We start from the raw sequence: 55,812 nt of genomic DNA, 5'->3' as shown, positions 1-55,812 counted from the left end.
CGATCTGGTGTTCGCCCCCGAAGCCGAGGTTCGGAAGATGGCCGACCTGATCGAGGAGGGGCAGGACGACGCGGAGCCGCCGGAGGTGATCGATCCGCCGGAGGCAATCGTGAACGGCATCATCGATCTCGGCCGGATTGCCACCGATGCGCTGTTCCTGGCGGTCGATCCCTATCCGCGCAAGCCGGGCGTCAAGTTCGAGGCCGAGGTCACCGCGCTGGACCCCGAGGACCATCCGTTCGCGGCGCTGAAGGCGCTCCAGGACAAGAAGAAAGGCAAATAGCTGGGCATTCCCGGGGAGGATCGCTTCGCGAGGTGCGTAAGCCGCCTGTCCGAATGGTTTGATGGGCGCCCATATCTATTTGATTTTAATATGCTTATCGTGAATCTTCGCCGCCGCCCGCGGATCGCCCCGAATGCAAAAGGCTGGGGGCAAGAGGTTGTTTCGGGATAACAAAACGCTATTGTCGCGCCCCGGTCCGGGCGCCGCGTGGCGCCTGACCGGTCGCCATGTCCATGGCGGACCCATTTTGCGGCACCGCTCGTTCAAGACCGCACCAGACCAGGTTTCCAGGACTTTTATGCCAAGCAAGGTTCGCATCGCGCTTGACGCCATGGGGGGCGACGTCGGCGCCGCCGTGGTCATTCCAGGCGCCGCCATCTCGCTTCACAGGCATCGCGAGATCGAATTCCTGCTGGTCGGGGACCGCGCCAAGATCGAGCCCGAGCTCGAGAAGCATCCCGCCCTCAAGGCCGCTTCGAAGATCATCCATACCGACGTCGCCGTCGCCATGCACGATAAGCCGAGCCAGGCGCTGCGGCGCGGCCGCAAGACCTCCTCGATGTGGCTCGCCATCGACGCGGTGAAGAAGGGCGAGGCGGATGTCGTGATCTCCGCCGGGAATACCGGCGCGCTGATGGCGATGTCGCGCTTCCACCTGCGCACGCTGCCGGGCATCGACCGCCCGGCGATTGCCGGGGTATGGCCGACCAAGCGCGGCGAATCGGTCGTGCTCGACCTCGGTGCCGCCATCGGTGGCGACGCACACCATCTGGTGTCGCTCGCCGTCATGGGCGCCGCGATGGCGAGCGTCCTGTTCGACAAGCCCCGGCCCACGGTCGGCCTGCTCAATATCGGGACCGAGGAGATCAAGGGGCACGAGGAGATCCGCGAGGCCGGGGACAGGCTGCGTGCGGTGAACCTGCCGGAGCTCGATTATCTCGGCTTCGTCGAGGGGGATGGTATCGGCAAAGGGCTGGCCGACGTCATCGTCACCGAAGGCTTCAGCGGCAATATCGCGCTCAAGGCCGCCGAGGGAACCGCACGGCAGATGGCGGAATTACTCCGCAACGAGATGCAGCGGAGCTGGCTGTCCAAGCTCGGCTACCTCTTAGCGCGCAGCGCCTTCCAGGCCCTGCGGGACAAGATGGACCCGAACAAGTCCAACGGCGGCGTGTTCCTTGGATTGAACGGGATCGTGGTCAAGAGCCATGGTGGAATCAGCTCCGAAGGCTTTGCCTATGCGATCGATGTTGGCTATGAGATGGCTCACTACGATCTCCTGAACAAGATCAATCAGATGCTCAACCGCGAGGGTGGTGCACTTAGTTCCGTGCAGACCGCGCAGGAGGCTGTTTCGTGACTCAAATTCGTTCGGTCGTGCTGGGCTGCGGCTCTTATTTGCCGGAGCAGGTGGTGACCAACGCCCAGCTGGCGGCGCGCATCGACACGTCCGACGAATGGATCGTGCAGCGCACCGGCATTCGCGAGCGGCATATCGCGGCCGAGGGCGAGTTCACCTCGCATCTGGCGATCAAGGCGGCACAGGCTGCGCTCAGCGACGCCAGCGTGGATGCGCAGTCGATCGAGCTGATCGTGCTGGCGACCTCGACGCCTGACAACACCTTCCCCGCCACCGCGGTCGCGGTGCAGCACGCGCTCGGCATCAACCATGGCGCGGCGTTCGATCTCCAGGCGGTATGCTCGGGCTTCGTGTTCGCGCTCGCCACCGCCGACAATTTCCTGCGCACCGGCGCCTTCAAGCGGGCGCTGGTGATCGGCGCCGAGACCTTCTCGCGCATCCTCGACTGGAACGACCGCGGCACCTGCGTGCTGTTCGGCGACGGTGCCGGCGCGGTGGTGCTGGAGGCACAGGAGCAGCCGGGCAAGGCCGCGACCGACCGCGGCGTCGTGACCACTCACCTGCGCTCCGACGGCCGCCACAAGGCAAAGCTGTTCGTCGACGGCGGTCCGTCCTCGACCCAGACCGTCGGCCATCTGCGCATGGAGGGCCGCGAGGTCTTCAAGCACGCGGTCGGCATGATCACCGACGTGATCGTCGACGCCTTCCAGACCACCGGGCTCAATGCCGACAGCATCGACTGGTTCGTGCCGCACCAGGCCAACAAGCGAATCATCGACGCCTCCGCCCACAAGCTCCACATCGCGCCGGAGAAGGTGGTGCTGACGGTGGACCGCCACGGCAACACCTCGGCGGCCTCGATCCCGCTGGCGCTGTCGGTGGCGCGCAAGGACGGCCGCATCAAGCGCGGCGACATGGTTCTGCTGGAGGCGATGGGCGGCGGCTTCACCTGGGGCTCCGCGCTGGTGCGCTGGTAGAGCCACAATCGATAAAATTTTGCCGGAATTAGCCGCCATTATCGATGCGCCTGCATTGATGAGCGCTGTTGACCGGCGTATCGTAACCTCATAATTTCAGACAACAATTGTTCGCCGTGATGTGGGGCAGGGCGATGACCGACCAAAGCAAAACCGTAACGCGTGTTGATCTCTGCGAGGCCGTCTACCAGAAGGTGGGCCTGTCGCGCACGGAATCGTCTGCCTTCGTGGAACTCGTCCTGAAGGAGATCACCGACTGCCTGGAGAAGGGCGAGACGGTGAAATTGTCCTCTTTCGGCTCCTTCATGGTCCGCAAGAAGGGTCAGCGTATCGGCCGCAATCCGAAGACCGGCACCGAGGTGCCGATCTCGCCGCGCCGCGTCATGGTGTTCAAGCCGTCGGCGATCCTGAAGCAGCGGATCAACACCCAGCATCGCGGCAATGGCGACGCCAGCAAGGCTCAACCCGAGGCGTAACCGCCTGCGCGAAGGATTAGGCATTTGGACAAGGCGCCGGATGCGTTCCGAACCATCAGCGAAGTAGCGCAGGAACTCGACATTCCGCAGCACGTGCTGCGGTTCTGGGAGACCCGATTCTCCCAGATCAAGCCGATGAAGCGCAGCGGCGGCCGCCGCTATTACCGCCCCGACGACGTCGATCTGCTCAAGGGCATCCGCCGCCTGCTCTACGGGGAGGGCTACACCATCCGCGGGGTGCAGCGGATCCTCAAGGAGCACGGCGTCAAGTCGGTGCAGGGCCTCGCCGACGGCGCGGCCGCGGTCTCGTTCGGGGCCATCGAGGATGCCATCGGCGCCAGCCTGATGGAGCCCGACGACGACGACGAGGCGCCCATCAAGGGCGTCACGGATGCCGATGAAGACGACTACCAGGGCGACGAGGAGGAAGGCATCGACTTCCGCTTCACCGAGGTCGACGACGAGGACATCCTCACCACCTTCCGCAAGGGCGGCACTCCCGCCGCACCAGCCGGGCCCAGCGCCATCGACCGGGAGCGGCTCGGGCGGGTGCTCGCTGACCTCGTCGCGTGCCGGGAGATGCTGGATCAGGCGCTGAAGGACGGCTAGGGGCGCTTTTCGCGAGCTTTGCCTGCAGTTCCGGGGCTGTGGGCACGGACGCCAAAATGCTGCGACCTCGCCTTGCGCAAAGCGGCGATCCTAGCTAATGGAACGACGTTCGGAGCGTGGCGCAGCCCGGTTAGCGCACTAGTCTGGGAGACTAGGGGTCGGAGGTTCAAATCCTCTCGCTCCGACCATTTTTCTCAACTCATCTGTCGGGTGGATTAACCGTTGGCGTGGAGCCTGCTCCCGCGGCGTGACGCATGCGCGACGACCGGTAGCGGGCGGCTGCTTCTGGGGGCGGAAAATTAAAATGTCGAAAACAACCCCATGCACAGTAGCGAACCCATTGGCGAATTATGTTTTTCCGAAGTGGTTTGACGCGTCGGGCAAAACAGGGGCATGATGTCACCATGCCAGCCTGTGGGACGGGGGAATATTCACGACAGCTGCTTCAATCCATTGCGTCGCAGGGACTTGGGAGGCGCGACGTCCGGAGCGGAGTTGTCTTCTCCCCGCGCTATGATGTGTAACCTGTCCCGGCGGCAAGCAAGTAGCGTCCGCGCCGCGCGAGTTTCACGGTAGTCAACCTCCCGGTTGCGAAGGCGCTCGGCCTAGTGCTTCCAACGTCCGTTCTGCGCCGCGCAGACGAGGTGATTGAATGACATCTTGCTGATGAAGTTCACCAGACCTCATGTCTTGCGTCGGGGGTTGCTAGGATGGGTAGGTAGTCCGCTGCCCTTGGCGAGGTCGCGGACAGGTTTAAACGGTTTGGTAAGAATGGAGTCTTGATACTGGGACGGGCTTGGGGACTCACGGGGTCCCTTAGATGGAGCGTTCAGCGCGATCCAAACGAAAAGTAAGTCGAAAGCGCTGGGTTGTTTGTTACGGTAATTTTTCTATTGAATGTCGAGACGAAGATGGCGCGAAGAATTTGGCAGCCAAGCTCCGTAAGCGCCGATACCGTGTCACAGCCCGGACAGCCGATGGCGTCTCGCCTTCGTGGCGAGTAGAGCCAGACGAAATCGACGAGTGGATATCTTCACCCACGCGCCCTAGTCGTTCGCCGCGGGTTCGGCCTACGAAGAAACGATGATTTGCGAAACACTCGAGTTGGATCGCGGCTTCAGCACGTTGGTTTCGCCCGCGTCTAGTTCAACTTCGGACACACTCTAGCCCCGATTTGGCTGCTGGAATGCTGGCTCTCGCGACTCACCTGGAGTTGCAGCCAACTTGGGTCGAGATTGGTTCCGCAGGAGGAACGAGCGCTCCTGTAGCTATCCTGCGATCGGTCTTGCGTGTGATCCATCGCAAGGCCTGTGAAGGCCCCGGTCTTCCCCATTGGCTGGGGCCTTCCTTTTGCGCCAGATCACAAAAATATTGGCATCGCGGCGTCTGAGGAACGACTCTCCAAGGGAGAGATTGAAAAATCGGTCTGTGGCGAATCTGGACCTCCTCAAGGTCTCGCCATCCACCCGGAACGGCCCCACCGTCCGACGCGCGTTTGGCGATGGGCCGGTTTTCGTAGGTATTCACTCAACTCCCGCCGGCTCACAAAGTCGGCGGGGTTTTTGAGCTAGCCGTCTTGGCATCGGACTCCGAAGTTGTCGCAGGTGCGAGCGAAGGCTTCTGTAGCATTTGCGTCTTCAAAGCAAAAAAGTGTGCCGACGTCGGCACGATCGATCCACCAGTCGACCTTGTTCGCCTTCGCAATGCGGGAAGCCTCTCCGCGCAGTAGGTCGAGCTGTCTTCCGGCGGCATGGACTATCAGGCAATTTTTCTTGGGCATATGTTTTGTCCTCAATAGGAAAGCTGAATTGATCGCCATCAAAAATGGAAAACTCATGGCCATGGGCTCGGCTCAATGCAGCCCGCAGATAAATCAACTGCTTAGCAGGATGCCCGCTCTCCCGCGTAGAGCGGGCATGAGGCGACGTTTTCGCAAACTACCTCAAATATCCCACCACCATCCGCGTTGTCTCGTCCACCAGCGTCCGCACCATCTTCTCCGAGAGCATCTCGGCCTGGTTCAGCACCGTGTTGTGCGCGACCGCCTCGATCGCACTGACGCAGATGAAGGTCGCCAGTCCCGGGTCGATCTTGCGCATCTCCTTGCGGCGGCTTTCGAGATAGGCGCGCACGAGGGTGTGGACCTCGCGGTTGAAGGCTTCGACGTCCTTGAGCTGGCCGGTGCGCGGGATCTGCTCGGCAAGCACCCGATGTAGTTTGGGATCGATACGGTGGGCTTCGATCGCGACGGTGACGAGGCGGCGCACGGCTTTGTCGATCGGCAGGTCGGCGACCTCGGTGAGGGCGGCACGGACGATGCCCATGATCTCCTCGTTGTGACGGTCGATCACGGCGGCGACGAGCGCCTCCTTGCTGGGAAAATACTGATAGAGCGAGCCGACGCTGACGCCGGCGATTTCGGCGATCCGGTTGGTGCTGGCTTTCTCAAAGCCTTCGCGGACCAGAATGCGAGCGGTTGCCTCGACCAGCGCGTCGACGGTGGCGCGCGATCGCGCTTGCAAGGCATTTTTCCGGGGTTTTGTCGGCGGTTTGCGCGCCATGGGCCTGTGATCCGAATGCGAGTAGGAAAAGCGAGCGAATGCTCGCATTATATCCGCATGTGGCGGCGGTCGACACAAGCCTTTTCGTCGCCCATACAGAGAGCCCGGTCTGGAGGAGACCTGACATGAGCGTTGCAAAGATCGCATCGGCCTTCCAGTTCTGTCCGGGCGGCCGGCTGTTGGGGATGCGGCCATCCGGCGATCCCGCGCCGAGCCTGCAGAGTCGTTGCTTCAACGCGCTGTTGCGGCAGCTTCCGTTCAAGAAGCACCTTGCCTCGGCCGAGGCCGTGCAGGCGCATGTGCAGAAACTCGCATTGCAGCCGGCCTCCTGCGAGCCGACGGGTTTGGGCCGCGGCGTCGAGGTGACGTTGACCAAGATGGGCGGATGGCCGGTCTATTACACGGCGCCATCATCGGGCCATGAGGGCTGCAACCACGTCATGTTCTTGCACGGCGGTGGCTTCATCAACGAGATCGTGCCGGCACATTGGCGCTTCGTCGGCCAGATGACGCGCAGGGCGCGCGTCGTCTGCGTGGTGCCGATCTATCCGCTTGCGCCGCGTGCCACCGCCAAGGATCTCGTGCCGGCGACGGCCGAGCTGTTGCGGATGCTGCTGGAGGATGTCGGGCCCGCAAAGGTCACGGTGGTCGGCAATTCCGCCGGCGCGGGACTGGCGCTCGCTGCATGCCAGTGGCTGCGCGATCGCGGGCATCGGCAGCCGGGCCGGCTGATGCTGATCTCGCCCGCGGCCGATGCCTCGGTCAGCCGCCCGGAGCAGGTCGAGATCGCAGGCCGCGATCCGATCCAGGACATTCCGGGTATACTTGAGGCGGGGCGGCTCTATGCCGGCGAGCTCGATATCGGCCATCCCTTCGTCAGCCCGCTCAACGGCGCCTTCCGTTCGCTCGCGTCGATGACAATCTTCTCGGGTACGCGCGATTTGCTCTATCCCGATAGCGTCGATCTCGCGGAGCGCGCGAGGGCGGCGGGCGTGCCGGTCGAGCTGCATCTGCTCCGTGATCAGCCGCACAATTTCGCGCTGATGCCGACGCCGGAAGGGCGACAGGCGCGTGCGATCATTCTGCGTGCAGTGGCTTAAAGGGAAGGCGTGATCGTCGTCACAGGGGCGCGCCGCCGCAATGGGGTCTGGCGCTAGCGGTGCCCGCGCGGAGAGACCAGGCTACCTCCGGGGCGTTTCCTCATCCGTAGTCTTGCGGGGCCTTAGGCGTGGCCCTTGATCTCGTAGTGACCCGGCACGCATTTGTAGCGCTCGAGGCGCCAATTGGCGTGATAGATCGGATGCTCGCCCATCCATTTGGCAAGCGGGGCCTGTGCGCCGATCGCGCACTGCATCATCGACATCTCAGGCGTCATGTTGCTGTCGGTCACGATTTCCTCGATGCAACTGCCTGAGCTGGCTGCGCTCAGCCGGCAGAGCACGGCAACCACGGTCACGAACATTCCTGTCACCTCATCGGTAGTTTCAGACCACGAAGAGGATGCAAGCGGAGTGCCAGAGCCTGTGACACAAACAACACGCTGATCTGGCCGACTCGACCCAGCGTCCAACCTCATTTGATGATTCGGATTGTAAAAAAATTGCCCCTAAACCGAAGCCGGGCAAATACGGGGAATCCCCAAGGAAAAGGGCGAGGAAGGACGCAGGAATGAGCGATTGTGGGGGCAGCGCCGCGTGAACCGCCCCTTCACAAGGCCTGCGCAGCCGATAGGCTCGAAAGCGGACGGATACTCGTCAAGAGAGCGGGACCGCCACAGGACCAAAGGAAACGCGAGGGCAGACCATGAAGGCACGACCGACCGGCGTGATCCCGCCGATGACGACGCCGTTCCGGAAGGACGGCGAGATCGACCTTGGGCTCGTGGCGCCCCAGGTCGACTGGATGATCGGCGCCGGCGCGCATGGCGTCGCGGCCGGCGGCTCGACCGGCGAGGGCCACACGCTCGATCACGAGGAATATCGCGACCTGATGGCCGCGACGGTCGAGGCGGTGAAGGGACGCATTCCCGTGATCGCCGGGATCATCGTGGACTCCACGCGCGATGCGATCCGTCGCGGCAAGCTCGTGCGCGACGTGAATGTCGCAGCGCTCCAGGTCACGCCGGTGCATTATCTGTTCAAGCCCGATGACGAGGCGATGGTCGCGCACTTCCGCGCCATGGCGGACGAGACCGGCATGCCCATCATCATCTACAACGTGGTGCCGTGGTCCTATCTGTCACCGGCGCTGCTGGTGCGGATCATGACCGAGGTGCCGCTGGTGGTCGGCGTCAAGCAGAGCGCGGGCGATCTCAAGCTGTTCGCGGATCTCATGATGATGGCGCCGGACAAGCTGATCTACAGCGCGGTCGATGCCCTCATGTATCCGTCCTACACGCTCGGCGCCCATGGCTCGATCGCCGCGATCCTGACCGCGGCGCCGCATGCCTCCGTCGCGCTGTGGGATGCGGTGAAGGCGGGCGACCATCCGCGCGCGCTCGACCTACACAAGAAGCTGTTGACGCTGTGGAACGCCGTGATTGCCGACAATCTGCCGGCCTGCACGCGTTACGCCCAGACGCTCCAGGGCTTGCCCAGGACCTATCCGCGCGCACCGATGCCGGAGGCCTCGCCGGCGCAGCAGGCCGCCACCCGCAAGGCGCTGGAGGTGCTCGGCGCGTTGAACGGGGTGCGCGTCGAAGCGGCCGAATAGTCCGCGGGCCGAAATAACTGATGTGAAGATGGCAGCGCCGATCCGCTTTTACCTGCGGATGCGGCGCTGCTACATTTTGCGCGCGCCGCGATGCGCGGCGCCAGCTGTGAAGAAACATACCGACAAGGGGAGGGACAGAAGTCCGATGAAGGATTTTGCAGGAAAGATCGCCGTCATCACCGGCGGCGGCACGGGGATGGGACGCGAGCTCGCACGGCAGCTCGTCGCCGAGGGCTGCAATGTCGCGATGTGCGACGTCTCGGAGGCCGCGATGGCCGAGACCAAGCGGCTCTGCGAGGTCGAGAAGCTGCCGCAGGGCCTGCGGGTCACGACCCATGTCGCCGACGTCTCGATCGAGGATCATCTCAAGCGGTTTCGCGATGAGCTCGCCGAGCAGCAGAAGACCGATCGGATCCATCTCCTGTTCAACAATGCCGGCATCGGTGGCGGCGGCAGCCTGTTCACCAACACGCGCGAGCAGTGGGAGCGCACCTTCAACATCTGCTGGGGCGGCGTCTATCTCGGCGTGCGCACCTTCCTGCCGATGCTGGTGGCGGCGGACGAGGCCCACATCGTCAACACCGCGAGCGTCAACGGCTTCTGGGCCTCGATCGGCATGGGACAGGCGCACACCGCCTACAGCTCGGCGAAGTTCGCGGTGAAAGGATTTACCGAAGCGCTGATCAACGACCTTCGCCTGCACGCGCCGCATGTCAAATGCTCGGTGGTGATGCCCGGCCATATCGGCACCTCGATCGTCTCCAATTCGCGCAAGGTGCAGAGCGCCGACGGGTCGGAGCGGCTCAATGCCGACGAGGTCGCGCTGACCCGCAAGCGCATGGTCGCGGCTGGCGTGCCGGATGCTGACAAGATGTCGGACGAGGACATCCAGGCTGCGTTCGCCGAACGCGCCCGCAGCTTCCTCGAGGACGCACCGACGACGGCCGCGCAGGCCGCGAAGATCATCCTCGACGGGGTCAAGGCGGAGCGGTGGCGCATTCTTGTGGGCGAAGACGCGAAACGTCTTGACGAGCGGGTGCGCGCTACGCCGGAGCAGGCCTATGACCGCGCCTTCTATGAAAGCTTTACGCAGGAAGTTGGCTGGCGGCTCGGTTGAGTCGGTTTGGCTGAGACTGTCAACGAAGGTCCGCGTATGTAGGTATGACGACCATCATGGCAAGAGGTGCGGACGTATTATTACACAGGTAATTTACATGTTACGCAGGTAACTTTACGTGCCACCTCTTGCCACTTTCCGACGCCTTATGACGATTTGGAATGTCACGCATGCGACATGCTCCGTCGTTCAAGCAATGTTCAAGCGATGGTGATGTGAAACGGGTCTCATTCGGCGCACGGCAGCTTGGTTGGTGAACCAAAATAGTTTAGTCGATCAGGGGTAACGCCATCATAAAGCGTAGCTCCGATGATACCCGCATGCCTCTCCGACGACTGGATCCTCTGCCCGGAGAGAGAGGATATTTCCGCTGAATTCACGCGGCTCCTCACCGCGGCGCAGGAGGGGGGCGCCACCATCGCAGAATGCCTGATGATCGCGCGGCAGCTCAAGCAGGGCGGCGAGCAGTCCTGGCATCGCGAGTGGAAGCGGCTGGCGCAAGCCAACCGGCAGCGTGCCGAGGCGGCGTTCGCGGAAGGCCACATGGCGACCGCGCAGCGCAACTGGCTGCGCGCGATGAACTACTACGGCGCGGCCGCGATGCCGCTCGACCAGGCCGACGAACGTCGCTGGGTCGCGGTGCTCGCCATGCAGGAATGTGCGCGCCGCTTCCTCACCGCGCGCGGTCCGGCTGGCGAGGTCGTCACGATTCCCTGGGCCGATGACGGACACGTTTTGCAAGGCTATTTCCTGCCTGCATCCCCGGCCGGCAAGCGGGCTCCGACCGTGATCTGCATCGGCGAGCCTGGACACCGCAAGGAAGAATTCCTGTTCAAGCTCGCGCCGCATGCGCGCGAACGCGGACTGTCGATGCTCGCGCTGGACCTGCTCGGCGACCAGCGTGACGACTATACCGACACGCTCCTGCAGCGCCGCGACCTCGAGAGCTCGATTGCCAGCGTCATGGATTATCTGGAGACACGCGGCGACGTCGATTTCGATCGCGTCGCCATCGTGGCCGACGGGTGGGGCTCTTCCTTCGTCGCGCGCGCGGTGTTGCAGGAGCCGAGGCTCGCCGCGGCCGTCTGCGACGGCGGTCTGTGGGACCTGCACGAACGATCCTTCTTCGCCAGCCGCTTTGCGATGAGCGACCTCAGCATCGTCCCGGTGCCGTCGGCGCCGTTAATGGCCTCGAGCGTCGACTGTCCGGTGCTGATCACACTCGGCGAGGACGGCTGGCTCAAGGCCGACCGGGCGCGCCAGATCGTGCAGAAGTCGCGACTCGGCAGCTCCGACATCGTGCTGAAGGTGTTCACCGCGCAGGAGACCGGCGCGGCACAGGCCCACGCGGACAATCCCAGCCTTGCCAACGAATACATATTCGACTGGCTGGAATCGCAACTGGGCGCCACGGGGCGGCGGATCTGAACGCCGCCCGCTGTCCTAAAGCGCGATGAGATTGGGATGAATCGTCATCGCGCTTTAGGTTGTTGTTTGAGCATGATCTCTTCGGAAAACCGCTTCGCACTTTTCCGGATCATGCTTTAGTAGTCGAGGGATATCCTGACGCAGGCCTTTTCGAGCCGGGTCTTCAGCGTCGCGAGCTTGCCGGTGAATTCGGTCAGTTCGTTCTCGTCGAATTCCTGGAAGACGAATTCGCGGATCGTTTTGTACTGCTCGTTGAGGCTTGCGATGTGCTTCTGCGTCTTCTCGACCAGCGACAGCCGCACCACGCGGGCGTCGGTCGGCGAGGGCCGCCGCCGCAGCAGGCCCTTCTTCTCCAGCAGCTTGGACTGGGTGGTGACGAAGGACGGATCGACGTGGAGCAGCTTGGAGACCACGTTGACGGGCACGCCGTCGTCCTTGTCGAGGTCGGAGATCGCCATCAGGATCAGCCATTGCGGACCGCTGATGCCCAGCGTTCTCGCCCAGAACTGACGCAACTCCTCCAGATACATGTTGATCGACGAAATTTCCCAGGTGAAACGCCTGATGATATCGAGATTGCCGATGGAGCGGAGGCGCGCCCCTTCCTTCCTGGTCGCTGACACAGCGTCACTCCCGTGATCTGATTCTTTTCCGGCCGGTGTCTTGCACGGCCATAGTCCACGCAAGTCTGCCCTGACGCAAGTGCAGAGCAGGGTAATTTTGTCACTAAAACTACAAAGATGATCAGCTCAGCATATTCCCTCACTCGCGGTGTTGCGCGCGGGGCACAGGTTTAGTGAAACAACAAAGCTGACTAAATAAACTATTTTGATTAGCGGAACGGCGCAGGCATATTGGCCCGTGACGGTGGGGGGTACTCAATCGTCCCGTTGCAGGTGGTTCGCTCACGTCCCTCGCGTCGATGCGGGTGTGTCCAAAAGCGCGAAGCGGCCGAGCGGATTTGAAAAGACGGGGATCTGGGGGGCCTCACGGTCCGGTCTCCGTAAAATGAGCAACTTGGAGGTTTTATATGAAAGTGGTGAAGAGCCTTTTGCTCGGCACTGCGGCGGGTCTGATCGCCGTCGGCGGAGCACAAGCGGCCGATCTTCCGGTCAAGGCCAAGGCGGTCGAGTACGTCAAGATCTGCTCGCTCTACGGCGCGGGCTTCTACTACATCCCGGGCACCGACACCTGCATCAAGCTCGGCGGCTATCTGCGTGCTGAAGTCGCGCTCAATGCCGGCGGCAACTACAGCGCCGCCTACAACGGTGTTTCCGGCGCGAACAACCGCCTGTCGAACTACTATTTGGCGCGCGCTCGCGAGGACCTCAACATCGATACCCGTACCGCGACTGAGTACGGGGTGGTTCGCACTTACTTTGACGCGGTGTTCACCTGGACGACCGATAACTATACGGGAAGCGGCTCGGCAACAGGCGCGACCGTTTACTCGCAACTCGGAAGCACGGGCGTGTCTGCGCCGAACAACGCAAGCTCGGGCACGATCTCGGGTGGTACGCTCGGCGTCTACTATGCGTTCATCCAGTTCGCCGGCTTCACCATGGGTAAGTCCGTGTCGCAGTTCGACGCGCCCTGGACCAACTATCCCGGCAACAACTTCGACCAGCTCGTCGGTGGCAGCGGCTCCGTGAACGGCGTCGCCCAGTTCACCTACACGGCCGATTTCGGCCAGGGCGTGACCGCGACCGTTTCGGCGCAGGACCAGACCCAGTTCTTCACGACCAACATCTGGAACACCGCCGGCATGTCCACCAGCGGCGTCCTCGGCGGTGCTTACGGCTCGAACGATATCGGCGGCACTAGGTCGCCCGACATCGTCGGCATGGTTCGTGTCGACCAGGCCTGGGGCCTGTTCCAGGCGTCGGTGGCTGCGCACGACAACCACGTCGCCTACTACGGCGCCACGGAAGTCACCGGTCATCCGGAAGACAAGTGGGGCTGGGCCGTTCAGCTAGCTCTGCAGATCAAGAACATCCCGACCGGTGCTGGCGACGTGATCAACATCTCGGGCGTCTATACCGACGGCGCGAGCCGCTACAACTTCCAGTCGCTGGCGGCGACCAGCTACTCGATGTTCGGCGGTTCGGGCAGCGCGTATCAGAGCATCGGCTTTGCCGGCGTGTCTGACGCGGTGTTCGGTCCCAACGGCCAGCTCGAGCTGACCAAGACCTACGGTTTCCGTGGTGCCTACACCCACAACTGGAACCCGTACTGGAATACGGCGCTCTACGGCGCGTGGGCTGCGGTCAACTACAGCGGCACGGCGAAGGGCCTGATCTGCGGCAGCGCTGCGTTCGCCTCGCTGACCGGCACCTGCAACCCGGACTTCAACATCGGCCAGATCGGCGTCATCACCCGCTGGACGCCGGTCAAGAACCTGACCTTCTCGGCTGACTTCGTCTACAGCCACCTCGACCAGAAGTACTCGGGCGTGATCACCACCCCGGCGCTGGCGTCGGTTGCCAAGCCTGCGGCAACCTACGAGCTGAAGGACCAGGACACCTACAGCCTGCTGCTGCGCGCCCAGCGCAACTGGTAAGCTGAAGACCGTTCCGATCTGATAGAGCCCCGGCGGGAAACCGCCGGGGCTTTTTCATGAAAGCGGCCTTCGGAAAATCCGGCAACACGTTGCAAACGACGAAGACGAGCTATGCGAATCGATCGCCCTCAAACTTATTTACTTACCTGAGTTGATCAGCTATCTTGTTTTCAGCCGATTACGAAAGTCACGGCTCTTAGCTTCATGCTAAGCCTCCAGAAACCTCCGGTGATGCCCCGCCGGAGGTTTTTCGTTTTGGGATTTTCCTTCAGCCGCGCATCACACGGGCGCGCGAGTTCGGCCGGTAGGCGAGGCGGCTGTGGCCGACGCAGTAGGACTGGCCGTCGGGCGCGGTATTGCCGCAGAAGCAGAAGTCGTCTGCGCCCGGCGTCGAGATCGGCCAGCGGCAGCGATTCTCGGCGAGCTCCAGCAGCGAGCAGCGGTTGGCATCGTCGATCGGACCCGCGACCACAGGTGTGTCGGTGTCGCCGTAGATCGTGGCGAGCATCTCATATTGCAGCCGCGGTACGGCTCTCGTCCCGCGCCGCGGCGCGAGGCTCCGCTCGAGCTTGCGCTCGTCGCTCGTCCTGCCGCGCGTGAGATTGAGCCGGGACAGCTTGCCGATCACCGCGTTGCGGCTGACGCCGATGTCGGCAGCGATCTCGCTGCAGGTGAGGCCGGCCTCGAAGTGCTGCTTCAGAAGCTCAATTCGTTCGTTGGTCCAAGTCGGTGAAGAAGCAGTCGGTGAAGAAGTTGGTGAGAGAACAGGCATTGTAACGGTCCCAGGTTGCAGATGTCGGCCATCCGCCTCTCGAGATCCGTCCGCCTCACGTCCGGCGCGCCCTCACGTTCTGCCGTTGTCGCGAATCGACAGAAGCCCGTCCTTGATGGCGAGACGGATGCCTTCCTCGATCAGTGTGCGTGCGACGCCGGGAACGCTGGTGCCGTGGGTGCCCTGTCTCACCAGTTTTTCCAGATAGGTGATGGTCGAGAGCGCCAAGGTTACGGGAATGCGGTCAGTCTCGGCTTTTTCGGTGGCCATGGCCGAACGCTAGCCTCTTACTCGGGTACATAAAAGTAACGATTAAGACTCTATTTAGGTTCAGGGGTGGGAGTCAAATCCGGGCAAGACCGGTGTTTCAGCTCATTGGAATCACTCGGGAAATCAGGCGCAGCGCCGCGCGCCGCGCGGGATGCCGAGCGGCGGCGGAGTGGAGACGGGTCCGAGCAGGCGGGTGCGGCTAGCCGTGCACGATCGCCTTTTCGATCATGCAATGGATGCCTTTGCAGCCGTTGACGGTCTGCGTCACCCGCAGGTCGGCGGCCAGGCTGCACAGCGTGTAGGCGTCCTCGCGCGACAGATTTCGCGTCTCGCCGAGCAGAACGATCATGTCGCGCAGCGCGCGCACCACGCACTGGTCGAGGTCGGGATCCATGGCCATGGTCATGTAATGCGTCGCCGTCTCGGCGCGCGGATAGTCGAACCTGAGGTCCTTGCGCAGCGTCAGGCGGAAGCGGCCCTGGAGCGCGGTCTCGATCGCGGTGACGCAGACCTCGCCGTCGCCCTGCACACCATGGCCGTCGCCGCAGGAGAACATCGCGCCCGGGACGAACACCGGCAAAAAGAGCGTCGCACCGGCCCCGAGTTCCTTGTTGTCGAGATTGCCGCCCATTGCGCGCGGCACGAGCGAGGAGATGCGGCCCCAGGCCGATGGTGGCGAGACGCCCATCACGCCGAAGAACGGCTTGAGCGGCAGATCGAGGCCCCAGGGCATGCGGCCGACCATCCGCGACCGGTCGAGCGGGATGTTCAGGATGCGCGTTTCGTGGAAATCGTCGGGCAGGGTGCCGGACAGCGGCTTGATCATGTTCCAGCCCCAATCCTGCCGGAGCTGGACGTCGAGGATCTCGACCGCGAGCACGTCGCCGGGCTCGGCGCCCTCGACTGCGATCGGGCCGGTGAGGATGTGGCCGGGCAGCATGCGCTCGTTCTTGGCGTGAACCTCGAACATCTCCGGCGGAATGTGAAATTTGTTGCGATCGGGCAGCATGTCGGGCCCGCCGCTGATGGTGTCGACCGTCACCTCATCGCCGGTTTTGACGGTGAGGACGGGTTTGAGCGCGGCTTCGAAGAAGCCCCAATGGCAGGTCTCGGGGCTTGAATGCAGGTGGTGATGGGTCATTGGCCGCGTCCAATCGGTTTCATCAGAACTCGTCATGAGAACCTGTTATGCCCGGGCTTGACCGGGCGATCGATCCTCTTTCAAGAAGATTTCTGAAGATGGACGGGCCGGTCAAGCCCGGCACGATCATTCCAGCGAGGCTCCCCTGTATTTCATTCTTTCCAAGACCCTCGGCACCGCGCTGCTGCCGATCAATCTCCTGATCGAGCTCGGAATCCTGTCGCTGCTGCTGATGGCGACGCGGTTTGCTGCGGTCGGCCGCAAGCTTGCCGTGACCACGCTGGTGCTGCTGGCGCTGGTCGCGTTCTCGCCGATCGGCAATCTTCTGCTCTATCCGCTGGAGTCGCGTTTCCCGGCGTGGGACCCGTCGCGGGGCGCCCCCGACGGCATCATCGTGCTCGGCGGCTCGATCGACACCGATCTGTCGGCGGCGCATCGCACGCCCGTGGTTGCGCACGCGGCCGATCGCATGCTGGCGCCGGCCGACCTCGCGCGGCGCTATCCGAACGCGCGTATCGTCTTCACCGGCGGCTCGGCGAACCTGGTCGCGACCGAGGCGAGGGAGGCCGACTACACCGCGCCGATCCTGGAAAGCCTGGGCATAGCGAAGGAGCGCCTGATCCTCGAGCGCGACTCCCGCAACACCTGGGAGAACGCGATCTTCACAAAGCAGCTGGTGACGCCGAAGCCGGGCGAACGCTGGCTTCTGGTCACGTCGGCTTTCCACATGCCGCGCGCGATGGGCATTTTCCGCGAGGCCGGGTTCGATGTCGAAGCCTATCCGGTGGATTGGCGGATGGGCGGGCGCGACGGGCTCTTCGCCTTCACCCGCAATGGGGCCGATGGTCTCGGCAAGACCGACGTCGCCGTGCGCGAATGGATCGGCCTTTTGGCGTATCGCATCATGGGGCGGACCGGCGAGTTGCTTCCGGGGCCGGGCAAGGACTAAAACGGGAGCCGCAAAACAAGAACAGAGTACCGGCGCGCGATCGTCGGTCGGGAGGACGCCATGCAACAGCAGAGCGCAGACAGGATCGATCTTGCCGGCCTCGTCGCCGACCTCAACAGCCTGCTGCGGCTGAAGACGACGGTGATCGGCATGAAGCTGTTCGCGAGCGCCGCCGACATGGAGGCGATCCCGAAAATCCGGCGGCCGAACGCGGTCCACACCACCGACCAGATCGTCAGCATGGCTGCACGTCTGGGCTGGACGGTCGGCATCACCGCCGACGATCTTGTCGGTGCGCAGTGTCGCGCCGTGATCGGGCTTGCGCCGCAGGACGAAAAATGGCTCGCCGGCGAAAACTATGTCGGGGTCTGGCACGGCACCGCCGAGGACGCGCGCAAGCGCCAGGAGGCGCTGGACGTGGTTCCGTTCGGGCAGTATCAGGCGCTTGCGGTCAGTCCGCTCGCGAGCGGGCGGCTCGATCCGCCCGACATCTGCCTAGTCTATGCAACGCCGGGGCAGATGATCATCCTGATCAACGGGCTGCAATATACCGGCTACAAGAAGTTCGAATGGGGGGTGGTCGGTGAGACCGCCTGCGCGGATTCCTGGGGGCGGGCGCTGAAAACCGGCGAGCCCAGCCTGTCCTTGCCATGCTATGCCGAACGGCGCTATGGCGGCGTGCCGGACGAGGAGATGCTGATGGCCTTGAAGCCCTCGCATCTCGCCAAGGCGATCGAGGGCATGAAGGCGCTGGCCAAGAACGGCCTGCGCTATCCGATTCCGCCCTATGGGATTCAAAGCGACGTCCGCGCCGGCATGGGCGTGAGTTACGCGAAGAAGTAAAGGTCGACCATGAGCTCAGCGAAATTCGACATCGTCGTCTACGGTGCGACCGGTTTCACCGGCCAGCTCGTCGCCGAATATCTGACTCAGCATTACAAGGGCGACCACGCGCTCAAATGGGCGATGGCAGGCCGTAGCCTCGGCAAGCTCAAGTCGGTACGCGATGCGATCGGCGCGCCCGGGAATACGCCGCTGATTGTCGCGGATGCGTCGGACGCGGCCTCGCTGAAGGCGATGGCGGAGCAGACGATGTCGGTGATCACCACCGTCGGCCCGTATCAGCTCTATGGCGAGGAACTGCTCGCGGCCTGCGTCGCCACCGGCACCGATTATTTCGATCTCTGCGGCGAGCCGATCTGGATGCGGCAGATGATCGACAAATACGAGGCGGCAGCGAAAGAGAGCGGTGCGCGTATCGTGTTTTCCTGCGGCTTCGATTCCGTGCCGTTCGAGCTCGGCGCGTTTGTCGTGCAGGAAGAGGCCAAACGCGTGTTCGGCGCTCCGGCCTCGCGTGTGAAAGGCCGCGTGCGCGACATGCGCGGCACGCTCTCGGGCGGCACTGCGGCGAGCGCCAAGGCGACCTTCGATGCGGTCGCAAAGGACATCAGCCTGATCGCGATCCTGAACGATCCGTTCGCGTTGACGCCGGGCTTCACCGGCCCGAAGCAGCCGAAGGGCAACAGGTCGCTGCTCGAGGAGGACCTGCAGTCCTGGGCCGCGCCGTTCATGATGGCACTGATCAACACGCGCAACGTCCATCGCTCCAACATGCTGATGGGCTTTCCCTACGGCCAGGACTTCGTCTACGACGAGATGGTTCTGACGGGTCCCGGCGAGAAGGGCGAAGCCAACGCGCAGCGCGTGGTGGCAGCCAACGCCGAGAAGACCGGTCCGAACGCGCCGAAGCCGGGCGAGGGGCCGTCGAAGGAAGAGCGGGAGAACGGCCGCTTCGACCTGCTCTATGTCGCGATCGCGCCCGACGGTCGCATGGTCCGTGCAGGTGTCACCGGCGACCGCGATCCCGGCTACGGCTCGACCTCGAAGATGATCTCCGAATGCGCGATGTGCCTGTTGCGCGATGTGACAGACGTCCCGGCCGGATTCTGGACGCCGGGCGCGGCGATGCAGCACAAGCTGATCAAGCGCCTGCGGGACAATGCTGGGCTTACGTTCGAGGTGGAAGCGTAAGGTCCGTGTCCGCGAAGTTCGACATCGTCGTTTACGGCGCGACCGGATACACCGGCCAGCTCGTCGCCGAATATCTCGCTGCAAGCTACGCCGGTGACGGCGCGCCGACATGGGCGATGGCCGGGCGCAGCAGGGACAAGCTCGCCTCCGTTCGCGATGCGATCAGCGCACCCGCTGACACGCCGCTGATCGTGGCGGACGCAGCCGATCCTGCGTCGTTGCGTGCGATGGTCGATCAGGCGAATCTGGTGGTCACAACGGTCGGTCCCTACCAGCTCTACGGCTCCGATCTGCTTGCGGCCTGCGTCGCGTCGGGCACCGACTACATGGATCTCTGCGGCGAGCCGATCTGGCTGAAGCAGATGATCGACAGGCATGACGCGGCGGCGAAGGCGAGCGGCGCGCGCATCATGTTCTCCTGCGGCTTCGATTCCGTCCCGTTCGAGCTCGGCGCGTTCTTCGTGCAGGAGGAAGCCCGTCGCGTGTTCGGAGCGCCGGCGCCGCGCGTCAAGGGGCGCGTCCGCGACCTCAGCTGGAAGTTCTCCGGCGGCACCTCGGCGAGCGCGAGGGTCACCTTCGAAGCAGTCGCGCAGGATCTCAGCCTGGTGTCGATCCTCAAGGACCCCTTCGCGTTCACGCCCGGCTTCGAGGGGCCGAAACAGCCGCGCGGCAACAAGCCCGTTTTCGAGGAAGACCTGCAATCCTGGTCCGCCCCGTTTGCTATGGCGACGCTGAACACGCGCAACGTCCATCGCTCCAACATGCTGATGGGATTCCCGTATGGCCGGGATTTCGTCTACGACGAGATGGTGCTGACGGGGACGGGGGACGAAGGGCAGGCCAACGCGAAGCTCGTCATGGCCGCCAATAGCGAAAAGACCGGCCCCAATGCGCTCAAGCCCGGCGAGGGGCCGTCGAAGGAAGAGCGCGACAGCGGTCATTACGACCTGCTCTATGTCGCGATCGCGCCCGACGGCCGTCAGGTTCGCGCGGCGGTGAAAGGCGATCTCGATCCCGGCTATGCCTCAACGGCGAAGATGGTTTCCGAATGCGCGGTTTGCCTGCTGCGCGACACGCCTGATGTCCCGGCCGGTCTGTGGACCCCGGGGGCAGCGATGCAGCACAAGCTGATCAAGCGGCTGCGGGAGAATGCTGGGCTGAGGTTCGAGGTGGAGGGGTAGGCGCTTTTGCGTGCCTAAATGACGGTGTCGTCGCCCGGCTTGACCGGGCGACCCAGTATTCCAGAGACAGTGTTGTTGAATCGAAAGGCCGCGGCGTACTGGATCGCCCGCCTTCGCGGGCGATGACAGTGAGATTGCCGCTACGCCGCCCGCGCATCATACGCGTACATGAACTCCATGCTCTTCGAGCCCAACGGCAACAGCCATTTCATCATCTGATTGCGGACCCATGCGCCGGTGGCGCTGAACTCGCGCTTGCTGTTGCCGTTGCGGCGCGCCATGGCGACGATCTTCTCGGTGCGTGGCCGCCGTTCGGCCTCGAAGGCCTGGAAGGTGGCGCCGAGCTCCTGGCCCTCCTGCATCAGCCGCGCGAGCCGCATCGCATCCTCGAGCGCGAGCGAAGCGCCCTGGCCCGCGTGGGGGCTGGTCGCATGCGCGGCATCGCCGATCAGCAGGGAGCGCTTGCGCGACCAGGTCGGCAAGGTCGCGACGTCGAGCGTGTCGGTGACCACGATGTTCTCGGCCGCGTCGATGATATCGGGGATCGGATCGTGCCAGCCGTGATGGAAGCCGCGCAGATGCTGTTTCAGCGTCGCGTGGTCGAGCGCGCGGAACATCGCCGCGTCCATGCCGTGCGCGGGCTGCGTGCTCCACCACATCACGCCGTCGTTCGGATCCGGGCCGCAATAGCCGTAACCGAAGAAGCCGCTCTGGCCGAACGTGGTCTCGACGTGCCGGCCGATCGGCCGGCCATCGAGGACGGCGTGCGGCACGAAGCCGCCGAACGCGATCAGTCCGGTGTCGAACGGTTGCGGACCGTCCGGCACGACCTGGCGGCGCACGACCGAGTGCACGCCGTCGGCGCCGATCAGGAAGTCGCCTTCGGCCGTGGTGCCGTCGGAGAAGTAGGCGATGATCGGCTGGTCGCCGCGGTCCTCGATCTTGATCAGGCGCTTCTCGAAATAGAGCGAGACGCAGGCGCACCAGGCCTTGTCGATCAGGATTTCGTTCAGCGTGGCGCGGCAGACGTTCACTGCCGGCTGACCGAAGCGCCGCGCCATGTCACGGTTGATCGAGCCGAGCCGTTCGCCGCTCTGCGAATAGAAGTCGAAGGATTCGGCGATCGAGCCGCGGCTGATCAGCTCGTTCGCGAGCCCGATCTCGTCCAGCACATGCATGCCGTTCGGTGCGATCTGGAGGCCGCCGCCGATACCTTTCGAATAAGGCCAGGCCTCGTAGATCGCGGATTCGATGCCAGCGCGGCGCAGCAGGATCGCGGTGACGGGCCCGGCGATACCGGCGCCGATGATCAGGGCCTTGCGGGGACGGTTGGACATGGCTTGCTCCCGACGTTTCCGTGGTGCTAGGAGGAATTATGGTTGCTAAATCTCTTAGTAGCTAAGATATATATCGACTAAGATATGAGGTCGGCCTTGTCAAGGACGAAGGCGCGCGCGGCGCTGTTGCAGGAGCTCGAGGAGGCGATGCGGCGGTCGTCCGCGCAGGGCGTGCTCTATGGCCAAACGGTTGCGAACGTTGCCGGAATTGCCAATTCCGACCTCGAATGCATGGACATTCTCTATCTGGAGGGCCGCGTTACCGCGGGCCGGCTCGCCGAGGTCACGGGTCTGACGACGGGTGCCATCACCGGCGTGGTAGACCGGCTCGAGAAGGCCGGGCTGGTGCGCCGCGAGCGGGACGAGCAAGACCGCCGCAAGGTCTTCATTTCCGTCGTGCCGGAGACTGCGATGAAGATCGGCCAGCTCTATGTGCCGATGCAGCAGGCGATGGAGAAGGTGTTTGGCGCCTATTCCGACGAAGAGCTGCGCCTGCTGCTGCGCTTCGCGACCGAGGGCTACAAGGGCGTGCTCGCTGCAACCGAGGCGCTGAAGGGACTTCTCGATACGCCGCCGGAAAAGCGTCCCGATCTCAAGTTGAAGAAGCTTCGTCGCGAGACTTGATCTTGTAAGCCTGCGCAGCCGCGATCATGCCCCACATCGCGCCCAGCATCATCCAGAAGTGCCGCCAGTGGTCGGTGTCGATCACAAAGCTCTCGCCGACGGTGCCGACGAAGGCGGAGAAGATCGCGAGATAAGCGCGCTGCCAGGGCACACGGACGAAGATGTGCCTGATACCCATGATCACGGTGGTGAAGACCAGCGCGGGATAGCACACGCCGGAGAGCCAGCCGCCGGACATGAAGGCGTTGAGATAGGAGTTGTGGGTGTCCTCGGGGAAGTAGCGGTGGAATTGCAGGGGGCCGATGCCGAATGGCAGGTCGAGCGCCATCTCCGCGCCGAGGATGTGCCGGCCGAACCGGCCGAAGCGGCCTTCGTCATAGCTTTGGTCGAAGCTTGCGCGCTGCTTGAACATCTCGGCGGTGGAATCGAATGACAGCAGCACCGCGATCAGCGCGAGGCCCAGCACCGCGGCAACGATCGCCATGACGACGATGCGCGAGCGCTGCGCGTTGGTGCGGCTGGTCAGCACCATCAGCGCCAGCATGAAGGCGGAGGTCAGCACCAATCCGCCCCAGGCGGCGCGGGAGAACGCGAGCAGGATCGCCAGCGACATGATGCCGAAGGCGATGACGTTGCGGAACGCCTTGGCAAACTTGTCGGAGACCACGCTCTGGAGCGCGAATAGCGCCGGCAGGATCAGGAAGGCGCCGAGCACGTTCGGATCCTTGAACGTGCCGCGCGCGCGCCCGTAGAGTGTGAGGAGATCGTCTCCGCCGGGAACCAGATGGAAGTAGCCGGCGACCGCCGACAGCGAGGCGACCATCGCGCCGACCACGAGGCCGCGGCGGAGCATGTCGAGCCGGGCCGCGGTGTCTTCCGAGGTGACCATCGCGAAGAACACGACGGTGACCGCCATGTACCAGGAGGTCGCAATCCAGCTCGCCACCTCGGACTGTTCGAACAGCGGGACCGCGCTGATCGTGTAGCCGACATTGAGCAGGACCAGCATCAGGATCAGCGGCATCAGCACGAGCCGCAGGCGCAGGCCGGTCGCGAAGAAGGTGACCGCGGCCAGCAGCGTCACGATCTCGTAGGGGCTCGGCTCGATGAAGACGATGGCTCCGGAGGCGCCGGCCAGCCACACCAGCGCGCGCTGGATGGCCAGCACGCCGGGCGCAGCGCGAACCGCTGCATTCATCTCCCCGGCTGTTGCCGCATACGCCATCACACGCTCACGCTATACGCCACAAACAAGCTGTCATCGCCTGGCTTGACCGGGCGATCCAGTATTCCGCGGCGCGCGTTGCAGAAGACGGCCGGCGCTGCGGAATACTGGATGCCCCGGTCAAGCCGGGGCATGACGGAAACTCAATACGCGTTCTCGTTCTTGGTCAGCAGCGAGACCGGCGTCTTCAGGAGAATGACGAGGTCGAACAGCACCGACCAGTTCTCGATGTAGTAGAGGTCGAATTCGACGCGCTTCTGGATCTTCTCTTCATTGTCGATCTCGCCGCGCCAGCCGTTGATCTGGGCCCAGCCGGTGATGCCGGGCTTGACGCGGTGACGAGCGAAATAGCCGTCGACGGCTTCGTCGAAAAGGCGACTCTGGAGCTTGCCCTGGACCGCATGCGGACGCGGGCCGACCAGGGACAAATTGCCTGAGAACACCACGTTGAAGAGCTGCGGCAGCTCGTCGAGGCTGGTCTTGCGGATGAAGCGGCCGACGCGGGTGACGCGCGGATCGTTTTTGGTCACGACCTTGGAGGCGGTCGGGTCGGCCTGATGGTGGTACATCGAGCGGAATTTGTAGACGTCGATGCGCTCGTTGTTGAAACCGAAGCGCTTCTGACGAAACAGCGCCGGTCCGGGGCTATCGAGCTTCACCGCCAGCGCCACCAGTCCCATCACCGGCAGGGCTGCGAGCAGCGCGAGGCCGCCGACGATGCGGTCGAACAGCCACTTCATCACCAGGTCCCAGTCGGTGATCGGCGCCTCGAACACGTCGAGCGTCGGCACCTCGCCGAGGTAGGAATAGGAGCGGGGACGGAAACGCAGCTTGTTGGTGTGCGCGGAGAGCCGGATGTCGACCGGCAGCACCCAGAGCTTCTTCAGCATCTCCAGGATGCGGGTCTCCGCCGAGATCGGCAGCGCGAACAGCACGAGATCGACGCGGGTGCGGCGGGCGAATTCGACGATGTCGTCGACCTTGCCGAGCTTGCGCGCGCCGGCGCAGGTGTCGAGCGCGCGACTGTCGTTACGGTCGTCGAACACGCCGAGCACGTGGATGTCGGAATCCTCCTGGGCGTTCAGCGCCTCGACCAGTTGCTCGCCGTTGCTGTCGGAGCCGACAACGATGGTGCGGCGGTCGAGCCGGCCCTGGCGTGCCCAGGCGCGCACCAGCGAGCGCAGCACCAGACGTTGGGAGATGAGCGCGGCGAGCCCGAGGAAGTAGAAGGCGGCAAGCCACAGCCGCGACATTTCGCTGCCGAACTTGGCGAAGAAGGATACGCCGATGAACAGCAGGAAGACGAACGACCAGGAGGAGATCATCCGCGTCATCTGCCGGAGCTGACCGCGGAACAGCTGCACCTGATAGATGTCGGCGGCCTGGAAGCAGACCACGGCGGCGACCGCGACGGCGATGATCTGCGCGGGATAAACCCAGCTGAAGGAGCCGGCGAGCGGCATGACATAGCCGACATAGAGCGCGATGCCGACGAGGCTCAGCAGGGCGAAATCGGCCAAACGGACGAAGCCGGTGATCACGATCGGCGAATAGGCGCGGGCGACCTTCTGGTTGACGACTTCGAGCGCGGCGGGCGAGAGCCGGCGACGGCGCTCCACAAACGGTTGGTCAGCCGGCTTCGCCGCGGCGCTTGTGGCGGCGTCGAGCATCGAGCGTGCGTTGAGCGGTTCCACGGGCGTCCACGTCCATTCCAAAAAACCCGCGGGTCGCAGCGTTGCGCCCCGGGCGAGCATCCCCTGGCACGTCGATTATCGGACAAATCGGAAGATTCTCTAAAGCGGTCTTAAGGATGGTTAATGATTGGCAAATGCGTCGCGATAACCCGCGAGCACGCCGTCAACCATCGCCTGCTGGGAGAAATGCGCGGAGATGCGCTCGCGCAGGGCGGATGCGCGCTGCGCGGTCGCCTGCGGATCGTCGAGTGCGGTCGCGATCGCTTCCGCCATCGCTTCGGCGTTGCTTGCCGCGAACAGGGCCGGGCTCTCGGGCCCAAAAATCTCAGGGATGCCGCCGACGCGGGCCGCGATCATGGGAATACCGGCAGCTCCAGCCTCGATCACGACGTACGGCATTGAATCGCCGCGGGAGGGCACGACCAGCAGCCGCCCCTTGGAGAAGCCGTAGCGCGCCTTGACGTGACCGATGAAGCGGATGGCGCTGGAGAGACCAAGCTTGTGGACCTGCGCTTTCAGCGCCGCCGTCTCCTCGCCGTCGCCGCCGAGCGTGAGCGTGACCTTCTTGCCGCCCTCGTGCAGGCGCGCCACCGCATCGACCAGCAAATCCGCGCCCTTGATGTGCCTGAACTCGCCGACATAGGCGAGATCGGTGGCGTCGTCGGCGATGCTAACAGGCTCGAATTCTTCCGGCGTCACGCCATTGAATACGCAATGCACCACGCCTTTGGGTGTGCCGACGATGCGCTGATAGGTGTCGCGCGCAAACGCGCTCTCGAACAGGAACAGGTCCGTCGCGTCCATCAGCGTGCGTTCGAGCCGCGCGTAAAACTCGCCCTTGAAGGTGTTGAGGGGATAGTGCAGCGAGCCGCCATGCGGGGTGTAGATGCGGATGGCGTCGTTGGATCGCCGCCGCATGCGGACGAAGGCGCCGGCCTTGGCTCCGTGGCCGTGCGTGACGTCGGGTTTGAGCGCGGCGATCAGTCGCCGCATCCGCAGCCACACCAGAAAATCGTCAGGCGACGGTTCGCGACGGATCGCCAGCCGGTGCACGCCGAGCTTCAGCCGCGGCGCGAGCTCGGCCAGCGCCTTGTCCGCGCGCTCACCGCCGGTGAGGCTGTCGGCGAGAATCCCGACGTGATGACCGCGATCGACCTGACCGTTGGCGAGATCGAGGATGTGGCGGAAGATGCCGCCCACGGGAGCGCGCACGGCGTGCAGGATGCGGAGCGGCCGGTCGGGAGAGGGGGGCATGATCAGAACCAGCGCTCGACGGCGAATGCTCGAACAATTCTCGAAATATCGAGATGGATTAAGAGCCCTCGTGGTTAACAAACGGTGTCGGCGCCGTGCGCGCCGGTCGCGGCAGGGCGCGATTAACCCAGCAGCAACCTTAATGGAGTGTAATCGCCCCGGTTGAGGTAGAGTCGCAGCGTTGCCCTGCGGGAGTGTTCGATGCGTTTAGCGTTCTGGCGTGCCGGCAAGGACAAGGCAGTGGTCGAGCGGGCTATTTCGAAGCCCAAAGCCGAAGCCAAATCGACCGAAGCCGCGCCCGAGATTGAAGTAGAGCCTGCGCCCGTTGCTGCGAAGCAGGCACAAGCCGAATCCGGCGACATCGATTTGCACGCGCTCGGCGCGGTGCTCGCCCGCAAGCGCGGCTGGATCATCGTGCCGACGGTGCTCGCGCTGGTCGCGTCGATCGCCGCCGTCAATCTCGTTACCCCGCGTTACAAGTCGGAATCCCGTATCCTGATCGACGGCCGCGAGAACGTGTTCCTGCGGCCGAGCAGCGACCGCAGCACCGAAGAGCGGCAGTCGCTCGATCCCGAGGCGGTGACCAGCCAGGTGCAGCTCGTGCTCTCGCGCGATCTCGCGCGCGAGATCATCAAAAAGAACAAGCTCGCGGAACGCCCCGAATTCGATCCGGTGCTGCAAGGCATTTCGCCGCTGAAGTCGCTCGCGGCGCTGATCGGCATCGGTCGCGATCCGTTTTCGATGACGCCGGAAGAGCGGGTGCTGGATGCCTATTACGAGCGGCTCCAGGCCTACGCCGTCGACAAATCGCGCGTGATCGTGGTCGAATTCCAGTCCGCCGATCCCGACCTTGCCGCGCGCGTCGCCAATTCGATCGCCGACGGCTATCTCGTGCTCCAGCAGAATGCGCGCCAGGACCAGGCCCGCAGCGCCAGCCAGTGGCTTTCGGGCGAAATCGAAAATCTGCGCAAGAAAGTCTCCGACGCCGAAGCCAAGGTCGAGGACTTCCGTTCCAAGTCGTCGCTGTTCGTCGGCACCAACAACACCACGCTCTCGAACCAGCAGATGGGCGAGGTCAATACCCAGCTCAACAACGCGCGCTCGATGAGGGCGGATGCTGAATCCAGGGCGCGGCTGATCAAAGAGATGCTCCAGAGCGGCAAGCCGATCGAAGCGTCCGAGGTGGTGAATTCCGAACTGATGCGGCGGCTGTCGGAGCAGCGGGTGACGTTGCGGGCGCAGCTTGCCGAACAATCGTCCACGCTGCTCGGCAATCACCCGCGGATCAAGGAGCTGAAGGCGCAGCTCGGCGACCTCGACAACCAAATTCGCGACGAAGCGGCCAAGATCTCGCGCTCGCTCGAAAGCGATGCGCGGATCGCCGGTGGCCGGGTCGACGGCCTGACGGCGAGCCTCGACCAGCTCAAGAAGCAGGCGACCTCGACCAACGGTCAGGACGTCCAGCTCCGCGCGCTCGAGCGCGAAGCCAAGGCCCAGCGCGACCTGCTCGAGACGTATCTTGGGAAGTATCGCGAGGCCAGCACCCGCGAGAGCATCGATACCGCGCCGGCCGAGGGCCGCATCATCTCGCGCGCTATCGTCTCGAATACGCCGGCCTATCCGAAGAAGCTGCCGATCGTGCTGATCGCGACGATCGCGACGCTGCTGCTCTCGTCCGGCGTCGTCGTCACCGGCGAGCTGCTGCGCCAGACCGCGCCACGCGCGGTGGCGGTGTTCACGCCGGCGCAAGCGCAGGCGCCGGTGCGCCAAGAACCGGTAGTCCAGCCGCTGGTCCAGCCGGCCGTCCAGCCGATGGCCGAACCGATGCTCGATCCGGTTGTGGAAGACCTTACGCCGCTTCAGCCCGAGATGACGGCCGATGCCGACGTCACTGAATTCGCCGAGATCGAGCATCTGGCCGACAGCCTGCGCGCTGCGGGACCGGCGGCGAAGAAGGTCACGGTGCTCGGCACCGCGGCCGGCGAAGCCATCACGCTGCTGACGCTGACGCTGGCCCGGCACCTGGCGCGCGATGCGCGCGTCGTTGTGGTCGATCTCGCCGCATCCTCGCCGACCATCGCCGCGGTGTCCGTCGATGCTTCGGCTCCCGGCCTCGCCGAGCTGATGCAGGGCGAGGCCTCGTTCGCGCAAATCATCACCCGGGACAAGCTCTCGCGGCTGCATCTGGTCATGGCCGGCCGTCCCGGCTTCGACCGCAGCCTGCTGCAATCGCCGCGGGTGACGCTCGCGATCGATGCGCTGCTCCGCGCCTACGACCACGTGCTGGTGGACGCCGGCAGTGCCTCGGACCTCCCGGCCGAACTGCTGACGGCGCATGCCCGCGCCGTCGTGGTGCCCGATGCCTTGATGGCGCCGGATGCCCGCACGCTGATGTGCGAGCAGCTGAAGGCGGTCGGCTTCAGTGAGGTGACGATGCTGAGCAGGCCCGTGCAGCCGTCGGACGCTGTGGACGCGCCGCGCGTGGTGGCGGCGTAATTCTCGCCCTCTGCCCCTGCGGGAGAGGGTGGCTTCGCGAAAGCGAAGCCGGGTGAGGGGTCTTTCTCCACGAGCTCGGAATCGTAGGGTGGGCAAAGGCGCATTTGCGCCGTGCCCACCACCTTTCAACGATTGCGGGAGACGTGGTGGGCACGCTTCGCTTTGCCCACCCTACGAGACCAGAGGCTGTGACGCCTACCCGAACGTCTGCCGCAGCCGCCGCGCCAGATCGAACAACATCTGGTTCTGCTTCACCAGCCGTTTGCCGTGGCTCAGCGAGGACATCGCCATCGCCGCGAGTTTTCCGCGCGCGGTCAGGGGCACGAAGCTGTCGAAAATGTCGTCGTCGTCCTTGCAGAACATGCGCTTGTACTCGTCCGAGCCGATGCCGAGATCGAGCGAGCGGTAGCCGCGTTCGGCGTAGCGATCGATGATGTAGCGCATCAGGATCAGGCCGGGGCTGTAGCGCGCATGTTCCGACATCGTGTAGGTGTTGAACATCATCGAGAAGCGCTGGCCGTCGGCGACGCCGGCGAAGATCGCGATCACCTCGTCGTCGCATTCGAGCGCATGAATATCGATGACGCGGCCTTCGCCGCGCGCAGACAGGCACGCGCTGCGGATGAACGCTTCGACGCCGGGCTCGGCAAAGACGTTGGGCAGTTTCTGTTCGGCCATCCGCGCCGGCTTGACCCGGAAGAACCAGTCGAGCAGGCGGGTGACGTCCGCATCCGTGGTGGCGAGGTGATAACGATAGCCGGCAAGCGCCTGGAGCTTCTTTTCCTTGCTCTTGAGGCGGCGGCGAAAGGAGTTGCTGATCCGCGATGTGGGCGGCCCGCCCGGTTCCATCGCCAGGAGAGGGCAGCCGTTGATCGCACTCTGCCGCGGCAGCTGCGCGAGCGGGTTGTGCTGGTCGCGCCAGTGCAGCGGCTGCTGCGTCAGCGCGAGCACGTCGGCATGCTCGCGCAGCGGCGCAAGCAGCGCGTCGAGATCGGCGATGGCGACCTCGGCGGCGAACTCGGCGTTCCACAGGCCCATGTTGAAGGTGGTGTGCTTGCCGCCCATGAAGCAGGCCGTGCGCACGCCGTGGCCTTGCCGCAGCGAGAGCGGCAGCAGCAGGAGCGGCTGGTGCTCGGCGTCGCGGGCTATTACGATGAAGGGACTGGCGCCTTCGTGGCTGCCGACGAGCCGTTGCCATGGGCTGAGCAGGTCGAAGCGCTGGTAGGGCGTGAAGAGGTGGCCGCTCTCCTCGAACGCGCGCCAGACCGTCTCGGCCTCGGCCAGATCGGTGACGATATCGACATGCGCGATACGGCTCGCTTTCGACCGCGCTGGCGATTCTGCCGTCCGGCTTTGCATCGCCGCAGCCATGGTCATTCACGAAACCTGTCGAGAAACGAAAAATTTGCGTAGTTCGGCCTGTGGCCGACCTTTGCAAAGAAATGTCAACAAAGGGTAATGACAATCAGGCGAACGCGAAGGTGGGATATTGGCATCCGACGACAGATGGCTGGAACGGTTGCGGCTTGAACTGGCCTGGTTCACCGGTCAGGCTGTGCTGCGCAACCGCGGCGTCGGCGCGATCCTGCGGTTTCAGCACGTGCGGCCGCGGCGGCGCGGCGCGTTTCAGCCGCTGCGTGAAAGCGAGATCAGTCCGCAATTTCTCGATCGCGCCATTCGTGCGCTGAAGCAGTGGGGATATGACTTCCTCGGCATGGACGATGTCTGCCGCCGCGCGGTGACGCTGCCGGAGAAGCGGCGCTTCGTGGCGCTGACCTTCGACGGCGCCAAGAAGGACCTCATCAGCTTCGCCTATCCGGTGCTGGCGCGCCACGCCGTGCCGTTCACGATCTACGTGCCCACCGCGTTTCCCGATGGAGTCGGAGAGGCCTGGTGGCTCGGGCTCGAGCGGATGATCGCGCGCGAGAGCCGCATCAACCTGATGATGGGCGAGAAGGAGCAGCGCTTCACCGTCACAGGCAACGCCGAGAAGCAGGCGCTGTTTTCGTTCGTCGAGAGCTGGCTGCGCTCGTTGCCGCCGGCAGATTTGTCGGCTGCGATCGCCGATCTCTGCACGCGTTACCGGGTCGATCTCGCCGCGCTCTCGCGCGAAGCATCGATGGATTGGGAGGATCTGGCAAAGCTTGCGGCGGATCCGCTGGTCACGGTCGGCAGCGCGACGGTGAACTATCCCATTCTCGCCAACATGAAGGACGCCGCCGCGTTGCGCGAGATGACGATGGGCAAGGCGGTCGCGGAAGCGGCCTTCGACCGCGAGATCAGGCATCTAGCCTTTCCGTTCGGCGATCGCTCGTCTTTCCGGCGCAGCCATGTCGTCATGGCGGAGGAGGCCGGCTTTGCCAGCGCCGTCTCGACCATCCCCGGCATCGTGGACGCGGAGGGGCGCACCAATCTGCGCGCACTGCCGCGGATTTCCTGGGACGGCCGGATACAATCACTGCGCATGCTGCGTGTGCTGGTGTCCGGAGTTGCCTTCGCGCCGGTGAAACCGACCGCCAGCGTTACGAATTAGATTTGATCCGATCCGGCCGCTGCATCCAGCTCACGATCGGCATCGCCGGCAGCACCCAGCCCATGCCGACCACCACGTAGTAGATCGCCTGCCGCCAGCCGGACTCGGCGATCCACGGCATCTGCGCCAGCGCCATGCCGAGCAGGGCCCAGACGGTGGCCAGCACCAGGAGCAGGATGGCGCCGAGGAACTTGCGGGTGCGGATCGTCATGGCGGAATGCTGCGGCCTTCGCGTAACTTGCGCTGCGGGAGCGGGGGACTATAAGGGGCACGCAGTCCGGTTCAAGTCTCTTTGCAACAAGGCTTGGTTTTGCCCCTGAAATGACGACGATTTTCGCTCCGACCAACCCGCATCGCGCCGTGCGCTGGTGGTTGATTTCCGTGGCCGCCCTCATCGCGCTGATGGTGCTGGTCGGCGGCGCGACGCGGCTGACGGAATCCGGCCTCTCGATCGTCGAATGGAAGCCGGTCACGGGCAGCGTGCCGCCGCTGTCGGAGGCGCAGTGGTCCGAGGCCTTCGAGGCCTACAAGAAAATTCCGCAATATCGCGAGCTCAACGCGGGCATGAGCCTGTCCGAGTTCAAGGAGATTTTCTGGTGGGAATGGAGCCACCGGATGCTCGGCCGTTTCATCGGCGTGGCCTATCTGCTGCCGTTCCTGTTCTTCCTGTGGCGCGGCGGCCTGTCGGGTGAGTTGAAACGGCGGTTGTGGCTGCTGTTCGCGCTTGGCGGACTCCAGGGCGCCGTCGGCTGGTGGATGGTGGCCTCGGGCCTGACGGAACGTGTCGAGGTCTCGCAATATCGACTGGCGACGCATCTGGTGCTCGCGCTCCTGATCTTCGCCGGCATCGTCTGGACGGTGCGGCGGCTCGCCGAGCGTCCGCAGATCATTGCGCCCGCGCGGCTGAAATTCACGAGCGTGCTGCTGCTCATCGTCACCTTCGTCCAGATCTATTTCGGCGCGCTGGTCGCGGGTCTGCGCGCCGGGCGTGCCTACAACACCTGGCCGCAGATCGACGGCGCGTTCATTCCCGCAGGCGACCGGCTCTGGTTCGAGACGCCGTGGTGGCGCAATATGTTCGATAACGTGCTGACGGTGCAGTTCGAGCACCGCATGACGGCCTATGCGCTGTTCGTGCTGGCGGCACTGCATGCGCTCGATGCGGTGCGCTCGCGCACGGCGGCCGGCGGTGCGCTCTGCCTGTTCGCCGCGGTCAGCCTGCAGGCTGTGCTCGGGATCCTCACGCTGCTCAACCAGGTGCCGATCGATCTCGCGCTTTCGCACCAAGCGGTTGCGATCGTGGTGCTCACGCTTGCAGTGATGCAGGTGGAGCGGCTGGCCTCGCGACAATCTGCACAGGCGCGGCCGCGCGCGGTTCCGGTCGGTCAGGCCGGCTGATCAGGTCAGCAATAGCCGTAGACGCCGCACGCGTAGGGCAGGCGCCAGAAATAGCCGACTTGTGGTCCGCCGTAGTACGGGCCCTGATAATCGTAGCTCCAGGGCCGGCCATAATAGCCCGGCAAGGTGCTGGAGCCTGGCAGGAGCGGTGTGCCCGGCAGGTTGCGGATATAGCTGCCGATGCCATAGGCCGGCGAGATCAGCGCATCCGGATCGGTCTCGACATAGACCTGTGGCGGGTCCTGCGGCGGCACGGCAGCGCGCCGTCTCGCTGTGGCCGGCAGATCGGCGGCAACGGCAGCTGAGACCGTCAGCATGGCGGCAAGGGCAGGCACCATCCAGCGCAGCATCGTCGGCTCCGAATCAAAGGGGCGATCCAAGGACGATGTATGCGGCAGATATGGTTAATGACTGTTAACCGACTGCGGCCAAAACGGCCGCCGTCATTCCGGGGCGGTCCGGCAGGACCGAACTCAGGTGCGCAATTGCGCACCTGAGAATCTCGAGATTCCGGGTCTGGTCCTTCGGACCATCCCGGAATGACGATGGCAATTACGCCCCCAGCGCCTGCTCCAGATCGGCGATCAGATCTTCCTTGTCTTCGATGCCGATCGAGAGCCGCACCACGTCGGGGCCGGCGCCGGACTTCACCTTGGCGGCGTCGTCGAGCTGGCTGTGCGTCGTCGAGGCCGGGTGGATGACCAGCGAGCGGGTGTCGCCGACATTGGCCAGGTGCGAGAACAGCTGCAGCTTCGACACCAGGCTGACGCCGGCGTCATAGCCGCCCTTCAGGCTGAAGGTGAACACGGCGCCTGCGCCCTTCGGCGCGTATTTCCGCGCGAGCTGATTGTACTTGTCGCTTGCCAAGCCCGCATAGCTCACCGAGGCCACCGCCGGATGGCCGGCGAGGAATTCGGCGACGGCCTTGGCGTTGTCGCAGTGCTTCTGCATGCGCAGCGGCAGCGTCTCGATGCCGGTCAGGATCATGAAGGCGTTGAACGGTGACAGCGCGGGTCCGAGATCGCGCAGGCCCAGCACGCGGCAGGCGATCGCGAAAGCGAAATTGCCAAAGGTCTCCTGGAGGCGGATGCCGTGATATTCGGGCCGCGGCTCCGACAGCATCGGATATTTGCCGCCGGTGGACCAGTCGAACGTGCCGGCGTCGACGATGATGCCGCCGAGCGAATTGCCGTGGCCGCCCAGGAATTTCGTCAGCGAGTGCACGACGATGTCGGCGCCATGATCGATCGGGCGGATCAGATAGGGCGAGGCCAGCGTGTTGTCGACGATCAGCGGCACGCCCGCCTTGCGCGCCACCGTCGAGATCGCCTCGATGTCGGTGATGCTGCCGCCGGGATTGGCAATGGACTCGATGAAGATGGCCTTCGTGCGCGGCGTCACCGCGCGCTCGAAGCTTGCGATGTCGTCGGAATCGGCCCACACCACGTTCCAGCCGAAGCTCTTGAACGCATGCGAGAACTGGTTGATCGAGCCGCCATAGAGCTTTCGCGCGGCGATGAATTCGTCGCCGGGCTGGAGCAATTGCTGCAGCACCACGACCTGTGCGGCGTGGCCCGAGGCGACCGCAAGCGCGGCGGTGCCGCCTTCGAGTGCGGCAACACGCTCTTCCAGCACCGCGTTGGTGGGATTGCCGATGCGGGTATAGATGTTGCCGAATGCCTGCAGGCCGAACAGCGAGGCGGCGTGGTCGGCGTCGTTGAAGACGAAAGAGGTGGTTTGATAAATCGGGGTCGCGCGCGCACCGGTGGTGGGATCGGGTTGTGCCCCGGCATGCACGGCGAGGGTCGAAAATCCCGGAAGGCGATCGCTCATTGAGGGCGTCCTGTTCTTGTGATCTGAAATCGCGCGGCATGCTGATCGGCGACGCGCCCGCCGTCAAGGCGCCGCTTCACATCACGGCGCTACGATTGTCACGTTCGCGCAACGGAAGTTTATTGCGTCAGCTCTGCTCGGTCTTGTTCTTTGCTGCGCGATCGGAAGCCGCGGTGTCACCGCCGCTGACACTCATCCGATTGAGGGATAGCCGCATGCCTTGCGTCGGAGCCGGCGGCCGTTTGGAGCTCAGCGTGCGTGAATTGACGCCCATCCAGGAGATCTCCGACGACAAGCGGCCATATTCGATCTTCGGGCAGCGGTTCATCACGACCTTGATACCGACCGATTCCGCTTTCGCCGCTGCCGCGTCGTCGCGCGCGCCAAGCTGCATCCAGATCACCTTCGGCAGCGGATCGAGCGTGAGCGCTTCTTCGACCACCGGCATGATGTGGCTGGAGTTGCGAAAGATGTCGATCATGTCGACGGGGCGGCCGATGTCGGAGAGCGAGGCAATAAACGGCTTTCCGAGCAGATCCTTGCCGACATGGCCGGGATTGACCGGGATCATGTCATAGCCGCGCTGCGCCAGATATTTGAACGCAAAATAGCTCGGCCGCACATTGACGGGCGAGGCGCCGACCATCGCGATCGACTTCACGCTGTTGAGGATGCCGCGGATGTAATTGTCGGGATAGGCGTCGTGGTTCATCTTTTTCTTTCTCTGACCCTCATGGTGAGGAGCGCGGCACGCGCGTCTCGAACCATGAGGCCACAGTCGGGCCTCCATCCTTCGAGACGCCGCGTTCCGCGGCTCCTCAGGACGAGGTGTTGACTACTCATCCCGCCATGTCGGCGTGCGCTTCTCGATGAAGGCGCCGATGCCTTCCTCGGCGTCGCGCGCCATCATGTTCTCGGTCATCACCTCTGCCGCATAGCGATAGGCGTCCGCAAGGCTCATCTCGGCCTGGCGGTAGAACGCCTCCTTGCCGAGCTTGACGGTGTAGGCCGACTTCAGCGCGACCTGTTCGGCGAGGGCAATTGCGGCCTCGCGCTCGGTGCCGGCCGCGACCACGCGGTTGATGAGCCCGATCTCGCGGGCGCGCGTGGCCGGGATCGGCTCGCCGGTCAGCAGCATTTCCATCGCCTGCTTGCGCGGCACGTTCCGTGACAACGCCACCATCGGCGTGGAGCAGAACAGCCCGATATCGACGCCCGGCGTGGCAAAGCTCGCCGCTTCCGAGGCGATCGCGAGATCGCAGCTTGCCACGAGCTGGCAGCCGGCCGCGGTCGCGATGCCCTGGACGGCAGCGACCACGGGCTTCGGCAAGTGCACGACCGCCTGCATCATCGCGCTGCAGGCGGTCATCATCTCGGCAAAGAAGGCGCGGCCGCGATCCGGGTCAGTGCGGCGCGCGGTCAGTTCCTTCATATCGTGGCCGGCGGAGAAGGCGGGGCCGTTGGCGGCGATCACCACGCCGCGGATCGCCTTGTCGTCGCGGATCTCGTTGAGCTCGGCATGCAGGCTTGCGATCATCGCCTGCGACAGGCTGTTGCGCGCGGCCGGGCGGTTCAGCGTCAGGACCGCGATGGGCCCTATGGTCTCGCGCAGCAGGCTCGACGGTTGCGGGGAGGGGGCGCGGGCGGCCTGGGCGGACATCGAAGCGTTCCCGGTTGGATTCTTGCAATTGGATGACGCAGATAACTTAATGTAACAGGGGATGCGAAGCGAGGGTGAGGCGAAGCATGGCGTTAGCGAAAATGAGCGTGGCGGAGGTCGAGCAGTTTCTCCGTGACGAGTTTCCCCAGGCCTTCAGCGGCGATGACATCACGATCGAGAGCGCCGACGGCCAGACCTGCCTTTTGCGCCAGCGCTACAGCGAAAGGATGCTGCGGCCGGGTGGAACCGTGTCCGGCCCGACGCTGATGGCACTGGCGGATTTCGCGATGTACGTGGTGCTGCTGTCCGCGATCGGGCCGATCGGGCTTGCGGTCACCACCAATCTCAACATCAACTTCCTGCGCAAGGGCCAGCCCGGCCAGGATGTGCTGGCGGAGGCGCGGCTGCTCAAGCTCGGCAAACGCCTGGCGGTCGGCGAGGTGAAGCTGCTGTCCGGCACGTCGCCCGATCCGATCGCTCATGTCACCTCGACCTATTCCATTCCAAATGTTTGAGCTTTTCGCAGGTAATATAGCACCATAATTTTAAGATATTGATTTTGCTATTGTAATTCCTGCTCTGGGGCATTGACCGTTGCGCGTCTCTTCTCTAGAAAATCGCGCAGTCCGGCGCGGTGTTCGCGCCGATATCTCCCGTCCACGGAAACTCCGATATGAAAACCTTTTCGGCAAAGCCGGCTGAGGTGACGAAGAAGTGGGTACTGATCGACGCCAAGGGTCTGGTTGTCGGCCGTCTCGCCACCATCGTCGCCATGCGCCTGCGCGGCAAGCACCTCCCGACCTACACCCCGCACGTTGATTGCGGCGACAACGTCATCATCATCAACGCGCAGCATGCGGTCCTCACCGGTCGCAAGCGCGAGCAGAAGACCTACTACAAGCACACCGGTTACGTCGGCCACGTCAAGGAGCGCACCGCGCGCCAGATCCTCGAGGGCAAGCATCCCGAGCGCGTGCTCGAGAAGGCCGTCGAGCGCATGATCCCGCGTGGTCCGCTCGGTCGCGTCCAGATGGGCAACCTCCGCGTCTATGGCGGCGCCGATCATCCGCACGAGGCCCAGACGCCCGAGAAGATCGACATCGCCAAGTTGAACCGCAAGAACACGAGGGCCGCATAACATGGCCGAATCCATTCAGTCGCTCGACCAGCTCTCGCAGCTCAAGACCGCGGTCGCGCCCGACGCGCCCAAGCACGAGAAGAAGGTCGACAAGTTCAACCGCGCCTATGCCACCGGCAAGCGCAAGGACGCGGTCGCCCGCGTCTGGATCAAGCCGGGCGCCGGCAAGGTCACGGTCAATTCGCGCGAGGTCGAGGTCTATTTCGCCCGTCCCGTGCTGCGCATGATGATCGAGCAGCCGTTCTCGGTGGCCGCGCGTTCCGGCCAGTACGACGTGATCTGCACCGTCGCCGGAGGCGGTCTGTCCGGCCAGGCCGGTGCCGTCCGTCACGGCATCTCCAAGGCGCTCACCTATTTCGAGCCGGAGCTGCGCACCGTGCTCAAGAAGGGCGGCTTCCTGACCCGCGACTCCCGCGTGGTCGAGCGCAAGAAGTACGGCAAGGCCAAGGCCCGCCGGTCCTTCCAGTTCTCGAAGCGTTAATCGCTTCGGTCACATTCGCCGCGAAAGCGGCTTCAATGAGATGCAAAAGGGCGCTGATTTCAGCGCCCTTTTTGTTGTTCGTTTGTATGCAAATTGATGACGTGTTTCCCGAAAACTTGGCCCCGCATGAAAACCTGAATGGAACTCGCGGGACATAGCGTCGCATCTGGAAGGGCGCGCAAGTCGGCTGGGCCGATCGCGTAACTTGCTATGTCTAGAAGGGGGCCGACATGATGTCGCTCGATAGCATCACGCTCTATTTGGTCGCCACCATGGTTGCCGCACTGCTCGGCGCCATGATGGTGTTTTTCGGCACGCAGGAGAACAGCCCCGCGCTGAAATGGTGGGGCACCGCGTATCTGCTCGGCGCAGCGTCCGTCGCGTTATGGACCGCGGCCGGCGAGAAGCTCGGCCCGCATCTTTACCTTGCGCTGAACGCGGTCGGCTTCGTCGCCTGCGGCATGGTGTGGAATGCGGCGCGCGTCTTCCACGGCCGCAAGCCGAACTGGCCGGGGCTCCTCGTCGGCGCGCTGGCCTGGGCCGCCGCCGTGACGCTGCTTGATCCCGCCGCGTCAATGCTGCGTATGATCGTCGGCGCCGGCATCGTCTCGGTCTATGCGGCGCTGACCGCGAGCGAGCTCTGGGTTGAGCGGCGCAAGAGCCTGCAACGGCGCTGGCCGGCCTTCGTGGTGCCGGTGATGCACGGCTGCGTGCTGATGCTGCCGATCGTGCTCGGCAGCTTCCTGCGTCCGAACGATGCCGGCTTCTCCGGCAGCATCTGGGTCACTGTGTTTGCGGTCGAGCTCATCCTCTATGCCGTCGGCACCGTGTTCGTGATCTTCATGCTGGTGTCGGAGCGCACGGTGACGGCGCACCGGACCGCCGCGTCTACCGATCCCCTGACCGGCATGCTCAACCGCCGCGGCTTCTCGGAAGCCTGCGGGCGCGTGATCGAGCGCGAGGCCAAGGCCGGTCGTCCCGTGACCGTGATGATCTTCGACATCGACCACTTCAAGTCGATCAACGACCGCTTCGGCCATCCTGCCGGCGACGAGATGCTGAAACTGTTCTCGACCGTCGTCGTCAGCAACCTGCGCATGACCGATATGTCGGGCCGCATCGGCGGCGAGGAGTTCGCCGCCCTGCTGCCGTGTTCGCTGGAGGAGGGCGTGCTGGTTGCCGAGCGCGTGCGCGAGGCGTTCGAGACCTCCGGCGTCGTGGTCGATGAGGGCCCGGTCGACACCACCGTCAGCATCGGCGTTGCCGGCGGTCCGGCCGGCACCGAGCTCGAGGTGTTGCTGGCCTCGGCCGACACAGCGCTCTACCAGGCCAAGCGCGGCGGTCGTAACCGCGTCGAGGCGGCGGAGGAGCTGCCGCTGTCGCTGGAGAACTGGCGTCGCCAGAGCGCGGCGCGGGTTGGTGCGCCGCAGGCGCGTCCGGCCACCGCCTGAAGCCAAGAGGCGCCTCAGGAGGCGCCTTCGGTAATCCGCTGTTTACCATTCGATCCCTACCATTGCGGTCATGGAATCGATCCGTCGACAGAACCCGCAGGCTGCCCTGATGTCGCTCGAAGCCGCTGCGGCCTCGACACGAGGCGGCTTCGCCTGCGTGTTCTCCACCGCGGATGAATACGAGCGCGCGCTGATCACCGAGCGCCGCGCGCAGGGGCGCTACACGCAAAGCCGTAGCTACTGGCCGCTCGCGCTGTTCATCGGTTGCGCGCTCATCGTGGCAGGCACCGCTCTGCTGTTGGCATGAGAGCACGCATTTTTGACCGGTCAGGGCGCCGATTCGGTGCCTTTTTCTTCGTTGCGGTCTACGGTAGACACACCCATCAAACAAACAGGGTGGAAACCGATGATCACCGAGATCGCGCAAATCGACGTCAAGCCGGGCAGCGAGAAGGACTTTGAGGCGGCCGTCGCCAAGGCCAAAGCCGCCTTCGGCGGTTCGAAGGGCTTTCACGGCTTCGAGCTGCACAAGTCGATCGAGAAGCCGCAGCGCTACCGGCTGATGGTGAAGTGGGCGACGCTGGAGAACCACACCGTCGATTTCCGCGGCTCGGAGAATTTCACCGAATGGCGCGGCCTCGTCGGCCAGTACTTTGCTTCGCCCCCGGAGGTCGAGCACACCGAGACCGTGCTGACGACCTGAGCTGCTTCACGACGCCTTACGCCGCCTCGTCGCCTGAGCATGATCTTTTCGGAAAACCGCTGCGCACTTTTCCGGATCATGCTGCCAGGGGCGGCGCCTCATACGTCTTGAAATGGTCGATCATGACCTTGGCGATGGCGACCAGTGGCAGCGCCAGCGCCAGGCCCCAGATGCCGAACACGACGCCGAGCAGGATCTGGAACGCAAACAGCGTGGCCGGCGGGATGTCGAGCGCCTGCCGCTGCAGGATCGGCGTCAGCACATAGCTCTCCATCGCGTGCACGCCCATGAAGAGGAGGAAGGCCGACAGCGCCGGAATCCAGCCCGAGGCGAGGCTCGCGAGCACCACGACGACGCCGGCAATGATGGCGCCGACGGTCGGAATGAAGGCGAGCAGGCCCGCCTGAATGCCCAGGATGAACGAGCCGGGAATGCCGATGATGGCAAGCCCGATCCAGGTCACGATGCCAACCGCAATCATCACGACGATCTGCGCGATCAGCCAGCGTTCCAGCGTCTCGCTGATGCCGTCGATGATCAGGGTGACGCGGGTGCGATGCCTCGCCGGCGCCAGGAACAACAGGCCGTCGTGATAGACGCCGGGCTGGGCGGCGAAGGACAGCCCCAGGAACAGCACGATGAAGATGTTTCCCACGCCGTGGATGGTGCCGAGCAGGAGCTTGAAGGTCTGGCTCACGATCGCGCCACCGCTGGAGGCCAGCGCGCCGGCGCCGGGCAAGGAACCGCGCGGGGGTGCTGCTGGCGAGGGTGTCGAGTCCGATGGTGGATTGGCCGAAGTGTCGGACGCAGCGCTGCCGAGATCGAAGAAGCTGGTGTCGATCCCGTGGTTGTCCAGGAAGCTCTTCACGTTGCCGATCTGCGACTTGATGGTCTTGCTCAGCAGCGAGGCCTGCTCGGCGATGGTGGCGCCGCCGAGATAGGCGACGCCTGCGAGCAGCACCGCAAGCACGACGCAGACGATCGCGAGCCGGACCGGATGCGGCAAGTGCACGCGGCGGCCGAGCGCGTTGGTCAGCGCGTTGAGGCCGACGCCGAGCAGCATGCCGGTGAAGATCAGCAGCAGCGTGGTCGCAAAATACCAAGTGAAGACCAGCATCGCCGTAAACAGCACGACACCGATGCCGCCGACCGAAATTGCCCAAGCCAGATCGGTGCGGGTCGTGGGGCGTTGGTCTGCGAGGATGGTCACATCATGTCCTTTTCGGCGGCTGCGGGCGGGGCACTCTTTCGACAAACGCGCTTCCGATCAAGACCGCGTCAACGCGCTGGTTTGACGCTGTCGCGCGAACGGTGCAGAGCGATGAGGAGAAAACAGGTGGGGGGCGTTTGAGTTTCATCAGCAAGTGGGCCGGTCTGCTGGGGCTTCTGGCCGTGATCGTGATCGGCGACCAGATCCGGATCAACCGGCCCGGCCACAAATACCGCCTCACGGTCGAGGTGACGACGCCTGACGGGATCAAGACGGGGTCCGGTGTTCTCGCTGTGGTGCCTGACCGCAACTATAACCGCGGCGGCCGCACCACGATGCGCGGGGAGGCCGTGTTCGTCGATCTCGGCCAAGACGGCGGCAAAGGCAAGAACCTGGTGGCATTGCTGGCGCATCAGCAGGGCGGCAAGCTCGACCTCGACGACATCAACTATGTCGCGCTCCGTGCCTATGGCGCCGCGCGCGGCAACCGCGTCTCGTTCAACGATATCAGCCGGCAGGCCGGCATGGTCCCGGTGCAGGGGGAGCTGATCCCAGTGCTCGTGAGCTTTGGCGATCCCAAAGACCCCGAGACCGCGCGCCTTGTCGCCGGCGACCATGCGGATGCGGTTCTGGGCGATGGCTACGCCGTCCGTGCCCTCACCGCCGAGGTAGTGCCCAACGGGTTTTGGCCGATCGATTTCGGCGGGGTGCTCGGGGAGCCCGTGACGCGCGGAATCGAGGCGAAACTGCCCTGGCTGGCCACGCCGGACGATCCGGCGGCAACCGCGCTGAAGGCCGCCGGCCTGCCCGTCGTGGGGACAACCGAGGCCCGGGAGGCATTTGCGCGAAAATAGCATTGCCGTCCCGCGATCCCTTCTGTTGAATTTGTTCCATCCCGAGGGCATGTTTGGAGAATCTTCTTACGCGGGAGGTCGGAACGGGAGATGAGAAAGCCGGTCGTCGGCGTGATCGGGAACGCCCATCGCGTCGAAAATCGATTTCAGGTCCAGATGGTCGGCGAGCGCAATTTGCGCGCTGTGGCCGAGGTTTCCGGCGGCCTGCCGATGATGTTTGCGGGAGCGCCCGACATCACCGATATCGGCGCGCTGCTCGACGTGGTCGACGGAATCGTGCTCACCGGCGCCCGCGCCAACGTCCATCCGACCCGTTTCAATGTCGATCCGTGCGAGCGGCACGAGCCCTACGACATCCACCGCGACGAGGTGGCGCTGGCGCTTTCGGTCGCTTGCGTGTCCCGTGGCATTCCGCTGTTCGGCATCTGCCGGGGCCTCCAGGAGATGAACGTCGCCTTCGGCGGCTCGCTGCATCCGGAGATCCGCGAAATCCCCGGCCGCATGAACCACCGCATGCCCAGGCTCGAGAACGGCGAGATTCATCCCGATCCGACCGTGGTGTTCGCCGACCGTCACGACGTCGACCTTACGCCGGGCGGCGCGTTCGCAAAACTGCTCGGCTGCGAGAAGATCAGGGTCAATTCGCTGCATGGCCAGGGCATTCTCGATCCCGGCAAGCGCGTGCTGATCGAGGGCGTCGCCGAGGACGGCACCATCGAGGCGATCCGCATCGCGGAAGCCCCGACCTTCGCGCTCGGCGTACAATGGCACGCCGAATACGACCCGCAGCGCAATCCGATCAACCGCAAGCTGTTCGAGGCGTTCGGCGAGGCGATGGTCGTGCGCCAGCGTGCGGCGGCGTAACAAGAAGCTCGCTCGCAGCCCTCGACTGAACGGCGCCTTGGTTTCGCAGCTTACGCCGTCCGCTCCATCCGTCGCGCGCGATAGGCTTGCGGCGACATCAGTGTCAGCTTGCGGAACGCCTTGCGAAAGCTGCTCTCGTCCTCGTAGCCGGCCGTGCGTGCGATGGTCTTGATCGGCTGCGCCGTCGTCTCCAGCAGCGTGCGCGCGTGCTCGACGCGGCGGCGCATGATGAAGGCTTGCGGCGGCTCGCGCGTGAGCTCCTGGAACTTCCGGTTCAGCGTGCGCTCGCTGAGGCCGAGTGCATCGGCGAGGCGCTTGACCGTCATCGGGCTCTTGCCGGTGCGGCGAACCAGGAGGTCGGCCCGGGTCAGCAGCGGGTCCTGCGACAGCAAATAGCCGACGGGCATGAAGATCGACTGGGTGCGTTGCGCGGTGTCGATGACGACGTAGTCCGCACAGAGCTTTGCAATCGCCTTGCCGTCGACCATCTCGATCAGCCTGAGCAGGAGGTCGACCCACGACATCGGTCCGGCCGCGCAGACGATGCGGTCCGCGACCGTGATGACGGCGTCGGCGGCGAGGTCGATGGTGGGATGGCGCTGCCGCAGCTCGCCTTGCAGCCACCAGGTGATGGTGGCGCGGCGGTGGTCGAGCAGGCCGCTGCCTGCAAGCAGGAACACGCCGCTGCAGAACGCGCCGATCAGCCGGCCGCTCGCATGCTGCTGCCGAAGCCAGGCGCCGGCGCGGGCATATTGCGGTTGCAGGCGTTCCGCCGTGACGTGATCGACGAGGTTGCCGGGGACGAGGATCGCGTCGAAGCGGCCGCGTTTGCCGACCGCGCCATCGACGGCGACCATCTGGCCGCCGCCGGCGCGCACCGGCTTGCCGTCGAGCGAAAGCACCTCCCAGGCGAAGCGCGTTTTCGCACCGCTCTGCTGCATCACGTGATTGGCGAGCGACAGGATGTCGGCGACCCCGGCGATCGCCGAATGCATACAGCCTTCCAGCGCCAGAATTGCGAGCTTCATGAGACCTCCAGGACAGGCGCGGCGATCCTAGCCGATCGGCGCGGGGCTGGGTGGCGGAAATTGCCCGATCTCTGTCTTATCCGCCACTGCCTTGCCGGCGCTGTCAGGTCCAGTCTCGTGCCGTCGTCACACGACATGATTGGAGAGAGACATGCCTTACGTCACCATTTCCACCGTCCGCGGCATCCTGGATGCCGCGCAAAAGAAGACCTTGCTCGAACGCGTCACCGATCTCTTGGTCGAGGTCGAAGGGCAGGGCAACCCGGATTTCCGCCGCAACGTCTGGGTCAGGATCGAGGAGCAGGAGCCGGCGCACTGGTCGCTCGGCGGCATGCAGCCGACGCCTGAGATCATCGCCGGTATGTTCGGCACGATCGGCGCGGATGGCGTGCGGGTCCCGCGGCCGTAGCAGCGCAGCGTGCGCGGGCGGACCAGCCCAAGGCATGGTTCGCCACCGCCCTGTGCTCAATCGATCTGCGGGGCGATCTCCATTGCATCGCACAATCACGATCATGGCCTGCACGCGGCCGCATTGAGGTTCGCAAGACGCGCACCATATGTTCTGCAAGGGAGCCCTGCCGTGCAGACCATGAAGGCGGCCCTCGTTGCGGCGATTGGCGTCGTGGCTTTGATCTGCTGCCTCCTTCCCAGCTCAGCGGAGGAGAACGGCCGTCTTGCATTGATCGTTTCGATCGACGGAGCCATCGGCCCTGCGTCGGCGAGCTACGTCAAGGAGGCTTTGGCCAAGGCAAGCGAACGGCGTGCCGAGGTCGTGCTTCTGAGACTGAATACGCCCGGCGGCCTCAATTCCAGCATGCGCGAGATCATCGCGGATGTGCTGGCCTCGCCGATCCCTGTCGTCGGTTACGTCGCGCCCTCCGGCGCCCACGCGGCGAGCGCGGGGACCTATATCCTTTATGCGACCCACATCGCGGCGATGGCGCCGGGCACCAATATTGGCGCCGCGACGCCGGTGCAGATCGGCGGGCCGCTGCCGGGTCTTCCGAGCGGACCGGCGGACAAGGGCGGCAAGGACAAGAAGGACGGTGACCAGCAGAGCGAGTCCAAGGATCAGCCCAAGGATGCCATGACGGCCAAGGCGACCAACGACGCGGTTGCCTTCATCCGCAGCCTTGCGGAGCTGCGCAACCGCAATGTCGACTGGGCGGAGAAGGCGGTCCGTGAGGCTGCCACGCTCTCTGCGAACGCCGCGCTAGAGGCTCATGCCATCGATCTCGTCGCGCGCGATCAGGCTGAATTGCTGAGGCAGATCGATGGTCGCGTGGTCGAGGTTGCAGGCGGCAAGACGCAACGCCTGGTGACGAAGGATGCCGTCGTCGAAGCCATCGATCCCGGACCGATATCCCGCTTCCTGGCGGTCATCACCGATCCGAACGTGGCGTTCATTCTCCTGATGGTCGGCATCTACGGCTTGATCTTCGAGTTCATGTCTCCTGGAGCCGTCGCCCCCGGAGTCGTCGGCGCGATCTGCCTGCTGATCGGCCTCTATGCGCTCAATCTGCTGCCGATCAATTATGCCGGCCTCGCCCTGATGCTGGTTGGACTCGTGCTTCTCACCATCGAAGCCTTCAACCCGACCGTGGTAATCGGGCTCGGAGGGATCATCGCGTTCGTGCTGGGAGCGCTGATGCTTTTCAGGGGCGAGGCGCCGGGCTACCACCTGTCGTGGTGGGTGATCGGCATCACCGCAGCAGTGTTCGCCGGCTTTGCGCTCGTCGTGCTCGGTTCGCTTCGGCGCGTCGGCAGGGCTCCTGCACTGGTCGGCGCGCAGGCCATGCGAGGCTTGCCCGCCGAGGTTCTCGACTGGAATGGGAACGAAGGTCATGTCTTCGCCCATGGTGAGCGCTGGCAGGCGCGCGGCGCCGAAACGTTCAAGCCCGGAGAGACGGTCGAAGTCGCCAACATCGTCGACCTGACGCTGCTGATACGGCGCGCACCAACAGGCGAGGGAGGTACATCATGATGCTGGAATATCTGACCTATGCGGCGCTTGCGTTGCTTGTCATCATGTTCCTGTCCCAGGCTATTCGAATCCTGCGCGAATACGAGCGTGGCGTCATCTTTACGCTCGGCCGCTTTACCGGCGTGAAGGGTCCGGGCCTCATCATCCTCATTCCGATCGTGCAGCAACTCGTGAAGGTGGATCTGCGGGTGATGGTGCAGGTCGTGCCGCCGCAGGACGTGATTTCGCGGGACAACGTCTCCGTCAAGGTCAACGCCGTTCTGTACTTCCGCATCGTCGACCCCGAACGGGCCATCATCAAGGTCGGCGATTACATGGCCGCCACCAGCCAGCTCGCCCAGACCACGTTGCGCTCGGTGCTCGGCAAGCACGAGCTCGACGAGATGCTCGCCGAGCGCGACAGGTTGAACGCGGACATCCAGGAGATCCTCGACAAGCAGACCGACGTCTGGGGCATCAAGGTCACCGGCATCGAGATCAAGGACGTCGATCTCAATGAAACCATGGTGCGCGCGATTGCCAAACAGGCCGAGGCGGAGCGGTTACGACGGGCCAAGGTGATCAATGCGATGGGCGAGCAGCAGGCTGCCGAAAAGCTCGTCGAGGCCGGCCGGATTCTCGCGCAGGAGCCTCAGGCGATGCAGCTACGTTATTTCGCGGCCCTGCACGACATCGCGGGCGAACGGTCGTCGACCATCGTCTTTCCGCTGCCGACGGGCCTGCTCGACCATTTTGTGCCTCGGCGCGACAACCCGTAGCCATCAGCGGCAGGATGACCCATCTTCGGCCCAAATGGAGGTGTCGAATATTGATCCCAACTTAAACGGGAGGAAAATTCGATGACGAAGCATGCCGCCAGACCAGCAAGCCGCCGCCGAAATCGGACATTGATGCTCACCGTTCCGCTGGTCGTCCTCGCACTTTGGTCGTGGAGGATCGATGCGGCGCAGGCCGCAGAGCCGGGCAAGGACGCGACGGCGGCCGGCCTGCCGCGCATTCTCGTGCTTGCGACGGGAGGCACCATCGCAGGCCAGGCCGACACGCGCGCGACCGGCGCGTACAAATCCGGCCAGATCACCGGGGAGCAGTTGATGCAGTCGGTACCGGGCCTGGACAAGCTCGCGAAGCTGAATGCTGAGCAGATTTCGTCGATCGGATCCCAGGACATGAACGACAAGGTCTGGTTTGCCCTGGCCCGCCGCATCCAGGACGCCTTCGACAAGAATGAAGCCGATGGAATCCTCATCACCCACGGCACGGATACGCTCGAGGAGACCGCGTTCTTTCTCGACAATGTCGTGCGCGGCGACAAGCCGGTGGTGATCGTCGGTTCGATGCGTCCGGCCACGGCGGTGAGTGCGGACGGCCCCGGCAATCTGTACGAAGCGGTGCAGGTGGCGGCCGATCCGCGCTCTCGCGGCCGCGGCGTGATGGCCGTGCTGAACGACAAGATCCAAAGCGCCCGCTCGATCACCAAGACCAACACCACGAGCATCGAGACGTTCAGCTCCCCCAATGACGGCCCGATCGGCTATGTCGACACCGCCGGCGGCATCCGTTTCATGACCCAGGCCGCCGGCAAGCGCACGACCTATCCGCTCCCGGCGGGCGAGCAATTGCCGCGCGTCGAGATCGTCTACTCGCATGCCAACATGGACGCCGTTCCGATCGAGGACGCCATTTCGCACGGCGCCAAGGGCATCGTGCTGGCCGGCGTCGGCGACGGCAACACGTCGAAGCAGGCCCTCGATGCGCTCGAAGCGGCGGCGAAGAAGGGCGTCATCGTCGTCCGCTCGACGCGGGTCCGATCCGGCTTCGTCACCCGGAATGTCGAGGTTGACGACGACAAGAACGGGTTCGTCGTGTCCGAGGACCTCAATCCGCAGAAGGCCCGTGTTCTCACTCAATTGCTGATCGCGGGCGGGGTTACGGCTCCGGCCGAGCTCCAGCGCGCCTTCACTGCAACGTGGTGATTGGGCGCGTCGTGTCCTGCAGGGTGGGTTAGCGTAATCCACCCTGCGACTCCCCAAAACGAAAAGGCGCTCCTCGCGGAGCGCCTTTTGCTTGTCGCAGAGAGTTTGGGCCGCTTAGCCCGAATAGTACATGTCGAACTCGACCGGGTGCGGGGTCATTTCGAAGCGCTCGACCTCGGTCATCTTCAGCTCGATGTAGCTGTCGATGAAGTCGTCGTCGAACACGCCGCCGTTCTTGAGGAAGCCGCGGTCCTTGTCGAGGTTTTCGAGCGCCTCGCGGAGCGAGCCGCACACCGTCGGGATCTGCTTCAGCTCTTCCTTCGGCAGATCGTAGAGGTCCTTGTCCATCGCCGGACCCGGATCGATCTTGTTCTTGATGCCGTCGAGGCCGGCCATCAGCATCGCGGCGAAGCCGAGATAGGGATTGGCGAGCGGATCGGGGAAGCGCACCTCGACACGCTTGGCCTTCGGCGAAGCGGTGTAGGGGATGCGGCAGGAGGCCGAGCGGTTGCGCGCGGAGTAGGCGAGCAGCACGGGAGCCTCATAGCCCGGGACCAGGCGCTTGTAGGAGTTGGTCGACGGGTTGGTGAAGGCGTTGATCGCCTTGGCGTGCTTGATGATGCCGCCGATGTAGTGGAGGCAGGTCTCCGACAGGTCGGCGTACTTGTTGCCGGCGAACACCGGCTTGCCGTCCTTCCAGATCGACTGGTGCACGTGCATGCCCGAGCCGTTGTCGCCATAGACCGGCTTCGGCATGAAGGTGGCGGTCTTGCCGTAGATGTGCGCGACCTGGTGGATGCAGTACTTGTAGATCTGCATGTGGTCGGCCATCAGCGTCAGCGTGTCGAACTTCATGCCGAGCTCGTGCTGGGCGGACGCGACTTCGTGGTGATGCTTCTCGACCTTGACGCCCATCTTGGCCATGGCGCCGAGCATTTCGGAGCGCATGTCCTGCACGGAGTCCTGCGGCGGCACCGGGAAGTAGCCGCCCTTGGTGCGGACGCGGTGGCCGAGATTGCCGCCTTCATATTCGGTGTCGGAGTTGGTCGGCAGCTCCGAGGAGTCGAGACGGAAGCCGGTGTTGTAGGGGTTGGCGGAGAAGCGCACGTCGTCGAACACGAAGAACTCGGCCTCGGGGCCGACGAACACGCTGTCGCCCACGCCCATCGACTTCAGCATGGCCTCGGCCTTCTTGGCGATGCCGCGGGGGTCGCGGTTGTAGGGCTCGCCGGTGGTCGGCTCGAGCACGTCGCAGGTGATGACCATGGTGGTCTCGGCGAAGAACGGGTCGATCGTCGCGGTCACCGGATCCGGCATCAGGCACATGTCGGACTCGTTGATCGCCTTCCAGCCGGCGATCGAGGAGCCGTCGAACATCGTCCCTTCGGCGAAAATGTCCTCATCGATCATGCTGATGTCGAACGTCACGTGCTGCCACTTGCCGCGCGGATCGGTGAAGCGCAGGTCGACGTATTTGACGTCGTTGTCCTTGATCGATTTCAGGACGTCTTTGGCGGTCTTCATGCATACCCCTTTTGGCTCTGCGGGTCGGTTTCCAGGTGAGCAAGATTGTTCTCGCTTTTGGCGAGTTCGCGCGCGAGCGCACAAACAAAATCAGGCCGCCGAAGCAGCCTTTTTCTTGTCGGAGTGTCGCAAAATGCGGGATAGCACCCGGCTCAGATAGCGTCCAGCCCGGATTCGCCGGTCCGGATGCGGATCGCCTCTTCGATATTGGAGACGAAAATCTTGCCGTCGCCGATGCGCCCGGTCTGCGCGGCGCGGCGGATCGCGTCGATAGCGCGCTCGACCAGATCGTCGCCGATCACGATCTCGATCTTCACCTTGGGGAGGAAATCGACGATGTATTCTGCGCCGCGGTAAAGCTCGGCGTGGCCCTTCTGCCGGCCAAAGCCCTTGGCCTCGGTCACGGTGATGCCTTGCAGGCCGACTTCCTGAAGCGCTTCCTTCACCTCGTCGAGCTTGAATGGCTTGATGATGGCTTCGATTTTCTTCACTGCGCGCCTCCCGGCCTTTCGATCAAATAGCAACGTCTTCGTCAGGATGCGCTTTTCTTAACGCACGATCTTGTCTTCGCTATGCCGGGATGCCTGACCAGCCCGGCAACAACGGCCGGCCACACCCTGATAGATTGCCAGTGAGCACGACGAACCGAAGCGGCTTCCTCGAAAGCAGGGTCTATGCCAAGTTGCAAATGCCCTGATTATTGGAGCGTTATCAGCCTTTTAACGCGCATCTCTGATAGGTGGAGCCGACTGGCTCAAAATACCGCAGACTACGAAATAGGCAATCGGTTCAATATCTGTGCAAATCGTTGTTCTGCGGGGTGGGTCGGTACGGAGCGTGCCTGTTGAAAAGGCGTTTGGACCAGGGAAGTGGCATGGAAGTTCTGACCAACGCTGAAATGCAGCGCGCCGACCAGCTCAGTATTGCGGCAGGCACGCCCGGCTTCAAGCTGATGCTCAGCGCGGGGCAGGCGGTCGCGGAGGCCGCCAATGCGCTGGTGGAGGAGGGGCCGATCCTGATCGTGGCCGGTCCCGGCAACAATGGCGGCGACGGTTTTGTCGCAGCCGCGGAGCTCGCCGCGCAAGGGCGCGACGTCTCGGTGATCCTGATGTGCGAGCGCGACCAGCTCCAGGGTGACGCGGCCTCCGCGGCGCGCGGCTGGAAGCACCCGGTGCTGCCGTTCAATCCGCAGGCGATCGGCAAGCCCGCGCTGATCATCGATGCGCTGTTCGGCGCGGGCCTCAGTCGCCCGGTCGACGGCGAGGCGCATGCGATGATCGAAGCGATCAACGCCAACGGCGCCCCGGTGCTCGCGGTCGACCTGCCGAGCGGCATCAACGGCACCAGCGCAGCTGTGATGGGTGCGGCGGTGAACGCCACCGAGACCGTCACCTTCTTCCGCAAGAAGCCGGCGCATTTGCTGCTGCCCGGCCGGATGCATTGCGGCCACGTGCGCGTCGCCGACATCGGCATCGACGCACAGGTGCTGGACGAGATCGCGCCGCGGACCTTCGAGAACGATCCGGATTTCTGGGGCACCGCCTTTCCGGTGCCGCGCATCGACGGCCATAAATACGCACGGGGCCACGTGCTGGCGGTCTCGGGCGATGCCGCCGCGACCGGCGCGGCGCGGCTCGCCGCCCGTGGGGCTTTGCGGGCCGGAGCGGGCCTCGTGACGCTGGCGACCCCGCGCGATGCGCTCGCGATCAATGCCAGCGCGCTCACCGCGGTGATGGTTCGCGCCTGCGACACAGCGGTCGAATTCGGCGCGTTGCTCGGCGACAAACGCTACAACACCTGCCTGATCGGACCCGGCGCGGGCGTCGGCGATCGCACCTGCGATCTGGTCCACACGGCGCTTCACGCGCAGCGGCATCTGGTGCTGGACGCGGATGCGCTGACGAGCTTTGCCGCAAACCCCGAGCGGCTGTTTGAATCGATCAAGTCCTCTGAGGACAGTGCGGTCGTGATGACGCCGCACGAGGGTGAATTTCCGCGCCTGTTCTCCGACCTCAGCAACAAACATCCGGGCCGCTCGAAGCTGGAGCGAGTCCGCGCCGCCGCCGAGCGCTGTGGTGCGGTCGTGCTGCTGAAGGGGCCGGATACCACCATCGCCGCGCCCGACGGGCGCGCCACCATCGCCGCCAACGCGCCGCCCTGGCTCGCCACCGCCGGCGCCGGCGACGTGCTCGCCGGCATCATCGCAGGACTTCTGGCGCAGGGCGTGCCGGCCTTCGAAGCCGCCAGCATCGGCGTCTGGATGCATGGCGAGGCGGGAAGCGAGGCGGGGCCCGGCCTGATCGCGGAGGACCTGACCGAGACGCTGCCGGCCGTGCACCGGCGGATCTATAATGCGCTCGGGGTGGAGTATTAGTGCTCAGGCTGCTCGCACTCACCGATATGGGCGAGGCCGCGCAGGTCCATCGGATTGCGTTCGACCAGGCGATGCCGTGGCTCGTTGGGCTGCACACGCCCGATGAGGACCGCTGGTTCTACCGCGAGCGCGTATTCACGACGTGCCGTGTGTGGGGGCGGTTCGATGATGACGTCCTGAGCGGGATCATCGCCTTCCACGAAGGTTGGGTTGAGCAGCTCTATGTACTGCCCGTCGCACGGGGGGCGCGGCGTCGGCACAGAACTCCTTGATGTCGCCAAGCGGGCCAGCGACCGGCTGGAGCTCTGGACCTTCCAGCGCAACGCGCCGGCGCGGCGCTTCTATGAGACGCGCGGGTTCGCACCGGTTGAACAAACCGACGGGGCGCGGAACGAGGAGCGGGAGCCTGACGCTCGCTACCTCTGGACGCGGCGGTAGTCGCTCACTCCACCCCATACCAGCGCACCAGCCGTGGCGCGGCCCAGTCGGTCACGACGGATTCGATCAGCCAGGGTCCGGGTGAGGTCGCCGCGAACGCGACGCGCTGGGTTTGGCCCGGCTCGATTGCGAGCGTGTCGAGCCAGTAGGGCTTCCAGCCGTCGTCGAGCTTGTCGAGCAGGCGGAAATGATGGCCGTGCAGGTGAAACACGGTCGTGGCCGGTCCGGGGTTCTTGAGGGCCAGCGCGACGGTGCGGCCGGCCCTGGCGCGGAAGACGGGATTGGAGGAGACGGAGAAGCTTGCAGGCCGTGCCCAGCCGGCGTCGGGCGCGCCGAGCGCGACATCGAACCGCAGGGCGCCTTTGAGGTCGAGCTTCTCGGGGAGGTCGTTCAGGGGGAGCGGCTGTGGCGGCAACAGCGGCGCGCGCCGCTCGAGCTTGCCTGATATCGTGAGGCTCCCGACCTGGCGCGCCTCCTTGCCGTCATGCAACAGGAATGGGGCCGATGTGGCCGCATCCACGAAGGCGTCGGCGCGTGCGCCGGGGGCGAGCACCAGGGCGCCGTTGCGCGCCGGGAATGGCTCGGCCGGCTGTCCGTCCAGGGCCATCACCTGGACCTCGTGGCCTTCCAATTTGATCGCCAGAACAGAACGTTGCGAGCCGTTGATAAAGCGTAGCCGCAGCCGCTCGCCGGCCGCCGCTGAGAGTTCGAATGAAGTCCGGCCATTGAGGGTAAAGAGCGGTGTCCTGCCCTCAGGTGCGCGGCCGGGCGGAAGCGCGGTCCCATCCGGCCGGAGCCGCCATTCCTCGATCAACAGGACCTCGTCGCGGTCGACAGGGACGCGATTTGTCTCGCCGGCGATGATCGGAAGCGGGCGCGCGGGCAGCTTCAAACCGTCTTCGAAGAGACGGAAGTCGGCTGCCAGAGTTCCTGCATTTGGTATTGAAACAATTGAGGTTTCAGTCACATCCGGCGCAGTCGGCGTACGCCCTCGCAACGGGTCGGCCCCGGCCGGGCCATTCAGGCCGTACCAGACTGGCGCAAGCGGGACAGGCAGGTCGTTCCGGAAGACCACCTCGCAGCGGTCGCCTCGCTTGAGACGGACGTTCCCGATATGGCTTACGGCGGCGAGCTCCCAGATCGGTGTCGCCGGCTGACCCGGTCTGAGCGCCAGCGTTGCCGGCCTTGCCTGCAGGGCGAGCTGGGCGGTGACAGCGGGGGTTGCGCCGCCGGCGATCAGCCCGGCCGCGGAGGCTCCAAGTCCGGCTCCAAGTCCAGCTCCAAGTCCGGCCAAAACCTCACGCCGGGTCGGGTCAGAGATCCGCGTTTTCATGGTTCGATGCGGACCATGAAGCGCTGGATAAGTCCAGCCGTCGCGCCTACTTAAAGCCTGACTCTATCGGGCCATTTTTTTGCTGCGAACAGTCAGGCACATGCTATAAGCCCGGCCGCCCGCGGCATCGCGGCCGGTCTTGATGCAAATTCACGCGGGCGTGGCGGAACTGGTAGACGCGCTGGATTTAGGTTCCAGTGACGAAAGTTGTGGGGGTTCGAGTCCCTCCGCCCGCACCAAGCGCTTTCAGCGTTTGCACGGATTACCGAAGGGCTGCTTCCTCACGGAGTGTTTCCGGCGGAAGTGGTCCGATGAACCACCGGCGTTGAGGCGTCTTGCCTTGCGCCGGTTCGATTAATGACAGCGTCCCGACGCATGCGTGCCGGGGCCGAGCGAGAAGAAGATTGGACGCCATGCAGGTCACAGAAACCCTCTCGGAAGGTTTGAAGCACGAGTTCAAGATCAGCGTTCCCGCGTCTGATCTCGACGCCAAGGCTGGTGCCAAACTCGTCGATCTCAAGGACAAGGTCCGCATCAACGGCTTCCGCCCCGGCAAGGTGCCGGTCGCTCACCTGAAGAAGGTCTATGGCCGCTCGGTGATGGCCGAGACCATCGACCAGACCATCCGCGACACCAACACGCAGCTGTTCTCCGATCGCGGTTTCCGCCTCGCGACCGAGCCGAAGATCACCATGCCGACCGAGCAGGCCGAGGTCGAGGAGCTGCTCAACGGCAAGACCGATCTGACCTACACGGTCGCGATCGAAGTGGTGCCCGCGATTGCGCTCGCCGATTTCAAGAGCTTCCAGGTCGAGAAGCCCGTCGCTGACGTGTCCGACACCGATGTCGACGAAGCCATCAAGCGTATCGCCGACAGCAACCGCGGCTATGCGGCCAAGGCCGAGGGCGCCAAGGCCGAGTCGGGCGACCGCGTCACCATCAACTTCAAGGGCACCATCAACGGCGAAGTCTTCGAGGGCGGCACCGGCGAGGGCATCCAGGTCGCGATCGGTTCCAATACTTTCATCCCCGGCTTCGAGGAGCAGCTCACCGGCATCGGCGCGGGCGAGACGCGCACGCTGAAAGTGTCGTTCCCCAAGAACTACATGAACGACAAGCTCGCCGGCCAGCCGGCCGAGTTCGAGACCACCGCGACCTCGATCGAGGCGCCGCAGGACGTCGCGATCGATGACGAGTTCGCCAAGACGCTGGGCCTCGAATCGCTGGACAAGCTGAAGGAAGCCGCGCGCGAGCGTCTGGCTGCCGAGTTCGCCGGCGCGACGCGCCAGCGCGTCAAGCGTGCGCTGCTCGACCGCCTCGACGAGGCGCATCGCTTCGAAGCGCCGCCGTCGCTCGTCGACGAGGAGTTCAATCTGATGTGGAACTCGGTCAAGGCCGAGATGGATTCGGCCGGCAAGACCTTCGCGGACGAGGATACCACCGAAGACAAGGCCAAGGACGAGTACCGCAAGATCGCCGACCGCCGCGTCCGGCTCGGCCTCGTGCTGTCCGAGATCGGCGAGAAGAACAAGATCACCGTGACCGACGACGAGGTCGGCCGCGCCGTGATCGAGCGCGCTCGCTCGATGCCGGGCCGCGAGAAGGAAGTCTGGGACTATTACCGCAGCAACGCCCAGGCGCTGGCCCAGCTTCGTGCACCGATCTACGAGGACAAGGTCGTCGACTTCATCCTCGAGCTCGCCAACGTGACCGAGAAGAAGGTCTCGCGCGAGGACCTCTACAAGGACGAGGACGCGGAAAAGACCGCAGCCTGAAGGCTCTAGAGCGTTTTCGAGCGAAGTGGATACCGGTTCGCGTAAAGAAAACGCGTCAAACTTAGAATCTAGAGCCCCGTTCCGATTCAATCGGAACGGGGCTCTAGGAGCCTGTCCGAGTAGTCCCTGTTCAATTGGTCGGGAGTCTGATTCTATTTGCGTCCATGAGCAAGTATTTTCGGCCCTGGAAGATTGATCAGC

54 protein-coding genes, 2 tRNA genes and 1 pseudogene (1 of these 57 only partly in view) are annotated in these 55,812 nt (G+C 64.3%); 35 read left to right on the top strand and 22 right to left on the bottom strand.

The annotated features are described in order from the left end of the window. The 6 genes from IVB46_RS21415 to IVB46_RS21390 all read left to right on the top strand — a co-directional run. A protein-coding gene (locus tag IVB46_RS21415) for a DUF177 domain-containing protein (protein ID WP_247302048.1) crosses the window boundary here: on the top strand, positions 1-283 show its 3' portion. 287 nt of this gene lie to the left of the window's left edge; only the last 283 of its 570 coding nucleotides appear in the window; its start codon lies beyond the left edge, outside the window; its stop codon occupies positions 281-283. Positions 284-581: 298 nt separating this feature from the next. Next, positions 582-1,643, top strand: coding sequence for a phosphate acyltransferase PlsX (gene plsX / locus IVB46_RS21410; RefSeq protein ID WP_247302046.1), 1,062 nt, complete (start codon positions 582-584; stop codon positions 1,641-1,643). After that, entirely contained in the window at positions 1,640-2,620 is a 981-nt protein-coding gene (locus IVB46_RS21405) for a beta-ketoacyl-ACP synthase III (RefSeq protein ID WP_247302044.1), read from the top strand. The genes plsX and IVB46_RS21405 overlap by 4 nt, the downstream gene beginning before the upstream one ends. 134 nt (positions 2,621-2,754) lie before the next feature. Then, positions 2,755-3,096 (top strand): integration host factor subunit alpha, encoded by a 342-nt coding sequence (locus IVB46_RS21400; protein WP_028152484.1) that lies wholly within the window; start codon positions 2,755-2,757, stop codon positions 3,094-3,096. A 24-nt stretch (positions 3,097-3,120) separates the two neighbouring features. Further along, complete coding sequence (locus tag IVB46_RS21395) at positions 3,121-3,705, top strand: MerR family transcriptional regulator (RefSeq protein WP_071913245.1); 585 nt, start codon at positions 3,121-3,123, stop codon at positions 3,703-3,705. A gap of 110 nt (positions 3,706-3,815) precedes the next feature. After that, positions 3,816-3,893, top strand: a tRNA-Pro gene (locus IVB46_RS21390). Positions 3,894-5,272: 1,379 nt separating this feature from the next. Here the strand turns inward: IVB46_RS21390 and IVB46_RS21385 are convergent. Both IVB46_RS21385 and IVB46_RS21380 read right to left on the bottom strand, forming a co-directional pair. Further along, positions 5,273-5,548 (bottom strand): hypothetical protein, encoded by a 276-nt coding sequence (locus IVB46_RS21385; protein ID WP_240537714.1) that lies wholly within the window; start codon positions 5,546-5,548, stop codon positions 5,273-5,275. Between the two features lie 94 nt (positions 5,549-5,642). Further along, on the bottom strand, positions 5,643-6,227 hold the full coding sequence (locus tag IVB46_RS21380; protein WP_223154007.1) for a TetR/AcrR family transcriptional regulator: 585 nt from the start codon (positions 6,225-6,227) through the stop codon (positions 5,643-5,645). 164 nt (positions 6,228-6,391) lie between these two features. Between IVB46_RS21380 and IVB46_RS21375 the strand changes: the two genes are divergently transcribed. Beyond that, positions 6,392-7,366 (top strand): alpha/beta fold hydrolase, encoded by a 975-nt coding sequence (locus IVB46_RS21375; protein WP_247302041.1) that lies wholly within the window; start codon positions 6,392-6,394, stop codon positions 7,364-7,366. Positions 7,367-7,488: 122 nt separating this feature from the next. On the opposite strand, the gene IVB46_RS21370 is transcribed toward IVB46_RS21375, so the two are convergent. Then, on the bottom strand, positions 7,489-7,728 hold the full coding sequence (locus IVB46_RS21370; RefSeq protein ID WP_028152628.1) for a hypothetical protein: 240 nt from the start codon (positions 7,726-7,728) through the stop codon (positions 7,489-7,491). A gap of 341 nt (positions 7,729-8,069) precedes the next feature. Between IVB46_RS21370 and IVB46_RS21365 the strand changes: the two genes are divergently transcribed. The 3 genes from IVB46_RS21365 (at position 8,070) to IVB46_RS21355 (ending at position 11,523) form a co-directional block, all read left to right on the top strand. Next, on the top strand, positions 8,070-8,978 hold the full coding sequence (locus tag IVB46_RS21365) for a dihydrodipicolinate synthase family protein (RefSeq protein WP_247302038.1): 909 nt from the start codon (positions 8,070-8,072) through the stop codon (positions 8,976-8,978). A 145-nt stretch (positions 8,979-9,123) separates the two neighbouring features. Continuing rightward, positions 9,124-10,095 carry an SDR family NAD(P)-dependent oxidoreductase gene (locus IVB46_RS21360; protein ID WP_028152626.1) on the top strand — a complete coding sequence of 324 codons (972 nt, stop codon included), beginning with the start codon at positions 9,124-9,126 and terminating at the stop codon, positions 10,093-10,095. Between the two features lie 309 nt (positions 10,096-10,404). Further along, complete coding sequence (locus IVB46_RS21355) at positions 10,405-11,523, top strand: alpha/beta hydrolase (protein WP_028152625.1); 1,119 nt, start codon at positions 10,405-10,407, stop codon at positions 11,521-11,523. A gap of 116 nt (positions 11,524-11,639) precedes the next feature. Here IVB46_RS21355 and IVB46_RS21350 read toward each other — a convergent pair whose 3' ends face one another. After that, entirely contained in the window at positions 11,640-12,146 is a 507-nt protein-coding gene (locus IVB46_RS21350) for a MarR family transcriptional regulator (RefSeq protein WP_028152624.1), read from the bottom strand. Between the two features lie 407 nt (positions 12,147-12,553). On the opposite strand from IVB46_RS21350, the gene IVB46_RS21345 reads away from it, so the two are divergent. After that, entirely contained in the window at positions 12,554-14,083 is a 1,530-nt protein-coding gene (locus tag IVB46_RS21345) for a porin (RefSeq protein ID WP_166342048.1), read from the top strand. A gap of 268 nt (positions 14,084-14,351) precedes the next feature. Here IVB46_RS21345 and IVB46_RS21340 read toward each other — a convergent pair whose 3' ends face one another. From IVB46_RS21340 to IVB46_RS21330, 3 genes are all read right to left on the bottom strand, one after another. Next, complete coding sequence (locus IVB46_RS21340; protein WP_063982926.1) at positions 14,352-14,855, bottom strand: GcrA family cell cycle regulator; 504 nt, start codon at positions 14,853-14,855, stop codon at positions 14,352-14,354. Between the two features lie 72 nt (positions 14,856-14,927). Then, the gene (locus tag IVB46_RS21335; RefSeq protein WP_007603456.1) at positions 14,928-15,125 is read right to left on the bottom strand and encodes a hypothetical protein; all 198 of its coding nucleotides are present in this window, start codon (positions 15,123-15,125) and stop codon (positions 14,928-14,930) included. Positions 15,126-15,324: 199 nt separating this feature from the next. Further along, positions 15,325-16,266 carry an acetamidase/formamidase family protein gene (locus IVB46_RS21330; RefSeq protein ID WP_247302035.1) on the bottom strand — a complete coding sequence of 314 codons (942 nt, stop codon included), beginning with the start codon at positions 16,264-16,266 and terminating at the stop codon, positions 15,325-15,327. Between the two features lie 232 nt (positions 16,267-16,498). On the opposite strand from IVB46_RS21330, the gene IVB46_RS21325 reads away from it, so the two are divergent. From IVB46_RS21325 to IVB46_RS21310, 4 genes are read left to right on the top strand one after another with little or no spacing between them, the layout of a single operon-like run. Further along, entirely contained in the window at positions 16,499-17,215 is a 717-nt protein-coding gene (locus IVB46_RS21325) for a YdcF family protein (protein ID WP_247302032.1), read from the top strand. Between the two features lie 60 nt (positions 17,216-17,275). Further along, complete coding sequence (locus tag IVB46_RS21320) at positions 17,276-18,058, top strand: DUF169 domain-containing protein (RefSeq protein WP_166342045.1); 783 nt, start codon at positions 17,276-17,278, stop codon at positions 18,056-18,058. A 9-nt stretch (positions 18,059-18,067) separates the two neighbouring features. Further along, a complete protein-coding gene (locus IVB46_RS21315) occupies positions 18,068-19,246 on the top strand; it encodes a saccharopine dehydrogenase NADP-binding domain-containing protein (RefSeq protein WP_208087165.1) in 1,179 nt (392 codons plus the stop codon). A gap of 5 nt (positions 19,247-19,251) precedes the next feature. Next, the gene (locus IVB46_RS21310) at positions 19,252-20,427 is read left to right on the top strand and encodes a saccharopine dehydrogenase NADP-binding domain-containing protein (protein WP_247302029.1); all 1,176 of its coding nucleotides are present in this window, start codon (positions 19,252-19,254) and stop codon (positions 20,425-20,427) included. A 140-nt stretch (positions 20,428-20,567) separates the two neighbouring features. Here the strand turns inward: IVB46_RS21310 and IVB46_RS21305 are convergent, their stop codons facing one another. After that, the gene (locus tag IVB46_RS21305) at positions 20,568-21,764 is read right to left on the bottom strand and encodes an FAD-dependent monooxygenase (RefSeq protein ID WP_247302028.1); all 1,197 of its coding nucleotides are present in this window, start codon (positions 21,762-21,764) and stop codon (positions 20,568-20,570) included. Between the two features lie 147 nt (positions 21,765-21,911). Here IVB46_RS21305 and IVB46_RS21300 point away from each other — a divergent pair, with 147 nt between their 5' ends. Next, positions 21,912-22,388: a MarR family transcriptional regulator gene (locus IVB46_RS21300; RefSeq protein WP_166105847.1), complete on the top strand. Its 477-nt coding sequence runs from the start codon at positions 21,912-21,914 to the stop codon at positions 22,386-22,388. Here the strand turns inward: IVB46_RS21300 and IVB46_RS21295 are convergent. The 3 genes from IVB46_RS21295 to IVB46_RS21285 all read right to left on the bottom strand — a co-directional run bounded on the left by IVB46_RS21295 (position 22,357) and on the right by IVB46_RS21285 (position 26,561). Next, complete coding sequence (locus tag IVB46_RS21295; protein ID WP_247302025.1) at positions 22,357-23,613, bottom strand: O-antigen ligase family protein; 1,257 nt, start codon at positions 23,611-23,613, stop codon at positions 22,357-22,359. The genes IVB46_RS21300 and IVB46_RS21295 overlap by 32 nt on opposite strands. A gap of 143 nt (positions 23,614-23,756) precedes the next feature. Next, the gene (locus tag IVB46_RS21290; protein ID WP_247302022.1) at positions 23,757-25,307 is read right to left on the bottom strand and encodes an undecaprenyl-phosphate glucose phosphotransferase; all 1,551 of its coding nucleotides are present in this window, start codon (positions 25,305-25,307) and stop codon (positions 23,757-23,759) included. Between the two features lie 120 nt (positions 25,308-25,427). After that, positions 25,428-26,561: a glycosyltransferase family 4 protein gene (locus tag IVB46_RS21285; protein WP_247302019.1), complete on the bottom strand. Its 1,134-nt coding sequence runs from the start codon at positions 26,559-26,561 to the stop codon at positions 25,428-25,430. 201 nt (positions 26,562-26,762) lie between these two features. On the opposite strand from IVB46_RS21285, the gene IVB46_RS21280 reads away from it, so the two are divergent. Next, positions 26,763-29,057, top strand: a complete 2,295-nt coding sequence (locus IVB46_RS21280) for an exopolysaccharide transport family protein (protein ID WP_247302015.1) — start codon at positions 26,763-26,765, stop codon at positions 29,055-29,057. Between the two features lie 195 nt (positions 29,058-29,252). Here the strand turns inward: IVB46_RS21280 and IVB46_RS21275 are convergent, their stop codons facing one another. Further along, a complete protein-coding gene (locus tag IVB46_RS21275; protein WP_247302013.1) occupies positions 29,253-30,434 on the bottom strand; it encodes a GNAT family N-acetyltransferase in 1,182 nt (393 codons plus the stop codon). 112 nt (positions 30,435-30,546) lie between these two features. On the opposite strand from IVB46_RS21275, the gene IVB46_RS21270 reads away from it, so the two are divergent. Next, positions 30,547-31,590: a polysaccharide deacetylase family protein gene (locus IVB46_RS21270; RefSeq protein ID WP_247302010.1), complete on the top strand. Its 1,044-nt coding sequence runs from the start codon at positions 30,547-30,549 to the stop codon at positions 31,588-31,590. Here IVB46_RS21270 and IVB46_RS21265 read toward each other — a convergent pair. Next, on the bottom strand, positions 31,580-31,801 hold the full coding sequence (locus tag IVB46_RS21265) for a DUF2842 domain-containing protein (RefSeq protein WP_247302007.1): 222 nt from the start codon (positions 31,799-31,801) through the stop codon (positions 31,580-31,582). The genes IVB46_RS21270 and IVB46_RS21265 overlap by 11 nt on opposite strands. 110 nt (positions 31,802-31,911) lie before the next feature. On the opposite strand from IVB46_RS21265, the gene IVB46_RS21260 reads away from it, so the two are divergent. Further along, positions 31,912-32,988, top strand: a complete 1,077-nt coding sequence (locus tag IVB46_RS21260; RefSeq protein ID WP_247343413.1) for a COX15/CtaA family protein — start codon at positions 31,912-31,914, stop codon at positions 32,986-32,988. 5 nt (positions 32,989-32,993) lie between these two features. Here IVB46_RS21260 and IVB46_RS21255 read toward each other — a convergent pair whose 3' ends face one another. The 4 genes from IVB46_RS21255 to IVB46_RS21240 form a co-directional block, all read right to left on the bottom strand. Then, entirely contained in the window at positions 32,994-33,338 is a 345-nt protein-coding gene (locus IVB46_RS21255) for a hypothetical protein (RefSeq protein ID WP_063982941.1), read from the bottom strand. A gap of 202 nt (positions 33,339-33,540) precedes the next feature. Beyond that, positions 33,541-34,821, bottom strand: coding sequence for an O-acetylhomoserine aminocarboxypropyltransferase (locus IVB46_RS21250; RefSeq protein WP_028149015.1), 1,281 nt, complete (start codon positions 34,819-34,821; stop codon positions 33,541-33,543). A 127-nt stretch (positions 34,822-34,948) separates the two neighbouring features. Then, positions 34,949-35,533, bottom strand: a complete 585-nt coding sequence (locus IVB46_RS21245) for a CoA-binding protein (RefSeq protein ID WP_071913309.1) — start codon at positions 35,531-35,533, stop codon at positions 34,949-34,951. Between the two features lie 123 nt (positions 35,534-35,656). After that, positions 35,657-36,481 carry an enoyl-CoA hydratase gene (locus IVB46_RS21240; RefSeq protein ID WP_247301999.1) on the bottom strand — a complete coding sequence of 275 codons (825 nt, stop codon included), beginning with the start codon at positions 36,479-36,481 and terminating at the stop codon, positions 35,657-35,659. Positions 36,482-36,567: 86 nt separating this feature from the next. On the opposite strand from IVB46_RS21240, the gene IVB46_RS21235 reads away from it, so the two are divergent. From IVB46_RS21235 to IVB46_RS21210, 6 genes are all read left to right on the top strand, one after another. Next, the gene (locus IVB46_RS21235; RefSeq protein ID WP_039147848.1) at positions 36,568-36,996 is read left to right on the top strand and encodes a PaaI family thioesterase; all 429 of its coding nucleotides are present in this window, start codon (positions 36,568-36,570) and stop codon (positions 36,994-36,996) included. A 158-nt stretch (positions 36,997-37,154) separates the two neighbouring features. After that, entirely contained in the window at positions 37,155-37,619 is a 465-nt protein-coding gene (rplM, locus tag IVB46_RS21230) for a 50S ribosomal protein L13 (protein WP_008137961.1), read from the top strand. Position 37,620: 1 nt separating this feature from the next. After that, positions 37,621-38,100, top strand: coding sequence for a 30S ribosomal protein S9 (gene rpsI / locus IVB46_RS21225; protein WP_166097019.1), 480 nt, complete (start codon positions 37,621-37,623; stop codon positions 38,098-38,100). A 230-nt stretch (positions 38,101-38,330) separates the two neighbouring features. Further along, entirely contained in the window at positions 38,331-39,551 is a 1,221-nt protein-coding gene (locus IVB46_RS21220) for a GGDEF domain-containing protein (protein WP_166097018.1), read from the top strand. Between the two features lie 70 nt (positions 39,552-39,621). Beyond that, the gene (locus IVB46_RS21215; RefSeq protein ID WP_247301996.1) at positions 39,622-39,858 is read left to right on the top strand and encodes a hypothetical protein; all 237 of its coding nucleotides are present in this window, start codon (positions 39,622-39,624) and stop codon (positions 39,856-39,858) included. 99 nt (positions 39,859-39,957) lie between these two features. After that, positions 39,958-40,254 carry an antibiotic biosynthesis monooxygenase family protein gene (locus tag IVB46_RS21210; RefSeq protein ID WP_028155908.1) on the top strand — a complete coding sequence of 99 codons (297 nt, stop codon included), beginning with the start codon at positions 39,958-39,960 and terminating at the stop codon, positions 40,252-40,254. A 76-nt stretch (positions 40,255-40,330) separates the two neighbouring features. Here the strand turns inward: IVB46_RS21210 and IVB46_RS21205 are convergent, their stop codons facing one another. After that, positions 40,331-41,464, bottom strand: a complete 1,134-nt coding sequence (locus IVB46_RS21205) for an AI-2E family transporter (protein WP_247301994.1) — start codon at positions 41,462-41,464, stop codon at positions 40,331-40,333. A gap of 137 nt (positions 41,465-41,601) precedes the next feature. Here IVB46_RS21205 and IVB46_RS21200 point away from each other — a divergent pair, with 137 nt between their 5' ends. Further along, a complete protein-coding gene (locus tag IVB46_RS21200; RefSeq protein ID WP_247301993.1) occupies positions 41,602-42,318 on the top strand; it encodes a hypothetical protein in 717 nt (238 codons plus the stop codon). 90 nt (positions 42,319-42,408) lie between these two features. Beyond that, positions 42,409-43,182 carry a gamma-glutamyl-gamma-aminobutyrate hydrolase family protein gene (locus IVB46_RS21195; RefSeq protein ID WP_071913319.1) on the top strand — a complete coding sequence of 258 codons (774 nt, stop codon included), beginning with the start codon at positions 42,409-42,411 and terminating at the stop codon, positions 43,180-43,182. Positions 43,183-43,232: 50 nt separating this feature from the next. Here the strand turns inward: IVB46_RS21195 and IVB46_RS21190 are convergent, their stop codons facing one another. Beyond that, complete coding sequence (locus IVB46_RS21190; protein ID WP_247301990.1) at positions 43,233-44,210, bottom strand: helix-turn-helix domain-containing protein; 978 nt, start codon at positions 44,208-44,210, stop codon at positions 43,233-43,235. A 151-nt stretch (positions 44,211-44,361) separates the two neighbouring features. Between IVB46_RS21190 and IVB46_RS21185 the strand changes: the two genes are divergently transcribed. The 4 genes from IVB46_RS21185 to IVB46_RS21170 all read left to right on the top strand — a co-directional run bounded on the left by IVB46_RS21185 (position 44,362) and on the right by IVB46_RS21170 (position 48,167). Beyond that, on the top strand, positions 44,362-44,619 hold the full coding sequence (locus IVB46_RS21185; RefSeq protein WP_212483336.1) for a tautomerase family protein: 258 nt from the start codon (positions 44,362-44,364) through the stop codon (positions 44,617-44,619). Between the two features lie 171 nt (positions 44,620-44,790). Further along, positions 44,791-46,194, top strand: a complete 1,404-nt coding sequence (locus IVB46_RS21180) for a nodulation protein NfeD (RefSeq protein WP_085400722.1) — start codon at positions 44,791-44,793, stop codon at positions 46,192-46,194. Beyond that, positions 46,191-46,952 carry a slipin family protein gene (locus tag IVB46_RS21175; protein WP_063982951.1) on the top strand — a complete coding sequence of 254 codons (762 nt, stop codon included), beginning with the start codon at positions 46,191-46,193 and terminating at the stop codon, positions 46,950-46,952. Before IVB46_RS21180 ends, IVB46_RS21175 begins: the two co-directional genes overlap by 4 nt. Before the next feature lie 81 nt (positions 46,953-47,033). Then, a complete protein-coding gene (locus IVB46_RS21170) occupies positions 47,034-48,167 on the top strand; it encodes an asparaginase (RefSeq protein WP_247301989.1) in 1,134 nt (377 codons plus the stop codon). Between the two features lie 114 nt (positions 48,168-48,281). On the opposite strand, the gene glnA is transcribed toward IVB46_RS21170, so the two are convergent. Then, positions 48,282-49,691: a type I glutamate--ammonia ligase gene (gene glnA / locus IVB46_RS21165; protein WP_247343410.1), complete on the bottom strand. Its 1,410-nt coding sequence runs from the start codon at positions 49,689-49,691 to the stop codon at positions 48,282-48,284. Between the two features lie 152 nt (positions 49,692-49,843). Then, the gene (locus IVB46_RS21160; RefSeq protein ID WP_007603495.1) at positions 49,844-50,182 is read right to left on the bottom strand and encodes a P-II family nitrogen regulator; all 339 of its coding nucleotides are present in this window, start codon (positions 50,180-50,182) and stop codon (positions 49,844-49,846) included. A gap of 383 nt (positions 50,183-50,565) precedes the next feature. Here IVB46_RS21160 and IVB46_RS21155 point away from each other — a divergent pair, with 383 nt between their 5' ends. Together IVB46_RS21155 and IVB46_RS21150 are read left to right on the top strand one after the other, a co-directional pair. After that, the gene (locus IVB46_RS21155) at positions 50,566-52,065 is read left to right on the top strand and encodes an NAD(P)H-hydrate dehydratase (protein WP_247301987.1); all 1,500 of its coding nucleotides are present in this window, start codon (positions 50,566-50,568) and stop codon (positions 52,063-52,065) included. Next, positions 52,065-52,503: pseudogene (locus IVB46_RS21150) on the top strand (GNAT family N-acetyltransferase). Before IVB46_RS21155 ends, IVB46_RS21150 begins: the two are co-directional and overlap by 1 nt. 4 nt (positions 52,504-52,507) lie before the next feature. On the opposite strand, the gene IVB46_RS21145 reads toward IVB46_RS21150, so the two are convergent. Next, a complete protein-coding gene (locus IVB46_RS21145) occupies positions 52,508-53,836 on the bottom strand; it encodes a multicopper oxidase domain-containing protein (protein WP_247301985.1) in 1,329 nt (442 codons plus the stop codon). Between the two features lie 154 nt (positions 53,837-53,990). Here IVB46_RS21145 and IVB46_RS21140 point away from each other — a divergent pair. Together IVB46_RS21140 and tig are read left to right on the top strand one after the other, a co-directional pair. Next, positions 53,991-54,075 (top strand) — tRNA-Leu (locus IVB46_RS21140). 174 nt (positions 54,076-54,249) lie between these two features. Beyond that, positions 54,250-55,611 carry a trigger factor gene (gene tig, locus IVB46_RS21135; protein WP_085400716.1) on the top strand — a complete coding sequence of 454 codons (1,362 nt, stop codon included), beginning with the start codon at positions 54,250-54,252 and terminating at the stop codon, positions 55,609-55,611. Positions 55,612-55,812: the final 201 nt, after the last annotated feature.

The organism is Bradyrhizobium sp. 61, assembly GCF_023073075.1.
Classification (GTDB): Bacteria; Pseudomonadota; Alphaproteobacteria; order Rhizobiales; family Xanthobacteraceae; genus Bradyrhizobium; species Bradyrhizobium barranii.
This window is presented reverse-complemented; position numbering and strand designations above follow the sequence as displayed.

Coding starts and splice junctions, on each gene's coding strand:
- plsX (WP_247302046.1), top strand. CDS start 582: ATGCCAAGCAAGGTTCGCATCGCGCTTGACGCCATGGGGGGCGACGTC.
- IVB46_RS21400 (WP_028152484.1), top strand. CDS start 2,755: ATGACCGACCAAAGCAAAACCGTAACGCGTGTTGATCTCTGCGAGGCC.
- IVB46_RS21385 (WP_240537714.1), bottom strand. CDS start 5,548: ATGGCCATGAGTTTTCCATTTTTGATGGCGATCAATTCAGCTTTCCTA.
- IVB46_RS21375 (WP_247302041.1), top strand. CDS start 6,392: ATGAGCGTTGCAAAGATCGCATCGGCCTTCCAGTTCTGTCCGGGCGGC.
- IVB46_RS21370 (WP_028152628.1), bottom strand. CDS start 7,728: ATGTTCGTGACCGTGGTTGCCGTGCTCTGCCGGCTGAGCGCAGCCAGC.
- IVB46_RS21365 (WP_247302038.1), top strand. CDS start 8,070: ATGAAGGCACGACCGACCGGCGTGATCCCGCCGATGACGACGCCGTTC.
- IVB46_RS21360 (WP_028152626.1), top strand. CDS start 9,124: ATGAAGGATTTTGCAGGAAAGATCGCCGTCATCACCGGCGGCGGCACG.
- IVB46_RS21355 (WP_028152625.1), top strand. CDS start 10,405: ATGATACCCGCATGCCTCTCCGACGACTGGATCCTCTGCCCGGAGAGA.
- IVB46_RS21345 (WP_166342048.1), top strand. CDS start 12,554: ATGAAAGTGGTGAAGAGCCTTTTGCTCGGCACTGCGGCGGGTCTGATC.
- IVB46_RS21340 (WP_063982926.1), bottom strand. CDS start 14,855: ATGCCTGTTCTCTCACCAACTTCTTCACCGACTGCTTCTTCACCGACT.
- IVB46_RS21335 (WP_007603456.1), bottom strand. CDS start 15,125: ATGGCCACCGAAAAAGCCGAGACTGACCGCATTCCCGTAACCTTGGCG.
- IVB46_RS21330 (WP_247302035.1), bottom strand. CDS start 16,266: ATGACCCATCACCACCTGCATTCAAGCCCCGAGACCTGCCATTGGGGC.
- IVB46_RS21325 (WP_247302032.1), top strand. CDS start 16,499: ATGGCGACGCGGTTTGCTGCGGTCGGCCGCAAGCTTGCCGTGACCACG.
- IVB46_RS21320 (WP_166342045.1), top strand. CDS start 17,276: ATGCAACAGCAGAGCGCAGACAGGATCGATCTTGCCGGCCTCGTCGCC.
- IVB46_RS21315 (WP_208087165.1), top strand. CDS start 18,068: ATGAGCTCAGCGAAATTCGACATCGTCGTCTACGGTGCGACCGGTTTC.
- IVB46_RS21305 (WP_247302028.1), bottom strand. CDS start 21,764: ATGTCCAACCGTCCCCGCAAGGCCCTGATCATCGGCGCCGGTATCGCC.
- IVB46_RS21300 (WP_166105847.1), top strand. CDS start 21,912: ATGCGGCGGTCGTCCGCGCAGGGCGTGCTCTATGGCCAAACGGTTGCG.
- IVB46_RS21295 (WP_247302025.1), bottom strand. CDS start 23,613: ATGGCGTATGCGGCAACAGCCGGGGAGATGAATGCAGCGGTTCGCGCT.
- IVB46_RS21285 (WP_247302019.1), bottom strand. CDS start 26,561: ATGCCCCCCTCTCCCGACCGGCCGCTCCGCATCCTGCACGCCGTGCGC.
- IVB46_RS21280 (WP_247302015.1), top strand. CDS start 26,763: ATGCGTTTAGCGTTCTGGCGTGCCGGCAAGGACAAGGCAGTGGTCGAG.
- IVB46_RS21275 (WP_247302013.1), bottom strand. CDS start 30,434: ATGACCATGGCTGCGGCGATGCAAAGCCGGACGGCAGAATCGCCAGCG.
- IVB46_RS21265 (WP_247302007.1), bottom strand. CDS start 31,801: ATGACGATCCGCACCCGCAAGTTCCTCGGCGCCATCCTGCTCCTGGTG.
- IVB46_RS21260 (WP_247343413.1), top strand. CDS start 31,912: ATGACGACGATTTTCGCTCCGACCAACCCGCATCGCGCCGTGCGCTGG.
- IVB46_RS21255 (WP_063982941.1), bottom strand. CDS start 33,338: ATGCTGCGCTGGATGGTGCCTGCCCTTGCCGCCATGCTGACGGTCTCA.
- IVB46_RS21250 (WP_028149015.1), bottom strand. CDS start 34,821: ATGAGCGATCGCCTTCCGGGATTTTCGACCCTCGCCGTGCATGCCGGG.
- IVB46_RS21245 (WP_071913309.1), bottom strand. CDS start 35,533: ATGAACCACGACGCCTATCCCGACAATTACATCCGCGGCATCCTCAAC.
- IVB46_RS21240 (WP_247301999.1), bottom strand. CDS start 36,481: ATGTCCGCCCAGGCCGCCCGCGCCCCCTCCCCGCAACCGTCGAGCCTG.
- IVB46_RS21235 (WP_039147848.1), top strand. CDS start 36,568: ATGGCGTTAGCGAAAATGAGCGTGGCGGAGGTCGAGCAGTTTCTCCGT.
- rplM (WP_008137961.1), top strand. CDS start 37,155: ATGAAAACCTTTTCGGCAAAGCCGGCTGAGGTGACGAAGAAGTGGGTA.
- rpsI (WP_166097019.1), top strand. CDS start 37,621: ATGGCCGAATCCATTCAGTCGCTCGACCAGCTCTCGCAGCTCAAGACC.
- IVB46_RS21220 (WP_166097018.1), top strand. CDS start 38,331: ATGATGTCGCTCGATAGCATCACGCTCTATTTGGTCGCCACCATGGTT.
- IVB46_RS21215 (WP_247301996.1), top strand. CDS start 39,622: ATGGAATCGATCCGTCGACAGAACCCGCAGGCTGCCCTGATGTCGCTC.
- IVB46_RS21210 (WP_028155908.1), top strand. CDS start 39,958: ATGATCACCGAGATCGCGCAAATCGACGTCAAGCCGGGCAGCGAGAAG.
- IVB46_RS21195 (WP_071913319.1), top strand. CDS start 42,409: ATGAGAAAGCCGGTCGTCGGCGTGATCGGGAACGCCCATCGCGTCGAA.
- IVB46_RS21190 (WP_247301990.1), bottom strand. CDS start 44,210: ATGAAGCTCGCAATTCTGGCGCTGGAAGGCTGTATGCATTCGGCGATC.
- IVB46_RS21185 (WP_212483336.1), top strand. CDS start 44,362: ATGCCTTACGTCACCATTTCCACCGTCCGCGGCATCCTGGATGCCGCG.
- IVB46_RS21175 (WP_063982951.1), top strand. CDS start 46,191: ATGATGCTGGAATATCTGACCTATGCGGCGCTTGCGTTGCTTGTCATC.
- IVB46_RS21170 (WP_247301989.1), top strand. CDS start 47,034: ATGACGAAGCATGCCGCCAGACCAGCAAGCCGCCGCCGAAATCGGACA.
- glnA (WP_247343410.1), bottom strand. CDS start 49,691: ATGAAGACCGCCAAAGACGTCCTGAAATCGATCAAGGACAACGACGTC.
- IVB46_RS21155 (WP_247301987.1), top strand. CDS start 50,566: ATGGAAGTTCTGACCAACGCTGAAATGCAGCGCGCCGACCAGCTCAGT.
- IVB46_RS21145 (WP_247301985.1), bottom strand. CDS start 53,836: ATGAAAACGCGGATCTCTGACCCGACCCGGCGTGAGGTTTTGGCCGGA.
- tig (WP_085400716.1), top strand. CDS start 54,250: ATGCAGGTCACAGAAACCCTCTCGGAAGGTTTGAAGCACGAGTTCAAG.